The 56,409-nt window shown below is 63.9% G+C and carries 56 protein-coding genes, 1 tRNA gene and 2 pseudogenes (2 of these 59 cut by a window edge); 28 read left to right on the top strand and 31 right to left on the bottom strand.

Translation table 11 applies throughout. The annotated features are described in order from the left end of the window. Positions 1–52 carry the final stretch of an ATP-binding protein gene (locus LB541_RS11525; protein WP_140551653.1) on the top strand. 1,436 nt of this gene lie to the left of the window's left edge, so the window shows 52 of its 1,488 coding nt (coding positions 1,437–1,488); the start codon falls outside the window, past its left edge; its stop codon occupies positions 50–52. Between the two features lie 225 nt (positions 53–277). After that, positions 278–354, top strand: a tRNA-Arg gene (locus tag LB541_RS11520). A 270-nt stretch (positions 355–624) separates the two neighbouring features. On the opposite strand, the gene LB541_RS11515 is transcribed toward LB541_RS11520, so the two are convergent. Next, positions 625–2,247, bottom strand: coding sequence for an MDR family MFS transporter (locus LB541_RS11515; protein ID WP_224618453.1), 1,623 nt, complete (start codon positions 2,245–2,247; stop codon positions 625–627). 92 nt (positions 2,248–2,339) lie between these two features. Next, positions 2,340–3,494 carry an HlyD family secretion protein gene (locus LB541_RS11510; RefSeq protein WP_224618452.1) on the bottom strand — a complete coding sequence of 385 codons (1,155 nt, stop codon included), beginning with the start codon at positions 3,492–3,494 and terminating at the stop codon, positions 2,340–2,342. Positions 3,495–3,615: 121 nt separating this feature from the next. Between LB541_RS11510 and LB541_RS11505 the strand changes: the two genes are divergently transcribed. From LB541_RS11505 to LB541_RS11490, 4 genes are all read left to right on the top strand, one after another. Continuing rightward, positions 3,616–4,527 (top strand): LysR family transcriptional regulator, encoded by a 912-nt coding sequence (locus tag LB541_RS11505; protein WP_140514286.1) that lies wholly within the window; start codon positions 3,616–3,618, stop codon positions 4,525–4,527. Positions 4,528–4,827: 300 nt separating this feature from the next. Then, complete coding sequence (locus LB541_RS11500; RefSeq protein ID WP_224618449.1) at positions 4,828–5,067, top strand: DUF680 domain-containing protein; 240 nt, start codon at positions 4,828–4,830, stop codon at positions 5,065–5,067. A gap of 94 nt (positions 5,068–5,161) precedes the next feature. Next, positions 5,162–5,434: a DUF1127 domain-containing protein gene (locus LB541_RS11495; protein WP_224618447.1), complete on the top strand. Its 273-nt coding sequence runs from the start codon at positions 5,162–5,164 to the stop codon at positions 5,432–5,434. Between the two features lie 73 nt (positions 5,435–5,507). Beyond that, positions 5,508–5,801 carry a muconolactone Delta-isomerase family protein gene (locus LB541_RS11490; protein ID WP_140625228.1) on the top strand — a complete coding sequence of 98 codons (294 nt, stop codon included), beginning with the start codon at positions 5,508–5,510 and terminating at the stop codon, positions 5,799–5,801. A 65-nt stretch (positions 5,802–5,866) separates the two neighbouring features. Here LB541_RS11490 and LB541_RS11485 read toward each other — a convergent pair whose 3' ends face one another. The 9 genes and pseudogenes from LB541_RS11485 to LB541_RS11445 form a co-directional block, all read right to left on the bottom strand. Further along, positions 5,867–6,520, bottom strand: a complete 654-nt coding sequence (locus LB541_RS11485) for a hypothetical protein (RefSeq protein WP_140554645.1) — start codon at positions 6,518–6,520, stop codon at positions 5,867–5,869. 138 nt (positions 6,521–6,658) lie between these two features. Next, positions 6,659–7,033: an avidin/streptavidin family protein gene (locus tag LB541_RS11480; protein ID WP_140628607.1), complete on the bottom strand. Its 375-nt coding sequence runs from the start codon at positions 7,031–7,033 to the stop codon at positions 6,659–6,661. 177 nt (positions 7,034–7,210) lie between these two features. Continuing rightward, a pseudogene (locus tag LB541_RS11475) lies at positions 7,211–7,417 on the bottom strand (multicopper oxidase domain-containing protein); the annotation flags it as partial. Positions 7,418–7,465: 48 nt separating this feature from the next. Beyond that, the gene (locus tag LB541_RS11470) at positions 7,466–8,056 is read right to left on the bottom strand and encodes a DUF308 domain-containing protein (RefSeq protein WP_224618445.1); all 591 of its coding nucleotides are present in this window, start codon (positions 8,054–8,056) and stop codon (positions 7,466–7,468) included. A gap of 96 nt (positions 8,057–8,152) precedes the next feature. Beyond that, a complete protein-coding gene (locus tag LB541_RS11465) occupies positions 8,153–8,776 on the bottom strand; it encodes a hypothetical protein (protein WP_140582781.1) in 624 nt (207 codons plus the stop codon). Between the two features lie 95 nt (positions 8,777–8,871). Beyond that, positions 8,872–9,453, bottom strand: coding sequence for a TetR/AcrR family transcriptional regulator (locus LB541_RS11460; RefSeq protein WP_224618444.1), 582 nt, complete (start codon positions 9,451–9,453; stop codon positions 8,872–8,874). A 171-nt stretch (positions 9,454–9,624) separates the two neighbouring features. After that, complete coding sequence (gene arsB, locus LB541_RS11455) at positions 9,625–10,710, bottom strand: ACR3 family arsenite efflux transporter (protein WP_263488067.1); 1,086 nt, start codon at positions 10,708–10,710, stop codon at positions 9,625–9,627. Between the two features lie 17 nt (positions 10,711–10,727). Continuing rightward, positions 10,728–10,820: pseudogene (locus LB541_RS11450) on the bottom strand (arsenate reductase ArsC); the annotation flags it as partial. A 15-nt stretch (positions 10,821–10,835) separates the two neighbouring features. Then, positions 10,836–11,168 carry an ArsR/SmtB family transcription factor gene (locus tag LB541_RS11445; RefSeq protein ID WP_140762987.1) on the bottom strand — a complete coding sequence of 111 codons (333 nt, stop codon included), beginning with the start codon at positions 11,166–11,168 and terminating at the stop codon, positions 10,836–10,838. Between the two features lie 302 nt (positions 11,169–11,470). On the opposite strand from LB541_RS11445, the gene LB541_RS11440 reads away from it, so the two are divergent. Further along, complete coding sequence (locus LB541_RS11440; RefSeq protein WP_263488066.1) at positions 11,471–12,427, top strand: alpha/beta fold hydrolase; 957 nt, start codon at positions 11,471–11,473, stop codon at positions 12,425–12,427. Between the two features lie 27 nt (positions 12,428–12,454). Then, positions 12,455–12,886 (top strand): nuclear transport factor 2 family protein, encoded by a 432-nt coding sequence (locus tag LB541_RS11435; protein WP_140662935.1) that lies wholly within the window; start codon positions 12,455–12,457, stop codon positions 12,884–12,886. Positions 12,887–12,947: 61 nt separating this feature from the next. Here LB541_RS11435 and LB541_RS11430 read toward each other — a convergent pair whose 3' ends face one another. Then, positions 12,948–13,841 carry a LysR family transcriptional regulator gene (locus tag LB541_RS11430; RefSeq protein WP_140662469.1) on the bottom strand — a complete coding sequence of 298 codons (894 nt, stop codon included), beginning with the start codon at positions 13,839–13,841 and terminating at the stop codon, positions 12,948–12,950. A gap of 167 nt (positions 13,842–14,008) precedes the next feature. On the opposite strand from LB541_RS11430, the gene LB541_RS11425 reads away from it, so the two are divergent. From LB541_RS11425 to LB541_RS11405, 5 genes are all read left to right on the top strand, one after another. Then, positions 14,009–15,199, top strand: a complete 1,191-nt coding sequence (locus LB541_RS11425; protein WP_140662471.1) for an MFS transporter — start codon at positions 14,009–14,011, stop codon at positions 15,197–15,199. Between the two features lie 113 nt (positions 15,200–15,312). Continuing rightward, entirely contained in the window at positions 15,313–15,663 is a 351-nt protein-coding gene (locus LB541_RS11420) for a cyclophilin-like fold protein (RefSeq protein ID WP_318012490.1), read from the top strand. A 16-nt stretch (positions 15,664–15,679) separates the two neighbouring features. Continuing rightward, a complete protein-coding gene (locus tag LB541_RS11415; protein ID WP_140662473.1) occupies positions 15,680–16,696 on the top strand; it encodes a zinc-dependent alcohol dehydrogenase family protein in 1,017 nt (338 codons plus the stop codon). Between the two features lie 56 nt (positions 16,697–16,752). Then, entirely contained in the window at positions 16,753–17,211 is a 459-nt protein-coding gene (locus LB541_RS11410; protein WP_140662475.1) for a cupin domain-containing protein, read from the top strand. A gap of 27 nt (positions 17,212–17,238) precedes the next feature. Next, positions 17,239–18,015, top strand: coding sequence for a carboxymuconolactone decarboxylase family protein (locus tag LB541_RS11405; protein ID WP_140491534.1), 777 nt, complete (start codon positions 17,239–17,241; stop codon positions 18,013–18,015). Between the two features lie 158 nt (positions 18,016–18,173). Here LB541_RS11405 and LB541_RS11400 read toward each other — a convergent pair whose 3' ends face one another. Together LB541_RS11400 and LB541_RS11395 are read right to left on the bottom strand one after the other, a co-directional pair. Then, complete coding sequence (locus LB541_RS11400; protein WP_246670963.1) at positions 18,174–18,731, bottom strand: TMEM175 family protein; 558 nt, start codon at positions 18,729–18,731, stop codon at positions 18,174–18,176. 141 nt (positions 18,732–18,872) lie between these two features. Continuing rightward, positions 18,873–19,574, bottom strand: coding sequence for a GntR family transcriptional regulator (locus tag LB541_RS11395; RefSeq protein WP_181168309.1), 702 nt, complete (start codon positions 19,572–19,574; stop codon positions 18,873–18,875). A gap of 218 nt (positions 19,575–19,792) precedes the next feature. On the opposite strand from LB541_RS11395, the gene LB541_RS11390 reads away from it, so the two are divergent. From LB541_RS11390 to ggt, 5 genes are all read left to right on the top strand, one after another. Then, positions 19,793–20,833: an ABC transporter substrate-binding protein gene (locus LB541_RS11390; protein WP_140514265.1), complete on the top strand. Its 1,041-nt coding sequence runs from the start codon at positions 19,793–19,795 to the stop codon at positions 20,831–20,833. A gap of 69 nt (positions 20,834–20,902) precedes the next feature. Next, the gene (locus LB541_RS11385; RefSeq protein WP_140524271.1) at positions 20,903–21,985 is read left to right on the top strand and encodes an ABC transporter ATP-binding protein; all 1,083 of its coding nucleotides are present in this window, start codon (positions 20,903–20,905) and stop codon (positions 21,983–21,985) included. Next, on the top strand, positions 21,985–22,911 hold the full coding sequence (locus LB541_RS11380; protein WP_224618441.1) for an ABC transporter permease: 927 nt from the start codon (positions 21,985–21,987) through the stop codon (positions 22,909–22,911). The genes LB541_RS11385 and LB541_RS11380 overlap by 1 nt, the downstream gene beginning before the upstream one ends. Further along, on the top strand, positions 22,908–23,708 hold the full coding sequence (locus tag LB541_RS11375) for an ABC transporter permease (protein ID WP_140491547.1): 801 nt from the start codon (positions 22,908–22,910) through the stop codon (positions 23,706–23,708). Before LB541_RS11380 ends, LB541_RS11375 begins: the two co-directional genes overlap by 4 nt. 48 nt (positions 23,709–23,756) lie before the next feature. After that, positions 23,757–25,343 (top strand): gamma-glutamyltransferase, encoded by a 1,587-nt coding sequence (gene ggt, locus LB541_RS11370; protein ID WP_140563703.1) that lies wholly within the window; start codon positions 23,757–23,759, stop codon positions 25,341–25,343. Positions 25,344–25,428: 85 nt separating this feature from the next. Here the strand turns inward: ggt and LB541_RS11365 are convergent, their stop codons facing one another. The 7 genes from LB541_RS11365 to LB541_RS11335 form a co-directional block, all read right to left on the bottom strand. Continuing rightward, positions 25,429–27,204 carry an ABC transporter ATP-binding protein gene (locus LB541_RS11365; RefSeq protein WP_140491551.1) on the bottom strand — a complete coding sequence of 592 codons (1,776 nt, stop codon included), beginning with the start codon at positions 27,202–27,204 and terminating at the stop codon, positions 25,429–25,431. Positions 27,205–27,367: 163 nt separating this feature from the next. Next, complete coding sequence (locus tag LB541_RS11360; RefSeq protein ID WP_140491553.1) at positions 27,368–28,312, bottom strand: acetamidase/formamidase family protein; 945 nt, start codon at positions 28,310–28,312, stop codon at positions 27,368–27,370. Then, on the bottom strand, positions 28,302–29,945 hold the full coding sequence (locus LB541_RS11355) for an ABC transporter substrate-binding protein (protein WP_140514253.1): 1,644 nt from the start codon (positions 29,943–29,945) through the stop codon (positions 28,302–28,304). The genes LB541_RS11360 and LB541_RS11355 overlap by 11 nt, the downstream gene beginning before the upstream one ends. Positions 29,946–29,979: 34 nt before the next feature. Then, positions 29,980–30,900, bottom strand: a complete 921-nt coding sequence (locus LB541_RS11350; RefSeq protein ID WP_224618435.1) for an ABC transporter permease — start codon at positions 30,898–30,900, stop codon at positions 29,980–29,982. Next, positions 30,897–31,805 carry an ABC transporter permease gene (locus tag LB541_RS11345; RefSeq protein ID WP_411969779.1) on the bottom strand — a complete coding sequence of 303 codons (909 nt, stop codon included), beginning with the start codon at positions 31,803–31,805 and terminating at the stop codon, positions 30,897–30,899. Before LB541_RS11345 ends, LB541_RS11350 begins: the two co-directional genes overlap by 4 nt. After that, a complete protein-coding gene (locus LB541_RS11340) occupies positions 31,783–32,400 on the bottom strand; it encodes an ANTAR domain-containing response regulator (protein WP_140582754.1) in 618 nt (205 codons plus the stop codon). The genes LB541_RS11345 and LB541_RS11340 overlap by 23 nt, the downstream gene beginning before the upstream one ends. Then, positions 32,397–33,491 (bottom strand): transporter substrate-binding protein, encoded by a 1,095-nt coding sequence (locus LB541_RS11335; protein ID WP_140582751.1) that lies wholly within the window; start codon positions 33,489–33,491, stop codon positions 32,397–32,399. Before LB541_RS11335 ends, LB541_RS11340 begins: the two co-directional genes overlap by 4 nt. A gap of 348 nt (positions 33,492–33,839) precedes the next feature. Between LB541_RS11335 and LB541_RS11330 the strand changes: the two genes are divergently transcribed. From LB541_RS11330 to LB541_RS11320, 3 genes are all read left to right on the top strand, one after another. Next, a complete protein-coding gene (locus tag LB541_RS11330; protein WP_140491565.1) occupies positions 33,840–34,694 on the top strand; it encodes a MetQ/NlpA family lipoprotein in 855 nt (284 codons plus the stop codon). Between the two features lie 73 nt (positions 34,695–34,767). Next, entirely contained in the window at positions 34,768–35,856 is a 1,089-nt protein-coding gene (locus LB541_RS11325) for a methionine ABC transporter ATP-binding protein (RefSeq protein ID WP_140491567.1), read from the top strand. After that, positions 35,837–36,493, top strand: coding sequence for a methionine ABC transporter permease (locus tag LB541_RS11320; RefSeq protein WP_140491569.1), 657 nt, complete (start codon positions 35,837–35,839; stop codon positions 36,491–36,493). Before LB541_RS11325 ends, LB541_RS11320 begins: the two co-directional genes overlap by 20 nt. A 9-nt stretch (positions 36,494–36,502) precedes the next feature. Here LB541_RS11320 and LB541_RS11315 read toward each other — a convergent pair whose 3' ends face one another. From LB541_RS11315 to LB541_RS11300, 4 genes are all read right to left on the bottom strand, one after another. Beyond that, on the bottom strand, positions 36,503–37,078 hold the full coding sequence (locus LB541_RS11315) for a Fic/DOC family protein (RefSeq protein ID WP_224618431.1): 576 nt from the start codon (positions 37,076–37,078) through the stop codon (positions 36,503–36,505). A gap of 4 nt (positions 37,079–37,082) precedes the next feature. After that, the gene (locus LB541_RS11310) at positions 37,083–37,289 is read right to left on the bottom strand and encodes a hypothetical protein (RefSeq protein ID WP_140491571.1); all 207 of its coding nucleotides are present in this window, start codon (positions 37,287–37,289) and stop codon (positions 37,083–37,085) included. A gap of 105 nt (positions 37,290–37,394) precedes the next feature. After that, positions 37,395–39,080, bottom strand: coding sequence for a hydantoinase B/oxoprolinase family protein (locus LB541_RS11305; protein ID WP_140559095.1), 1,686 nt, complete (start codon positions 39,078–39,080; stop codon positions 37,395–37,397). 1 nt (position 39,081) lies between these two features. Further along, on the bottom strand, positions 39,082–41,166 hold the full coding sequence (locus LB541_RS11300) for a hydantoinase/oxoprolinase family protein (RefSeq protein ID WP_140738921.1): 2,085 nt from the start codon (positions 41,164–41,166) through the stop codon (positions 39,082–39,084). A gap of 222 nt (positions 41,167–41,388) precedes the next feature. Between LB541_RS11300 and LB541_RS11295 the strand changes: the two genes are divergently transcribed. From LB541_RS11295 to LB541_RS11275, 5 genes are all read left to right on the top strand, one after another. After that, positions 41,389–42,216, top strand: a complete 828-nt coding sequence (locus LB541_RS11295) for a ferredoxin--NADP reductase (protein WP_140514230.1) — start codon at positions 41,389–41,391, stop codon at positions 42,214–42,216. 206 nt (positions 42,217–42,422) lie between these two features. Then, positions 42,423–43,463: a deoxyribose-phosphate aldolase gene (gene deoC / locus LB541_RS11290; RefSeq protein WP_140491579.1), complete on the top strand. Its 1,041-nt coding sequence runs from the start codon at positions 42,423–42,425 to the stop codon at positions 43,461–43,463. Positions 43,464–43,686: 223 nt separating this feature from the next. Further along, on the top strand, positions 43,687–46,059 hold the full coding sequence (locus LB541_RS11285; RefSeq protein ID WP_224618430.1) for an aldehyde dehydrogenase family protein: 2,373 nt from the start codon (positions 43,687–43,689) through the stop codon (positions 46,057–46,059). A 179-nt stretch (positions 46,060–46,238) separates the two neighbouring features. After that, positions 46,239–46,970, top strand: coding sequence for an SDR family oxidoreductase (locus LB541_RS11280; RefSeq protein WP_140514227.1), 732 nt, complete (start codon positions 46,239–46,241; stop codon positions 46,968–46,970). Between the two features lie 170 nt (positions 46,971–47,140). Then, positions 47,141–47,986 carry a fumarylacetoacetate hydrolase family protein gene (locus LB541_RS11275; protein WP_140514225.1) on the top strand — a complete coding sequence of 282 codons (846 nt, stop codon included), beginning with the start codon at positions 47,141–47,143 and terminating at the stop codon, positions 47,984–47,986. 186 nt (positions 47,987–48,172) lie between these two features. Here LB541_RS11275 and LB541_RS11270 read toward each other — a convergent pair whose 3' ends face one another. The 6 genes from LB541_RS11270 to LB541_RS11245 all read right to left on the bottom strand — a co-directional run bounded on the left by LB541_RS11270 (position 48,173) and on the right by LB541_RS11245 (position 55,273). Further along, positions 48,173–49,171: an ABC transporter ATP-binding protein gene (locus LB541_RS11270; RefSeq protein WP_140514224.1), complete on the bottom strand. Its 999-nt coding sequence runs from the start codon at positions 49,169–49,171 to the stop codon at positions 48,173–48,175. Between the two features lie 226 nt (positions 49,172–49,397). After that, complete coding sequence (locus tag LB541_RS11265; RefSeq protein WP_140524301.1) at positions 49,398–50,459, bottom strand: Gfo/Idh/MocA family protein; 1,062 nt, start codon at positions 50,457–50,459, stop codon at positions 49,398–49,400. 241 nt (positions 50,460–50,700) lie between these two features. Further along, positions 50,701–51,540, bottom strand: coding sequence for a carbohydrate ABC transporter permease (locus tag LB541_RS11260; RefSeq protein ID WP_140524303.1), 840 nt, complete (start codon positions 51,538–51,540; stop codon positions 50,701–50,703). A 226-nt stretch (positions 51,541–51,766) separates the two neighbouring features. Continuing rightward, positions 51,767–52,696: a carbohydrate ABC transporter permease gene (locus LB541_RS11255; protein WP_140524307.1), complete on the bottom strand. Its 930-nt coding sequence runs from the start codon at positions 52,694–52,696 to the stop codon at positions 51,767–51,769. 249 nt (positions 52,697–52,945) lie between these two features. Then, positions 52,946–54,205, bottom strand: a complete 1,260-nt coding sequence (locus LB541_RS11250; RefSeq protein ID WP_140491603.1) for an ABC transporter substrate-binding protein — start codon at positions 54,203–54,205, stop codon at positions 52,946–52,948. Between the two features lie 117 nt (positions 54,206–54,322). Continuing rightward, on the bottom strand, positions 54,323–55,273 hold the full coding sequence (locus LB541_RS11245; protein ID WP_224618429.1) for an N-acetylmuramic acid 6-phosphate etherase: 951 nt from the start codon (positions 55,271–55,273) through the stop codon (positions 54,323–54,325). A 200-nt stretch (positions 55,274–55,473) separates the two neighbouring features. Between LB541_RS11245 and LB541_RS11240 the strand changes: the two genes are divergently transcribed. Next, on the top strand, positions 55,474–56,352 hold the full coding sequence (locus LB541_RS11240) for an N-acetylglucosamine kinase (RefSeq protein WP_140628542.1): 879 nt from the start codon (positions 55,474–55,476) through the stop codon (positions 56,350–56,352). Further along, on the top strand, positions 56,349–56,409 hold the 5' portion of the coding sequence (locus LB541_RS11235; RefSeq protein WP_140491609.1) for a GntR family transcriptional regulator. 722 nt of this gene lie beyond the right edge of the window; 61 of the gene's 783 nt are visible here — the first part of the coding sequence; the start codon lies at positions 56,349–56,351; its stop codon lies off the right edge, out of view. The genes LB541_RS11240 and LB541_RS11235 overlap by 4 nt, the downstream gene beginning before the upstream one ends.

The following is a 56,409-nucleotide window of genomic DNA, read 5'->3' as shown; positions in this document are numbered from 1 at the left end:
CCAGCCGGTGCGGCTCGACCAGGCCCGCAACGGGCTGCGCCGCCCGGCCTGACAGGCTTGGACGCTGTTTCGCCCGCAAACCGGTCCGGCCCCCTTCGCCCTGAATGCCGCTTCGAACAACCCGATTTCCGGCCGGATCCAGCGGATGACGCATCGACGACAAAACTTTTGCCGGATCGGCTTGCTTTTCGCGAATTCAGTCGCTAGGGAACTGCACACATTCGCGGCCGGTCCTCAAGGATCGGATCGCGGGGTCATGGAAAGCATGACCTGATGCGCGCCCGTAGCTCAGCTGGATAGAGCACCAGACTACGAATCTGGGGGTCAGGAGTTCGAATCTCTTCGGGCGCGCCATTTTATCCTATTGAAATCAATAGACTTCCAGGCGTTTCGAGCGCGACGCCACTGGCTCGATTTTCGGAATTCAGCCGGTTTTGGCAAGACGGCGGCAGCCGGTGCCAAAATCGCACTATGGGCTAAAGTGCCCTACTTGGAACGGCACAGTCTCTGCCAAGCATTCGAATTTGCTGAGTCTCCTGGCGGTGCACCGTGACAGACTCACATTCCGGGGCCGCGCAGGCGTACTCGGGATTTGAAATCATTGTAGTTCTTCTTTCCGATCTTTCAGTGCGCGCCACCCGCCTCGACATGGCCCGGGTTGCGCAACAGCAGCGTGGCGAAGAACGCGACGACAAGGGCTGCTCCGAGCAGATAGAACGCGTCGCTGAAAGCCATGATGAAAGCCTGCTTGCGCACCATCTGTCCGATGGCGATGACGGCCTTGTGCATCGCGGCTGCGCGATCGCCGGCGCCATGCGCCAGGAAGTACCGGGTCAGATGCTCGATGCGCGCGCGAGTGCTCTCTTCGAACAGCGACACCGACCGCACCAGCACGTTGGAGTGGAACTGCTCGCGCTTGGTCAGAAAAGTCTGCAGCATGGCGATGCCGACGGCGCCGCCGAGATTCCGGATCATGTTGAACAATGCGGAGGCAGAGCCGGCGTTCTCCTGTTCGATGCCGGCCGTAGCGACCGCAGCCAGGGGTACCATGACCAGGGCCTGACCGACGGCACGGACGACATTCGGCCAAAAGAACTGCTCCGACGCGTAGGTCGCCGTCATTTCGATGTTCATGAAATTGCTCGCCGCGAACAGCGCAAAGCCGAAGGCGACGATAATGCGCATGTCGAAACGCTTCATCAACTGCGGCACCAGCGGGATCAGCACCAGTTGCGGCAGGCCTGTCCAGGCCAGCACCATGCCGATCTGCTGGGCGTTGTAGCCCTGGATGCGCGCGAGATAGACGGGCAGGATGAACACCGCCCCGTAGAGCGCAATTCCGAGCAGGAAGCTGGCCAGGATGGAGAAACCGAAATTCCAGCGGGCGAACAGTCTGAGGTTAAGCAAGGGCCTTTCGCTTCTCAACTCGATCCACAGGAAAAGCGAGAGGCTGACGAGGGCGATCAAGGACAGCCGCACGATGAACGGCGAGCCGAACCAATCGTCCTTGTTGCCCTCCTCGAGCACGGTCTGCAAGGTGCCGAGCCCGATCGCCATGGTGATGATCCCGGCCCAGTCGCCCTGGCGCAGCAGCGAAAGCTGCATCGGCGCCCTTTCGAGGGACATCCACAGCATGCCGACCATCAGCGCGCCGGGGACCAAGTTGACATAGAAGATGAACTGCCAGCCCCAGTTCTCGGTGAGATAGCCACCGATTGTCGGTCCGATGGCCGGTGCGAAGGTCGCCGACAGCGCGAACAGGGCGAATCCGATCGGCTGCTTCGCCTTGGGCAGGAGGGTTATGGTGATGGTGAAGGCGACCGGGATCAGCACGCCGCCGCAAAAGCCCTGCAAAGCACGCAGAACAATCATCTGCTGAAGGTTTTGCGCGAAGGCGCAGGCAACCGAGAAGGCGAGAAACAGGATTGCATTGGCCAGAAGATAAAGGCGGATGGAAAAGACCCGCGACAGCCAGCCAGTGAGAGGAATGACGACGATCTCGGCCACCAGGTAGGCGGTCGATATCCAGCCGCCGTCATCGATGCCGGCGCCGATGGCGCCCTGAATGTCGGCGAGGGATGCGTTGACGATCTGGATGTTGAGGACCGCCATGAAGGCGCCGAGCGTCGAGCCAATGACGGCGATCCAGGTCTTGAGCGAGGCGGAAGAGGCATCGGTGGGCGCCAAGCTCGATGCTTTGGCTGCCGCCGGCGCAGGCGTGGGGTTGGTGGTGAGGGTTGCGGGCACGGCTGAATTCCTTGTTTGACGAAGCGCGCGTGAGACACTGGCGTGGCGGCCACCATGCGAGGTCCCGGAGAACCTCGCGCAGCCGCTACGAGTTACCAGCCGGCGATGATCCGGCGGCCGCTGTCCGGTTCACCCCGTTCGGCCAGGATGGTTGCCTTCGTGTCGATCGTCGGTTCCGCCGACATGCCGGCGCGCAGCTTGCCGGCGAGCCTGCCGTCGTTGATCGCGATCTTCACCGGGATGCGCTGCACGATCTTGGTGAAATTGCCGGTGGCGTTATCCGGGGGCAGCAGCGCGAACTCGAGACCGCTGGCCGGCGACACACTGTCGACGCGGCCCTTGAGTGCCACGCCGGGAAAGCCGTCGACGGCGATCTCGACCGGCTGTCCGCTCTGCACATGAGTGAGCTGTGTTTCCTTGAAATTGGCCACGACATAGACCGCATTCAGCGGCACCACCGCCATGAGCAGCGTGCCGGCCTGCACATACTGGCCGACGCGAAGCGAACGGGCCCCGACGGTGCCGTCGACGGGCGCTGTGATCGTGGTGTAGGAGAGATTGAGTTTCGCCTGACGCAGGGCGGCCTGGCTGCTGTCGCGCTCGGCCTCCGCCTTGCCGCGCTCAGTCGTGAGCACGTCGATCGCTTTGCGGGCAGCAACCAGTGCGGCGCGATCCCGCCGCAGTTGGGCTTCGTTTTCGCCAAGGGAGGCCGCGGCTTGCTGGGCGCGTTGGCTGGTGCCGTAGCCGCTTTTCAGCAGGGTTTTATAGCGGTCACCCTCCTGCTGCGCGAATTTGAGCTTCGCCTCGGTTGCGGCGACGTTGGCCTTTTGCTGTTCGACCACCGAATGCTGCAGGCCGATCTGGGCGTCGAGGTTATGCAGCGTCGCTTCGGCTGCTTCGACATTGGCTTGCGCTTGGTCGAGCGCGGTCCTGAAGTCGCGGTCGTCGATGCGGGCCAGAACCTGGCCCGCCTTGACGGGAGTGTTGTCATCGACCAGCACCTCGGCGATGTGGCCCGAGATCTTCGGCGCGACAGTCGTATAGTCGGCCTTGACATAGGCATCGTCGGTCGATTGCAGATACTGCCCGACCGTCCAATAGTCATAGCCGTAGAGCGCAGCCGCGGTCAGGCCGACCACCAGACCCAACCCGACAACGGTGCGCTTGATCATCGTCTTGCGGGCCCGCAGCGCGGGCTTCACCTCAACCGGGTATTCCAAGGTGGCGGCTTTGACGCTTACGTTCATCGTAATCTCCTCTCACGGTCGGGCCGAGTGGCCGATTGGTGCAAGGACGATGCAACGGCAATCTTGATGTGATAATCGAGGAAAGAACAGAAGGATCATCCATTAAGAGCGGATAATCGAAATGGACAGGCTCACGAGCTTGACGGTGTTTGGCCGCGTTGTGGAATGCGGCGGCTTTTCCGCGGCAGCCCGACGCCTCAACATGTCGACGACCATGGTCAGCAACCACGTCCAGGCGCTGGAGGACAGGCTCGGCGTCCGGCTTCTCAACCGCACCACCCGCAAGGTGAGCCTGACCGAGATCGGCCAGGCTTACTATCAGCGTTCCTCGCAGATCCTCGCCGATCTGGAGGAGGCGGACCGCGTCGCGGGAGCACTTCAGGCGACGCCGCAAGGCACGCTTCGCCTTCATTCCAGCATGAGCGTCATCCGTTTTCTGGCGCCGATCGTTTCCGAATTCGTCAACCTTTATCCGGCTGTTTCGGTCGATCTCACCGTCGGCGAAAGAATGGTCGACATGGTGGAGGAGGGCTTCGACCTTGACGTGCGTTCGCTGCCGCTTCCCGATTCGAGCCTGATCGTGCGGCGGCTGACCTCATGGCGCAACATCGTCTGCGGTTCGCCCGGCTATTTCGAACGCCATGGAACACCGCGTCGGCCCGATGACCTCGCACGCCACAATTGCATGCGCCATGCGTCATATCCTTTCGGTAACGAGTGGCGTTTCGAGGACCCCGACGGCGAGCCCGTTTCCGTCCGCGTCGATGGCAACTTATTGACCAACAGCCAGGAGACGCTCAGACGCCTTGCTCTCGACGGCCGCGGTCTGTTCATACCGCCGCCCTTCCTCGTGGCCGACGACCTGAGCGCCGGGCGCCTTGTCCGGGTGCTGGAGGAATATTCAGGAGTCGAGTTCGCGATCAACGCGTTCTATCCGCATCGTCACCATGTCTCGGCCAAGGTCAGGACTTTCATCGATCTGTTGGCCGAGCGCTTTGCCGAACACCGCAGATGGATGGAATTGAAGTACTGAACAGCAGTCCACCGTCCGCGCCGGAAAGTCGGCGGGCTGATGTCCCTTCTGATCTTCTGGCCGGCCACATGCGGGCAAGGGCCGGAGCGATTGCCAGCACCGACATGGCAAAATCCTCGATCCGGGAGGGGTCAGCGCTGAGGCAGCGCGCCCGCTCATGATCCTATTATCCGCTCTTGGCGGATGATCCTTCCCAATCTTCGATGATTATCATGAGTGGGCCCAAGATGCATCGTCTTGGCGAACAGGCAAGGACCTGTTCTTGAACCCAAGTCCAGAACTCAACCTTAGGAGATTTCCATGAAAAAGATCGCTCTTGCCACCGCCGCGTTCCTGGCCATCACTGGCGCCGCACTCGCCGAGAACCCGAATGTCGGCGGTTCCGACATCAGTGCGATTGCCCGGGAACAGCTCGACAACACCCACACGTCCTCGATCGCGCATAGTGCAGCCTACGAACTGCTCAATGCGGGCTCCAATGCGGCCATCGCGCAGGATCAGGCGGTCGAGCGTCGCCGGGACCTTTTCGGCAACCGTTAGACACCGGCTCCGGCCGCCGAACCCCCAAAGCAGCGGGCTCATTCGCCGCCTTCGCCTCGGGGTTCGACCGGTCGCGAAAAAAAGGAGAAATGCGATGGACGCAGTCGTCAACGGCGCCGCCTTGGAGCGGGCCGAAACAAGGAGTGCACCGCAGCGGCGTGGAGTCGAGGCTCTACAGATTCTGATGGCGCGCGTCGCGGCGATCTTGGTCTGGGTCGAAGCCGGTATGGAAAGGCGCCGGAGCCGCCGCATGCTGATGGAACTCACGGACTCGCAATTGCAAGACATCGGTCTTTCTCGCGCCGACGTTGCCGGCCGAGACTGGAAAACCGATCCTTTCCGCCCAGTTCCAACCGATGGCCGCTAAATAACCGTGACAGGCATCAAGCGCCCAACGGGACAAACCGGAAAGCCTTACCTTCATCAACAGGAGAAAGAACATGCAGTTCATCGTCTTGACACGTCGGCGGACGGAAAGCTTCAACGACGCGGACTACACGCCCGAGAGACTGGAAGCCGAAGCCGAAGGCGTTCGCCGACTCTTCATGGCGAGCACCGTGCGACAAATCTGGAATCGCGGCGACATGGGCGGCGCTTGTCTTCTCATGGAGGCCGAAGCGGAGGAAGAGGTTCGCTCGGTGCTCAATGCCCTTCCGCTGTTCAAAAGCGGCATGCAGGAAACGGTCTCCATTGTTCCGCTACGGCCATATAGAGGCTTTGGGCCGCGGCAATAGAAGATGTCACAAGGCATGCATGGTATATGGGACCTCGGCCAAGCGATCCCTGGCTCCGCAGAGCTTCATTCCCCGCGCGTGCCTGGGAAAAGAACCGTCAGTCTTTGCTCGGCCGCCGTCCAAGCCCGCAGGTGGTAGCTGCGCAGCACGAACACGCTTGCAGCGAAGGCGAGCATCCCGGCTGCCACACCGAGAGCCATTCCGGCGCCGGCTGCCGCTGTGGCGGCTATGCCCGTAAAGACACCTGCGATGGCGCTGCTGATCACGCTCACCATTCCGGCCGTGGTCATGAAATACTGCAACGGCGATGGGCTGAGCCCCTTGTCCACGAGCACCGCCGAGCGATCGTCATGCGTGGGATGAACGAGGTAGCTTTGCATGGCGGGCGCGACTTCGACGTAGTAGTGCCGGATCCGCGCCATTCCACGGGCGTGCACCATGTCCTCAATGGCGACCTGCACGGCGCGGACGAAGGTGACCAGGCCGATGAAGAAAACGCAGGGCAGCAAGATCAGGCTGAACAGCACGAACGGCGTGCCCATTTTCGTGACCTGCGCCACGAATGACAGAGCGATCGCCGCGCTTGAGACCGACGTGAGGAACAGATTGGCGCGCTGATTCGCCTCCTGAATGGTGGCCGCGCGGGCGGTCTGCAGCACGAAGTGCTCGGTTGTCATGCACTGCAGGACTACCCGCGCGTCGTTGCCTTCTTCCGCCATCCCATCCGTCCTCCGGTCGGCTCGACCACAGCGCCGCCGAAATCGCTCAGGATCGGCAAGCCGCCTTCAGTCGCGCATATGCGGGCCTGGCGGCCTTCCGTAGCCGCCCATGGAGCCACGCCGGCCCGAGAGGCTGGGTCATTCCACGCGCTCGAACACATCCAGGCTGGTCCCGAAGGCGCGCCATGCCCCAACTCTGACCATCCTGGCAGGCGCCCCTTCCGCCGATGCGGTAAGGGTCTGCCCTGCAACGGTATGCCAAAGCATCTCGAGCTTACTTTCCCGCAGAATACCGGTGTAGCTCACGGCCGCAGGCCCGGCCTTGCCCTGTCCCGCAGCCGTGAAGCCGATTACGTCGCCGCAAGCAGCGCCATGGATCGAAAGTTCCTGACCAAAGAAACTGCTGTCTTCCAACGCCGTCCTGAACATGCCGCGGATGACGCCTTCCGCATCGTCCTCGATGATGACGGTCGAGCCGTATTGGTTTCGCCAAGTCCCGATCCAATCTGGCATGGTGCACTCCACGAGCGGTTCGGGATCAACGTGCAGGGCCCGCCCGTGTTCCGAGGCTGCCTGCGTCGCTGGGCGTCGAGGCCAACCTCTGGGCAGCCGTCGCCGGGCCAAGTGCGGCGCTGATGCCGCAACAGCGCCAATTCCGGCGCCCGCGTCAGCTGACGTCGATGACGACCATCAGCCGCCGCCCTTTTCCTCGACATTGTTGTTCGTCGCGTGGTGGGGAATGTGGCAGTGGATGAGCCATTTTCCGGGTCGCCGCGCCGTCCAGACGACATCATAGCGCTGGCCCGGACCGACATTGATCGTGTCGGCGAGGAAGCGGGCCGAAGGGGAGATGGTCTCGCCGTCGCGCGCGACGACCTCGAATGGTCCGCCATGAATGTCGATCGCCGGACCACGATGGGATACGCAGTAGACCGACAATGTGGATCATACTTGAACGGATGCCACTTTCCGGCGCCGCGAATGCGAGACGGTGAGCCAAAGGGCTGAGACGAGGAAATAGAAGGCGCCGAAGCTAGCGTAGCCTGCGATGTTGGCGATCGAGGGCGGTGCGGACATCTGCGCTTGCGCGATGAAGAAGGCGCCGGCGACAGCCGATTGGCCTCCGCTCAAGATCATGGCCCATTGGCCTCCGGCGGTTTTCCAGCGCCGGATTGCGGTTCCAAGCTGCAGCAGGCCGGAGAAGATTACCCACGCGCCGAAAACGCCGAGAACCCAATTCATGTTCATGGCCAGCGCCATGATGACTGCAAGGGCGACCACCGAACTGACTGCGATGTTGAATGCTTGCGTAGGATTGACGGCAAGCCCGCCGTTGCGGGAAGCATCGACATAATTGGCGGCTGCATCCCAGACAGGATAGGCAACAAGCAAGACAGCCGCGATGGACGCCGACTGCCGGCCGACCGTCAAAGCGGCCACGACCCAGACGACGGAAAAGGCCGCGCGGGCGAGGTAATACAGCTTGAGCCACTTGTCCTGGCCATTTGAAGCAACTTCAACGCGATCACGTCTCATTGGATATCCTTCGGGTATGGTTCAATGTTTGTCTGATGCTCGGCGACCACAGGTGGCCGAGGCGCTTGTCAGCCTGCGAACGAGCGGCGACCTGGCTCACATGGGCGGGACCACGCCATTTTTGCCAACGACGACCTGATGACCGATCGTTTCGCTTGCGGCCTTCTCGCCTGCTATGAAGACGACGGCACCCGGGACCAGATCATCCTGAGTTGCCGGAGCGAGGGTCACGACGGGGGTGCCATCCGGGATCGCGATCTTCTTTTCCTTGCCTTGGTAGGACACGGTCACGGTGCGCCCGTCGACGTCCTTGACGGCATCGGCGACTGTTGCGTTGGTCATGCTGCTGTCAGGCCTCAGATCCCACCCGTAGTTTCCCTCACCTGCGCCTTTCAGCGCGGGCGGGAAGATCAGGACTTCCAGAGCGCCGTCACCGCCCTTGTCCTTCGGCAGCGAGGCAATTCCGACGAAGTCGCCTGGCTTGATATCGGCCACCTTCGCAGCAGCGACGGCGGATATCTTCCAGCCATCAGCCAGGACAACGTCAACAGTCTCGCCTTCCCGCGTGGTGACCTTCAGCGTCGAAGCGCTGAAGGTCACCACGCTGCCCCTGATGTGGATCTGCTCGGCCTCCCGGCTTTGAGCCTGAGCGGGCGCCGTGATGGCGAAGGTCGCCGGGATACCGATGACCAAGAGAGCCGAGAGGAGTTTGTGAAACATGGGGAATTCCTTACCTACTAGTTGGTAGTTTACTGCGGCGCATTTGTGGATGCTCTTGTCGGGGCGACCCGTCGCTTAGCCGCCCGGCACTGATATCATTCGGGCTTCAGCCTCCGCAGGGTCGGGCCGAGAATTGTAGCGAAGACGCCAGGCTTTCCGTATGCCCGAGCCGATAGCATGGCGCCATGAACAGTGGCCATGAGCGCCTCTGCCTCTATCCGCGCCGGGCCAGAGATTTTCAGGGAGCCTTGCTGTTCGCCGCGTTCGATGACCGACGTCAGCCACGCCGAGAGAAACTGAAAATATGCCCGTACCTCCGAGGTGACCTCGTTCGGAAGCGCTGGAAGTTCGCTTGCCAGCAGCGCACATACGCAGAACGGGATGCTTGCATCCTCGATGCATCTGGCCCAATAACCCGCGTAGGCCTGAACGAGTTCGAGCGGTTCAGGCACGCTGCGCTCGAGATCGGCCATGCCGGCTTCGGCGTTCTCGCGGTAACGCGACACAAGCGTACGCACCAGATCGACCTTGCTGGGGAAGTGGTGGTGGATGCTGGCCTTGCGTATGCCGACCACGGCCGCGATGTCTGCGTAGCTGAATCCATTATAGCCGCCGGCGATGATGAGCTTTTGTGCGGAGGCCAAAATCTCGTCAGATGTCTTTGAAAAGTTGCTCATGCGACCTGTCTACCTTCTAGTAGGCAGACTGTCAAGCGGACGGATACCCCGCGCAATTAACGGCAGTGCGTCGCGCGGCCCGAGCTTTTCCTGCAAAGCAGTCAACCAGCAGGCTGCCCGGCCGGCTGAGGATCAACGGCTATTTCGCAATTTTTCGATCAGGGTCGAGCATTAATGTTTTTCGGCAACACGGGACACTGCCCGGCCGCCCTCGTACCAGCCTTTGGAGCGGTTCACGATCCAGACCACGGTGAGCATGACCGGCACTTCGATCAGCACGCCGACGACGGTGGCGAGCGCCGCCCCCGACTGAAAGCCGAACAGGCTGATGGCGGCGGCGACCGCCAGTTCGAAGAAATTCGAAGCGCCGATCAGGGCCGAGGGGCCGGCGACGCAATGCTGTTCGCCCGAGACACGGTTGAGCAGGTAAGCGAGCCCTGAATTGAAATAGACCTGGATCAGGATCGGCACGGCCAGCAGCGCGATGATCAGCGGCTGCGCCAGGATCTGCACGCCCTGAAATCCGAACAGCAGCACAAGCGTGGCAAGCAGGGCTATGAGCGAGAGCGGCTGAAGCCGCTCGAGAAATCGCTTCAAGGCGGCTTCGCGGCCCGCGGCGAGCAGCCGCCGACGCAGGAGTTGGGCGCCGATGACCGGCACGACGATGTAAAGCGTGACGGAGAGGACGAGCGTATTCCAGGGCACGGTGATGGCCGAGAGGCCGAGCAGCAAGCCGACGATCGGCGCGAAGGCGAAGATCATGATGGTGTCGTTAAGTGCGACCTGGCTCAGCGTGAAATGCGGTTCGCCTTTTGTCAGGTTCGACCACACGAAGACCATCGCTGTGCAGGGCGCGGCCGCCAAGATGATAAGGCCGGCGATATAGCTGTCGATCTGGTCGGCCGGCAGATAAGGCCGGAAGAGATACCCTATGAACAGCCAGCCGAGCGCCGCCATCGAGAACGGCTTCACCGCCCAATTGACGAACAGTGTCACACCGATTCCGCGCCAATGCTCCTTCACGTGGCCGAGCGCGGCGAAGTCGATCTTGACCAGCATCGGCACGATCATCAGCCAGATCAGTGCTGCGACCGGCAGGTTGACCTTGGCAATCTCGGCCTCGCCGACGGCGTGGAAGACGCCTGGCATGAGATGGCCGAGAGCGATGCCGGCGACGATGCACAGCGCCACCCACACGGTCAGGTATTTCTCGACGAAACCAATGCCGCCGCCCGCGCTCAAAGCGTGATCGTTCATGATACTTTCCTTGCTCAGCCGGCTTTCGGAAGGTTGATTGTCGCCTCGGCGATGATCGACCTTGCCGAATTGCCCGTGCAGAGGAAAAGAACGTTGTATGGCTCGCTCATGGCGGGTGCCTCCTTCTAACACTTGCAGGTGACCGCCTGGATCACGGGCCGACAGAGTTCCGGCGCGCCATTGCAGCAGTCTTCCATGAGATAGGCGAGCAGATCGCGGAATCCGGTCATGTCGGCAACATAGCGGATTGTGCGACCATCGCGCTCGGCGCGGACGAGGCCGGCATGGTCAAGAACCTTGAGGTGCGCCGACATCGTGTTCTGCACGATGTCGAGGCGGGAAGCGATCTCGCCGGCGGGGGTCCCCTCGGCGCCCGCCTGGACAAGCAGGCGAAAGACCTCGAGCCTTGTATCCTGGCCGAGTGCCGCCAAAGCGAGGAGAGCTGATTTTTTATCCATGCATCCATAAATCCAGAACTAAGGCTTCGTAGTGCCAACATATGACAGCCGGATGACGATAGGCAGCGCGCTCATCGCGTTTGAAGCTGGGGCAGGAGTTCGGAACCGCAAAGCGGGGCACTGACCGAATGTCGGATATTCATTGCCGCGATCACTCCTGAGACCGGCGACAAAAAGATGCGTGACCTTCGGGACAGGCAGTCGGTTCGCTCAACCCACTCGTTGCGGCGTCCGCCGCCAGCCGTTAAACAGAGACTGACACACGAGCGTGAGAAGCAGCCGTGAGCGAACCGACACAGCGAATGGTCGAGACCAACGGCGTCCGCCTCAACGTCGCGGAGCAGGGCGATGGCCCTTTGGTGCTCTTGTGCCACGGCTTTCCCGAATCCTGGTATTCCTGGCGCCATCAGTTGGACGCGCTCGCGGCGGCGGGCTTTCACGCCGTCGCCCCCGACATGCGGGGCTATGGCAAGAGCGATCGGCCGGAGGCGGTCGAACAGTATACGCTCTTCCATCTGGTCGGCGACATGGTGGGCCTTCTTGACGCCCTCGAAGCGCCGACCGCCATCATCGCCGGCCATGACTGGGGCGCCGTCGTCGCCTGGCACGCGGCGCTGATGCGCCCGGACCGGTTTCAAGCCGTCATCGGTCTCAGCGTGCCGTTCCGGCCGCGGGCCAAGGTGCGCCCAACCAGCGTGATGCCGCGAACGACGGACTCCCAATTCTACCAGCTCTATTTCCAGCAACCCGGCATTGCAGAAGCCGAGCTGGAGCGGGACCCCCGGACCACGGTGCGGGCCATGCTTTACGCCGCATCGGGGGATGCCTCGGGCACGAGCGGGGGTGGAATCGGCATGGTTCCACATGATGGAGGTTTCCTGCAAGCCGTCGAGGCACCGCCGGGCCTACCGCCCTGGCTCAGCCAAGGCGACCTCGATTTCTACGCCGGCGAGTTCCAGCGCACCGGCTTCGCGGGAGGTCTCAACTGGTACCGCAACATCGACCGGAACTGGGAGCTGATGGCGCCCTTTGCCGGCGCGCGGATCAAGGTTCCCGCGCTCTATATAGCGGGCGACCGCGATCTGGTGGTCGCCTTCCCCGGAATGGACCAGTTGCTGGCCAATCTCGGAAATTTCGTCCCGCAACTCCGCGACAAGTTGATGCTGCCCGGCTGCGGGCACTGGACCCAGCAGGAACGCCCGGACGAGGTCAATGCCGCGATGATCCATTTCCTCCGGAGCTTGCGGGAACAGCGCTGACCCGAGGACACGACCGGAGCGGAAATCATGGAGATGAGCGTAAAGAGATTTTTTGAACGCTATCAGCGATTTTTCAAGGCGTCGCTTGGCGGCGGCATGGATATGGATGAGGCCGCGTCGCTCTACACGTCGGAGTTCATAGCCGCCTCGCCTGCCGGCGTCGTGACCGGAAAGAACGACGATCAACTCAAGCAAGTCATGGCTCAGGGCTATGCTCACTACCGGGCGATCGGAACGAAAGAGATGCGGATACGCGACATCGGCATCTCGCCGATCGACGAGCATCATTGCGTTGCCCATGTTGCGTGGACCGCGACCTATGCCCGCGAGGGCCAAGCGGACGTCGGGATAGATTTCGACGTTCACTACCTTGTCCGGAAACTCGACGGGGAGCCGAAGATATTCGGATGGGTGGCGGGCGATGAGCAGGCGCTGTTAAGGAAGCACGGCATCATCTGAGGTCCGCCGCTCCCATTCCCGGTTGTGCTCAGCCCCGTCCTCGGCTTCTGTGTGGTGGCCATCATTGGCTGTGTTTTCGAAGCGCTTCGACAATGACCTTGAAGGCCGGCGAGTTCTGGCGACTGCTTGGATAGTATAGGTAATAGCCGGCGAATTTCGGCGCCCAATCGTCGAGCACGAGTTGCAGCCGGCCGGCGGCAACATGCGCCGTGACCAGATCCTCGGGCACATAGGCAAGCCCGTAGCCGGCAATGGCGGCGTCGACCATCGGCAGGGTCGAGTTGAACACGAGCTGGCCATCGACGCGCACGCGCAGAGCCTGGCCGGCCTTCTGGAATTCCCAGGCATAGAGGCCACCGGCGCTGGTCATGCGCAGGTTGATGCAATTGTGGCCGATCAGGTCCTGCGGCGCCTTCGGCACGCCACGTCCGGCGATGTAGGCCGGCGAGCCTACGGCAACAAGCCGCCAGTCCGGCCCGATGCGCACGGCGATCATGTCCTTCTCCACGCTTTCGCCAAGCCGCACGCCAGCATCGAAACCATCCTCGACAATGTTGCGCAATCCGTTGTCCCGGCTGAATTCGAGCTTGATGTCAGGATAGTCGGCAAGGACGGGCCGCAGTTTCGGCCAGACCAGCTGCTCGAGGGCATGATCGGAGACGGTGATGCGCACGGTCCCCGAGGGTTTGTCGCGATAGGCCGTCAGCGCCGCGATGTCGGTTTCGATATCGACGATGCGCGGTGCCAGGGATTGACGCAACCGCTCCCCCGCCTCGGTCGTCGAGACACTGCGCGTCGTTCGCGCCAGCAGCCGCAGGCCCAGGCGCGTTTCGAGCCGCTTGATGGTGTGGCTGAGGGTCGATTGAGTAATACCGATCTTGGCGGCGGCCTTGGTGAAACTGCGCTCCTCGGCCACCATCAGGAACCACAGAAGATCGTTGAAGTTTTCGCGCATGGCCTTCTGCCCCGCTGAATACGGCCCGACGTTATTTATGGCCTGCATCGATAAGTTCAAGCGACTTTCAGCCGCTAATCATTCCAATAGTCCGGCGCTATCTCCTGTCGCGAACAGGCCGCCGATGCGTTTTCCGGCGGCCGGCTTTTTGTGCGTGGTGACGGCTGATGGAAACGACTTACGACGACAGGCTGGTGAAGCCTCGGGCAGCATGGGGTGCGGTGTTCTCGATGACGCTTTGCGTCGCCGTCCTTATCGCTTCCGAGTTCACGCCGGTGAGCTTGCTGACGCCGATCGCCGACGGGCTCGGCATCACCGAAGGCCGGGCGGGACAGGCGATCTCGGTCTCCGGCATCTTCGCGGTCGTCACCAGCCTGTTCATCGCTGGCCTGACGCGGCATATCGACCGCAAGCTGGTGCTGACGTCGTTCTCGCTGCTGCTCGCCGTGTCCGGCCTGGTGGTGACCTTTGCGCCCAACTATGCCGTGCTGATGATCGGCCGCGCCTTGCTCGGCATTGCCATCGGCGGTTTCTGGTCGATGTCCACCGCGATCGTGATGCGCCTCGTGCCGGAGGACTCCGTGCCCGAGGGCCTGGCGATGATCAACGCCGGCAACGCCGTCGCGGCAACCATATCGGCGCCGCTCGGAAGCCTGCTCGGCGATTATGTCGGCTGGCGCGGCGCGTTCTTCCTCGTGGTGCCGTTGGCCCTCTTTGCCCTTGTCTGGCAAAGCCTCAGCCTGCCTGCGCTGCCGCCACGCGGCCGCAAGGCGTCGGGCAATGTCTTCCGGCTGCTGCTGCGCCGTCAGGTCGCGCTCGGCATGGCCTCGATCCTGTTGCTCTTCATGGGCCAGTTCGCGCTCTTCACCTATCTCAGGCCTTTCCTGGAAACCGTGACCGGTGTCGGCGTTTCGGCGCTCTCGGCGATCCTGCTCGTGATGGGACTAGCAGGCGTCGCCGGCACCTGGACCATAGGCCGGCTGCTCAAGACGCGGCTCTACAGCATCGTCATCATCATTCCGCTGGCCATGGCGCTGCTGGCCGTCGCATTGATCGTGCTTGGATCGATGCCGATGGCCGTCACCGCGTTGCTCGTCGGCTGGGGCTTTTTCGGAACCGCGGCGCCGGTCGGCTGGGGCACCTGGCTGAGCCGCGCGCTGCGCGACGATGCCGAAGCCGGCGGCGGCTTGCAGGTTGCCGTCATCCAGTTCGCCATCACGCTCGGGGCGGCGGGCGGCGGCCTGCTGCTGGACACGCTCGGCTGGCGAAGCCCCTTCGCACTCGGGGCGGTGCCGCTTGTGGGATCCGCGCTGGCCGCGGCGGCAGCCGCCCATGATCATGGCAAGGACGCGCCATGACACGCAGCCACATGACACGCCGCACCGCAGTTGCCGCCGCACTGGCAGCCGCGTTCGCGCCCTCCGCCGCGCCAGGCCAAGCCCGCGGAACGGACGGACAGGAGAAATCGTTGATGAGGATTGCTATTGAAGTGGACGCGATGCGCCTGACGGCCTCCCTGTTCGACAATCCGAGCGCGCAGGATTTCGCCGCGATGCTGCCGCTGGACCTGACACTGGAAGACTACGCATCCGTCGAGAAGATCGGCTACCTGCCGCGCAAATTGCGGATCGAGGGCAGCGGCCCGTTCGACAGTGAGGCCATCGGCGACATCGCCTACTACGCGCCCTGGGGCAATCTCATCTTCTTTTATGGCCCCTACCGGTATTCGCGCGGCCTGATCCGGCTCGGCCGGCTCGACAGCGGTATCGCGCCGCTGCTGCGCGGCGGACGCTTCAACATACGCATAGAACGCCTGACATAGGCTCAAGGAGAAAACCATGCTCGGAACAGTTCTCTACGGTGCCGGCGACATCCGCTGCGAGGAAGTGGCGGAGCCCGAAATCCTTCATCCCACCGACGCCATCCTCAAGCTCTCGGCCACCTGCATCTGCGGCTCCGACCTGTGGCCCTATCGCGGGCTCCAGCCGCTGAACGAACCGATGCATATGGGCCACGAATATTGCGGCGTGGTGGTGGAAGTGGGCAGCGCGGTGAGAGCGGTGAAGCCCGGCCAGTTCGTCGTCGGCTCGTTCTGCACCTCCGACAACACCTGCCCGCATTGCCGCTTCGGCTTCCCCTCGTCCTGCGAGCAGCGCGAGTTCATGAGCCGGGCGCAGGCGCCGATGCTGCGCGTGCCACTTGCCGACGGCACGCTGGTCGCCACCCCCGGCATGCCCGAGGACGATCTGATCCCGAGCCTGCTGGCGGCATCGGATGTGCTTGGCACCGGCTGGTATGCCGCCGACGCCGCGCGCGTCGAGCCCGGCGCGACCGCGGTCGTCGTGGGTGACGGCGCGGTCGGGCTGATGGGCGTGCTCGCGGCCAAGCAGATGGGCGCGGAGCGCATCATCGCCATGAGCCGCCACAAGACGCGCCAGGATCTCGCGCTCGAATTCGGCGCCACCGATATCATTTCGGAGCGCGGCGATGACGGCGTGGCGCGGATCAAGGATCTGACCCGCGGCGTCGGCGCGGAATCCGTGCTGGAATGCGTCGGCACGCAGGAATCCATGATGCAGGCGATCAACTGTGCCCGCCCCGGCGGCTCGATCGGCTTCGTCGGCGTGCCGCATGGCGTCCAGCTCGACGGCCAGGGCCTCTTCTTCGCCCAGAAGAGCCTGCTCGGCGGCCCCGCGCCCGTGCGCCGTTTTCTTCCGCATCTGATGGATCTGGTGCTGGAGCGCAAGATCAATCCCGGCAAGGTCTTCGACCTGACCCTGCCGCTGGCCGATGTCGCCGAGGGCTATCGCGCCATGGATGAGAGGCGGGCGATCAAGACGCTGCTTCGTCTGTAAGCGCCGCGCTGGGTTCAGCCCACAAATGCAGGGGAGCAAACCTCAAGGAGACCAAAATGAAGAAAATCCTGACAGCAGCGGCCGCGAGTGTGGCGGGAACCATGCCCGTCCAAGCGCAGGGCATCGAAATCCGGACAAACGGCAGCACGCCGGCGATGATCGGAGCGGCAGAAAACTTTACCGGGCAAGCGGTCGTCACTGCGCTGTTTCCCGCCACCGAGATAACGCGCGCAAGCACAGGGCTGGTGAACTTTGCTCCCGGAGCGCGCACCGTCTGGCACACCCATCCTGCCGGTCAATTGCTGATCGTCACATCAGGCCAAGGCTGGATTCGCGAAGACGGCAAGGAGGCCCGCGTCATCAATCCAGGCGACGTCGTCTGGATTCCCGCCGGGGTGAAGCACTGGCATGGCGCGACCGCCACCAGCCCGATGGCCCATATCGCGTTGAGCTACATGCATGACGGCAAGAATGTCGACTGGCTGGAGCCTGTCTCCGACGAGCAATACCGCTGACCGTACGCAGGAACGAAAGGCATCATCATGAAACCTTCAACCATTCTCGCACTCGCTTTGTCGATGGGGGCTGCCGACGCTGCGGCGCAGACGGGATCGCAGACCGGCAGCCTGCCTCCAGAGGATGTGCAGGCCGTCTCGCCCGCCCTTGCGCGCTATGCGACGGACAAGCTTGCCAATGACGTTTGGAAGCGCCCCGGCCTGTCGCGGCGCGATCGCAGCATCGTCACCATCGCGGCGGTGGTCACCCGCAACCAGGGCATACTCCTGCCGGAGCAGTTGAGCCTCGCCCTCGACAGTGGCGTGAAGCCGGCCGAGATCTCGGAGATGATCACGCATCTTGCCTTCTATGCCGGGTGGGGCAACGCGATGGCAGCCACGGCGATCGCCAAAGCGGTGTTCGAGGCACGCGGCATCGGGTCGGACCAGCTCCCCAAGGCTGTCGTCGATTTGCTGCCGCTCGACGAAAAGGCGGAGGCCGATCGTGCCGCACGGGTCGAGCAAGGCACGGGACCGGCGTCGCCGGGCCTGGTGCGCGACACGACGGAAGTGCTGTTTCGCGACCTGTGGCTGCGTCCCGATCTCGCGCCGCGCGACCGCAGCCTGGTGACGGTCAGCGCGCTGGTCGCCGCCGGTCAGGTGGAGCAGATTCCCTATCATCTCAACAGGGCCATGGATAATGGACTGACGCGCGCCGAGGCCTCGGAGGTGATCAGTCATCTCGCCTATTACGCGGGATGGCCAAACGCTTTCTCGGCAGCCCCGGTCGCACGCTCCGTATTCGAGAAGCGCTCCGCCGACTGATCATTTTCGACCGTAACGACCCTGCCGTTCGAGCCGCGCGGCCTGACGCGGCCAAGTGGCGATGCGGCGAGCATCTGGAGACTGCCCAGCGCAAATTCAGGGCGGTCTGGCGGATCGAGGCCGAAAGCCGACGCGGGCGGCATGACCTGACATTGCGCTCAGCCGGCGCGCGATCCCGGCGCTTCCGGCCGGAGATAGACCGTCAGGCAGCAGCAACAGATCGCCAGTCCGGCGATCGGGTATTTCAGGGCGACGACCGCCGCCAAGCCGAAAAGGCACAGCGTCACCATCGAGCGGATGCGCATGACCTTGCGCACCTTGAGCGGAACGGTGTCGGCCGGCATCGGGTCGATGAGTTCCCGGATCAGGAGAATGTAGGTCAGGTTCACCAGGAAGAAGACGACCGCGTAGAACGCCACCGGCTGCGGGGCCAGCTCGCTGACCGCCATCCACGCGGTTGCCAACGGCAGCAGCGACACCGAAAACAGGTGCGCGAAATTGTACCACATCAGGCTGGTCGTCGCCGCCGTGGCGTGGCGCAGGAGATGATGGTGATTCGCCCAGACGATGGCGATGAAGAGATAGCTCACGCCGTAGCTCAGCCATGTCGGCCACAAGGCCAGCAACGCGGTGAAGGTCGGCACCTCCGGTGGACGCAGGTCAAGCACGAGCACGGTGATAAGGACGGCGAACACGCCATCCGAAAATGCGCTCAATCGCTCAAGCCCTGTCGAGGGAAGCACCTGGAGTGTCCTTGTCGAGGTTCGTCCGGCCTATGGTAGCATCGCCACCCGCAATATCCATGGCTGCCCAGTCGAGATCGCTAACGCGTTGCTTCGCGCCAAGTCCAACCCCGCTCACGACGCCTTGGCCAGAAAGCTCTGGTAATCCGATTTGGCCTGCAGCAGGCGCAGCACGTTCTCGCGCGAGCCGCGCACATGGGCGCGCGCCAGGGCGCCGGCGCGCTTGGCGTCGCCGGCGCAGATCGCCTCGACGATCTCGGCATGCTCGTCGCGGGCGATCTTCCATTCGTCGAGCCACAGCAGTTCCGTCCAGACATAGTGCTGGCACCTGTCGAGGATGCCGCACAGCATGCCGTGCAGCATGGCATTGCCGCTGATTTCGGCGATGACGCGGTGCAGATCGATGCCGACTTCAAGCTCCTGGAATTTTTCCCTTGTGGTTCGATCCGCAATGGCGGCCAGCCTCTCGCATTCGGCCAGCATGGCGCGCAGCCGCGCCTTGTCTTTCTCGGTGGCCGCAGCCGCCGCCAGTTCGGTGGCGTGGCCGTCGAGCAGTTCGCGGATGTCGAAGGCCTCGCGGAACATGTTTATGTCGAACTCGGTGACGGCGTAGCCCTGCCGCGGCCGGCCGGTGACCAACCCGTCGCGCTCGAGGCGGTTGAAGGCCTCGCGCACGGGCGTGCGGCTGACATTCAGCTTTGCCGCAATGTCGCTCTCGGTGACGCGCGCGCCCGGCGGGATCTGGCCGGTCACGATCATTGCCTTGAGCGCGGAATAGACCGAGTCGCGCAGCGTGTTTTTTGTTTCCTTGGCCAAGTTCCGTATCCAGTCTCCGGTCCGTGCCGGAAATCGATGTGTTTCGCGCGTAGCTGTATTCAAAATCGGCGCGTTTTGCCATTCCCCGGCCCCGGGTCGGTGGCCCCAAGGCCCCGCCGAGCGGTGTTGACTTCGCTGATCCCCGAGCTACACTCAAGATTGTATACAAAATCGCATGCGAAATCAAAAACAATGGGAACACCGGTTGGAGAACCGAAATGAACAGCACCAAAGGCATTAGCGTCGTTGCCATAGCGGGCCTCATGGCCACGGTCACGGCGCCCGCCGCGGCAGGCGACACCATTACCGTCGCCTCATGGGGCGGCACCTATCAGGAGGCGCAGGCCAAGGCCTTCTTCAAGCCGACCGCCGATGCGCTCGGCATCACCATCAAGGAAGACACCACCAACGGTCTCGATGACGTGCGCCTGCAGGTGACAGGCAACGCGGTGAAGTGGGACATCACCGAGCTCGGCGCCGACGAATGCGCGCGCGGCTCGAAGGAAGGGCTTTTCGAAAAGCTCGACTACAACCTCATCGACAAGAGCGGCATCAATCCCAAGCTCGTGCATGACGACTGGGTCGGCATCTCCTACACCTCCGTGGTACTCGTCTACCGGACCGACGTATTCGGTGACAAAGGCCCCAAGACCTGGGCCGACTTCTGGAATGTGGAGAAGTTTCCCGGACGGCGCGCACTGAGCAGCAGCCAGGCGACGGAGACGCTTAGCGTTGCAGCCCTCGCCGAAGGCATTCCGATCGACAAGGTCTATCCTGTCGACATCGACGGCGCGCTGAAATCGGTCGACAAGATCCGTGGCCATGTCGATGCCTGGTGGACTTCCGGCGCGCAGGCCATGCAACTGGTGAAGGACGGCGAGGTCGACATGGCAAGCATCTGGAACGGCCGCGCCGGCACCTTGAAGAAGGAAGGCGCGCCGGTCAGCTTCTCCTTCGACCAGGGCGTACTCACGGCCGACTGCATGGTCATTCCCAAGGGCGCCAAGAACAAGGAGGTCGCGATGAAGGCGCTGGCGATGTTCGTCAGTCCGCAATTACAGGCCAATCTGCCGCTTTATGTCGACAACGGACCGGTCAACGAGAAGGCGTTCGAGACCGGGAAGATCCCGCCGGAGCGGATCAAGGACATCAACTCGTCGCCTGAGAACGTCAAGAAGCAGGTGCTGCAGGACGCCGAGTTCTGGCGCGACAACCTCGTCGAGGCGACGGAGAAGTTCAACAATCTGATCCAGCAATAGACCGGAAACCCTGACATTGCGGGGCCGCCTGGCCCTGCTTCTTGGAGTCCTGCCTAGGAGAAAACAATCTTGTCCATTGCGCCATCCGCGCTGCCGATCGGCATGCGCGCGATAGAGAAACGTTTTGGCTCCGTATCGGTGCTGCGCGACCTCAATCTCGACGTCGCGGCCGGCGAATTCCTGACGTTGCTCGGCCCTTCCGGCTCCGGAAAGACGACGCTGCTGATGATCCTGGCGGGATTCGTCAGGGCCAATGCCGGCTCAATCAAGGTCGGCGACGAGGAGATCATCACCACGCCGCCGCACAGGCGCAATATCGGCATGGTGTTCCAGAACTATGCCCTGTTCCCGCATATGAACGTCTTCCACAACATCGCCTTTCCGCTGAAGCAGCGCCGCGTTCCGGCCGCCGAGACGGTGGAACGCGTCGAAAAAGCGCTGGAGCTGGTGAAGTTGCAGGGCCTCGGCGAACGGCGCGTCGACCAGCTCTCCGGTGGCCAGCGCCAGCGCGTGGCGCTGGCGCGTGCCATCGTGTTCGAGCCGCGCATCGTGCTGATGGACGAGCCGCTGTCGGCGTTGGACAAGGGCCTGCGCGAGCACATGCAGATCGAACTGCGCGCCCTGCATCGGCGGCTTGGCATGACGACTGTCTATGTCACGCACGACCAGCGCGAGGCGATTACCATGTCGGATCGTATCGCCGTCATGAATGCCGGGCGCATCGAGCAGCTCGACAAGCCCGAAATTCTCTACGCCGCGCCGCGCACCCGGTTCGTCGCCGGCTTCATCGGGGAATCGAATTTCATTCCCGTCGAATGCCGCTCCGGTTCGGTCTGGTACGAGGACAGGCAAATCCACACCGCGGCGCCGGCGCCGGCATCGGGCCAGCAGCTGATGGTGGTGCGGCCGGAAAAGCTGCGGCTGCTGTCAAATGCAGAGCCGGCCAAGGGCGTCAACGTGCTCAGCGCGACGCTCAGTGACGTGATTTATCAGGGCGACAGCTTCGTCTGCTACGCCGTGCTGCGCGACGGCAGGCAGCTGACATTGCGCGACTATTGCCGCAGCGACGTGCTGGCCAGGTTGCCGGCCTCCGGGCAGCCGATCGCGCTTGGCCTCGATGCGCAGGATACGATCCTGGTGGCGGCGGACTGATGAGCGTGCAAACCGCCACGATGGACGAGGCAATTGGCGCCATGACCCAGGACCTGAACGCGCATGCGTTGCGCGCCGATGCGCGGCGCGAGCAGTTTCGGCTGCTGGCGCTGCTGTCGCCAAGCCTGTTCTTCGTCTTTGCCATCATCATCGTGCCGATCGGCTGGCTGTTCTGGCTGTCGCTGTTCGACGAGGTCGGCGTCTTGAGCGCCGCCAACTATGCGCGCCTCTTCGAGCAAGTCTCCTATATCAAGACCTTCCTCACCACCTTCAAGGTCGCCTTCATCGTCACCGCCGCCTGCGTGCTGCTGGGCTATCCCTTGGCCTATATGCTGTCGCAACTGCCGCGCCGGGCGGCGTCGATCTGCCTGATCTTCGTCATCCTGCCGTTCTGGACATCGGTGCTGGTGCGCACCTATGCCTGGCTGGTGATCCTGCAGCGCAAGGGGCTGATCAACAGTTGGCTGATCGACCTCGGAGTCATCAGCCAGCCGCTGCCGCTCGCCAACAATTTGTCGGGCGTCGTCATCGGCATGACGCATATATTGCTGCCGTTCCTGGTGCTGCCGCTCTACGCCTCGATGAAGACCATCGACACCGACTGCCTGCGCGCCGGGATGAACCTGGGCGCCGGCCCGGTCGCCACCTTCCGCCAGATCTTCTTTCCGCTGTCGCTGCCTGGCCTCGCCTCCGGCGTGGTCATCGTTTTCGTGCTGTGTCTCGGCTTTTTCGTCACCCCGGCGCTGATGGGCGGCGGCAAGGTCGTCATGTGGGCGATGCGCATGGAACAGACCACCAGCCTCTATTCCAACTGGGGCGCCGGCGCGGCGCTCGGCGTCGTGCTGCTCGTGGTCACGCTGGCGCTGCTCGGCCTGTTCCAGTGGCTGCTCGGCGCGCGCGCCACAGGTGTGTGGAGTTCGCGATGAGCGGAGATGTCGGCCTGCCGATCTCGCACCGGCAACGTCTGTGGCTCTATGCGCTGGGCGGCCTCGTGCTGCTGTTCCTGATCGCGCCGTCGGTCATCATCGTCATCATGTCGTTTTCGGATTCGACGCTGCTGCAGTTTCCGCCGCAGCAATGGTCGCTGCGTTGGTACCAGACCTACTTCCAGTCGCTGGAGTGGCGCGACGCGACGGTGGTCTCGGTCAAGGTGGCCGTTATGACCGCGCTGGTGGCGACGCCGCTCGGCACGGCCGCCGCCTATGCCATCAACCGGGGCACCCTGCGCTTCAACGGCACCATCAACGCGCTGATGACCGCGTCGCTGATCGTGCCGGTGATCTTGATCGGCATCGGCACCTTCTTCCTCTATGCGCGCATCGGGCTCAACAACACGCTGACCGGCCTGGTCATCGCGCATACGGTGCAGGCGCTGCCGCTGGTGGTGCTGACGGTGCTGTCCGGCTTGCGCTCCTATGACATGAACCAGGAGCGCGTGGCGCGCAGCCTCGGCGCCGGACGCGTCGCCGCCTTCTGGCAGGTGACCATGCCGCAGATCCGCTTCTCGATCGTTTCGGGCGCGCTGTTTGCCTTCATCACCTCCTTCGACGAAGTGGTGGTTTCGCTGTTCATCTCGGGCGGCGAGACGACGACCTTGACGCGCCGCATGTTCAACGCCCTGCGCGACCAGATAGACCCGACGATCGCTGCCATCTCGACCTGCCTGATCGTGCTGTCGGTCGTGCTCTTGTCGGTGGCGCAGATCTTCGGCAGACGGCATTGATTTCACCGGACCAATTGGCTTCAAGTGACCAGGAGATATTCGGACAGAATGCGTGATTTCCAGTTTCCCGGCCGCTCGCCGGTCCGTGCCACCGAAGCGATCGCCGCGACCTCGCATCCGCTTTCGACGCTTGCAGCCATTGACATGCTGCGCGCCGGCGGCAATGCCATGGACGCCGCTGTCTGCGCCGCCGCCGTGCAGGGCGTGGTCGAGCCGCAATCGACCGGCATAGGCGGCGACTGCTTTGTCCTCTATTGCCCCGCGGGGCAGGGACACGTGCTGGCTTTCAATGGCTCCGGCCGGGCGCCCGCCAAGGCGACCGTGGACTGGTATCGCGACAAAGGCTTCAGCGAACTTCCCAAACAGGGACCGCATGCCGTGACCGTGCCCGGCGCGATCGACGCCTGGTGCAGGCTGCTGGAAGACCATGGCAGCAAGGACCTTGCAGAGGTGTTGGCGCCGGCGATCAACTATGCCGAGAACGGCTATGTCGTGCATGACCGCGTCGCCTTCGACTGGGCCGAACCGGAGACCGACCTGTCGGCCGACGAGCACGCCGCGCGCATTTTCCTGCCGGGCGGCGAGGCGCCCAGGGCCGGCGACGTGCACCGGCAGCCGGAGCTTGCCGCCACCTTACGCATCATTGCCAGGCATGGCCGCGCCGGGTTCTATGAAGGCACCGTGGCCGACGACATTGTGAGCCGGCTCAGGGCGTTGGGCGGACTGCATTCGCTTGAGGATTTCGCTTCGACCAAGGGCGATTATGTAGCGCCGGTCAGCGTCTCCTATGGCGGCCACGAGATCCACCAGATGCCGCCGAACAATCAGGGGCTGACGGCGCTCGTGATGCTGAATGTGCTGTCGGGGCTCAGGCTCGGCGAGCTCGACCCCGGCGGCGCCGAGCGCCTGCACTTGGAGATCGAAGCGGGGCGGTTGGCCTACCGCGACCGCGACCGTTTCCTCGGCGACCAGGACCATGTGCCGGTGCCGGTAAAAGAGCTTCTGTCGGCCGCCTATGCCGAGCGGCTGCGCGCCGAGATCGACCGCCAGCGTGCCATGACGCACCTGCCGGATGTGCAGCTGCCCGGCAGCGACACGGTCTACATCTCCATCGTCGACCGCGACCGCAACGCGGTCTCCTTCATCAACTCGACCTATTATTCCTTCGGCAGCGGCGTCGTCGGCCCGAAGACCGGCGTGGTGCTGCAGAACCGCGGCTCGAGCTTCCGCCTCGACCCGGCGCATCCGAACGCCATCGCGCCCGGCAAGCGGCCGATGCACACGATCATGCCCGGCATGGCGACGCGAAACGGCCGCGTGGTGATGCCGTTCGGCGTCATGGGCGGCGGCTACCAGCCGTTCGGCCACGTCCATCTTTTGACCAACATGCTCGACTTCGGCATGGATCCGCAGCAGGCGCTCGATGCGCCGCGAGTGTTCTACAATGACGGCATGGTGGAGGCCGAGCGCGGTGTTCCCGCTGATGCGATCGAAGGCCTGCGCCGCCGCGGCCATGCCATCACCCAGCCGCACCACCCGCTCGGCGGCGGCCAGGCGGTGCTGATCGACTGGGAAAAGGGAACGCTGACCGGGGCGTCGGACCCACGCAAGGACGGAATGGCGCTTGGGTATTGATGGGATCGGGACAGCCGTCGCGGCCCGGATATGGCTGCAGTTGCCACAGGAAGCGTCGGCGCCGCCCCACATGAGCAGCATACCCTCACCCCGCCACCAGGTGACCGCCTCCGACATCGCTCAGCGCCAGCCTCTGCGGGCTCTCGCCCAGCCTCCGCGTCGCACTCGGAATCTCCTGGTCCAGCCTTGCGAACCGGCTCCTGCGCTTCGCCGGATCGGGCACCGGCACAGCTTCGATCAGCCGCCTGGTGTAAGGGTGGCGCGGGTTGGAGAAAACCTGGTCGCGCGTGCCCATCTCGACGATCTGGCCGAGATACATGACGGCGACGCGGTCGGAGATGTTTTCGACTACGGCCATATCATGGGAGATGAAGAGGTAGGCGACGCCGAATTCGCGCTGCAATTCCTTCAACAGGTCGAGCACGCGCGCCTGCACGGAAACGTCGAGGGCCGAAACGCTTTCGTCGGCGATGATCAGCTTCGGCCTGAGCGCCAGGGCACGGGCGATGCAGACGCGCTGGCGCTGGCCGCCGGAGAATTCGTGGGGATAGAGCTCCATCTGGCCGGCCGACAGGCCGACACGCTCGAATAATGCCGCCACCCGCTCCCTGCGCTCCTCCTTCGAAGCGACGCCATGGATGACCAGCGGCTCGGCGACGAGATCGCCGACGCGCATGCGCGGGTCGAGCGAAGCGTAGGGGTCCTGGAAGATCATCTGCACGTCGCGGCGCACCGCCTTGCGCTCGTCGCGGCCGAGGCCCGACAGGTTGCGTCCGCCGATGACGATGTCGCCGGTATAAGGCACCAGTCCGGCCAGCGCCTTGGCGGTGGTCGACTTGCCGCAGCCGGATTCGCCCACCAGCGCCAGCGTTTCGTTGGGCGCGATCGAAAAGCTGACGCCTTCGACGGCATGGACGCGCCGGTTGACCCGGCCGAAGAAGCCGCCACGCAGGTCGAACCGGACATGCAGATCGGTGACATCGGCGACGTTCGCCGGCGCAACCGGCTCGGCAATCTCTTTCGATTTCTGGCGGCCGGCGCCAGTGCCGATGCGCGGCACGGCGGCGAGCAGCTCGCGTGTGTACTCGGCTTGCGGCCTGGCGAAAATGTCCGATGTCTTGCCTTCCTCGACCATGCGGCCATGCCGCATGATGATGACGCGGTCGGCCATTTCGGCGACCACGCCCATGTCGTGGGTGATGAGGATGACGCTGGTGCCGTGCTGGCGCTGCAGGTCGCGCAGCAGTTCCAGAACCTCGCCCTGCACGGTGACGTCGAGCGCAGTCGTCGGCTCGTCGGCGATCAGCACGTCGGGTTCCAGCGCCAGCGCCATGGCGATCATCACCCGCTGGCGCATACCGCCGGACAGCTCATGCGGAAACTGTTTCAGCCGGCTTTCGGCTTCCGAAATGCGCACTGCCTTCAACGCCTCGCTGGCGCGGCTTCGGGCCTCGGCGGGCGAGAGGCTGGTATGCGCCTCGATGGATTCGGTGAGCTGGCGGCCGATCGACAGCACCGGGTTCAGCGAGGTCATCGGCTCCTGGAAGATCATGGCGATGCGGTCGCCGCGGATGCGGCGCATCCGGCGCTCGTCGAGCGCTGTGAGATCGGTGTCGCCCGCATCCCCGCCAAGAAGGCGGATCGTGCCCGAAGATATGCGCGCGGCGGGCCGCGGCAGTAGTTGCATGATCGCCAGCGCGGTCATCGATTTGCCGGAGCCGGATTCGCCGGCGATGCAGAGCGTCTCGCCGCGTGAAAGCGTCAGAGAGAGGTTGGAGACGACGTCGCGCTCGCCGTCCTCGCCACGCACGGAGACGGAGAGATTGGCGATGTCGAGAATGGTTTCGGTGGCTGATGTCATTTCAGACGCAAACCTGCAAGGGATTTATTCTGTGGCGCCCCCCACCCGGACCTTCGGTCCGACCTCCCCACAAGGGGGAGGTAGGGCGCCGGTTTTTTACTCTCCCCCTTGTGGGGAGGGTCGCTGCGAAGCAGCGGGGTGGGGGTGCAGCGCCGACCGAACATCATTCGAACACGCAGCGCGGGAAGTAGAACGACACCACCCAGTTCGGCATGTCGACGATCTCGCTGATCCTGAGATCGCCACAGACCGAGGCCAGCATATAGGCCTCGACCGGATCGATCTGGTAACGGCCGGCGAGCAGGTCGATCATCTGGGCGACCGCCTCTTTCGCGCCGGTCATCAGGTCCGGGCCGATGCCCGTGGTCACCTCGTAACCCTTGGTGTCGAGGTGGCGCGTCACCGGGCCGGGCGTGGTGAAGCGCGGCATCTTCAGCCTGGCGTCCTTGACAAGGTCGAGCTTGAGCACGACGTCCATCGGGCTTTCGATCGCCGTGCCGCAGACCTCGCCATCGCCCTGCGCGGCATGCGTGTCGCCGACCGAAAACAGCGCGCCGGCCACCTCCACCGGCAGATAGAGCGTTGTGCCGGCGGCGAGGTCGCGAATGTCCAGATTGCCGCCGACGCGGCGGGGCGGCACCACCGAGTGATGGCCCATCTCGCCCGGCGCGTTGCCGATGGTGCCGGCGAAGGGTTTCAGCGGCACGCGGCCGTTCTTGCCGAACAAGGCCGGCTCCAGCGAGGCGGCATCGTATTTCCAGATGTTGAGCGCCGGCTGCTTGAAGTCGTCGGCGAGCAGGCCGAAACCTGGAATGTTCGCCGTCCAGCCGAAGCCGGACGGTTTGAACATCTCGATCGTCACCTTCAGCGCGTCGCCCGGCTCGGCGCCCTCGACGAAGATCGGCCCGGTGACAGGGTTGATCCCGGCGAAGTCGAGCTTGGCGATGTCGGCGACGGTGCTGTCGGGCTTGAGCTGGCCACCGGAGGAATCGAGGCACTGAAACTCGATGGTCGAGCCGGGCGCCACGCGCTGCGCCGGGGCAAAGGAATTGTCCCAGCCGAAGTGGTGATGGCGTCCGTGGATGGTGTAGTCGCAGTTATTGCACATCTTTTACGTACACATTGTCGTAGTTGATCGGGATATGGACCGGGTCGACATAGAGGTTGTCGGCGCCGCCCATGCGCGCGGACTTCATGGTGAAGCGCTGCTCGTTGAAGACCGGCGCCCAGGGCGCGTCCTCCATCACCTTGTCGTAGATGGCGCTCCACATCTTGTCGCGCTCGGCGGCTTTAGCCGGGTCGACCACCGAGTCGGCCTCGGCCGCCTTGGCGTCGAGGTCCTTGTTGCAATACCACGACCAGTTCCAGCCGCCAGGCACCGCGCCAGCACAGCCGAGGATCGGACCGTAGAAGTTCGATGGGTCCGGGAAGTCGGCGATCCAGGCCATGCCGCCCGACCAGATCATCGGCGCGCCGGCCTTGTCGCCGCCGGCGGCGATGACGTTTGCCTGGGCGAGCGACTGGATGCTGGCCTTGATGCCGATCGCCGCGAGGTCCTGCTGGATCGCCTGCGCGATGCGCGGATTGGGATCGGTGTTCATGGCGAAAAGCTGCGTCTCGAAGCCGTCGGGATGGCCGGCTTCGGCCAGCAGCGCCTTGGCTTTGGCGACGTCATAGGGATAGCCCTTGTACGCCTTGTCGTAGCCCGGCATCGAGGGCGGCAGCGGCTGGTTGGCCGGCACGGCACGGTTGTTGATGATCTGGACGACACGCGCCTTGTTGATCGCCATGTTGACCGCCTGGCGCACCTTCACATTGTCGAACGGCGCCATGGTGGTGTTCATGGTGACGTAGCCGGTGTGCAGCTGCCCGCCCTCGACGACGCGCGCCTTCTGCTCGGGATCGGCCATCACCTCCTGGAACTTGGCCGGCGGAATGCCATCGCCGGGCACGTCGATCTCGCCCTTCTGAAGGCGCAGCAGCGCCACGATCGGCTCTTGGCCGATCTCGAAGGTGATCTTGTCCAGATGCGGCAGTCCCTTGTGCCAGTAGTCCGCGTTGCGCTCGAAGACGATGCGCTGGCCGAGCGTCCACTCGGCGAGCTTGAAGGCGCCGGTGCCGACCGGATGCTTGCCGAAATCGGCGCCGTATTTCTCGACCTCTTCCTTCGGCACGACATGCGAGAAGTTGATGGCCATGACATGCAGGAAGGTGGCGTCGGGCCGGGTCAGCTCGAACTTGACGGTATAGGGATCGACGACGGTGACGCCGGACAGGCTTTCGGCCTTGCCGGCGGCGACATCGTCATAGCCCTTGATCGAGCCGAAGAATCCGGCGCCGGGGCTCTGCGTCTTCGGATTGGTGACGCGGTCGAGCGAGTATTTCACGTCCTCGGCGGTCATTTCGCGGCCATTGTGGAATTTCACACCATGGCGCAGCTTGAAGGTGAAGGTCTTGCCGTCGGGCGAGATCTCGTAGCTTTCGGCGAGGTCGGGCTTGAGATTGGTGGTGCCCGGCTCGTAGTCCATCAGCCCGTCGAACAGGCTCTTGATCATCGACCAGTTCTGCCAGTCATAGCCGATCGCCGGATCGAGGGTCGCGACATCGTCCTTGTAGGTGATGGTGATGGCGCCGCCCTGCTTGGCGTTGGGGTCGACGGCGTCCTCGGCGCGGACGCTCGTCATGCCGAGCATCAGCGCCAGCGCCGATGCGGCCACGGTTGATGCGAGAAGCTTTTTCATTGTTATGTTCCCTTTCTCTGTTGGTTTTCTGGTTTCATCTGAGCTTGATGCGGGGATCGATGAACGGGGCGATGATGTCGGCCAAGAGATTGCCGAGCACGATGGCGAAGGCCGACACCAGCGTGACGCCCATGATGATCGGAATGTCGACGCGCTGGATCGCCTGCCAGGCGAGCTGGCCGATGCCTGGCCAGCCGAACACGCTTTCGACCACCACGATGCCGCCCATGAAGATGCCGATGTCGATGCCGATCATGGCGATGACCGGCAGGATGGCGTTGGGGAGCGCATGGCGGAACAGGATGGCGCGGCGCGCAAGGCCCTTGGCGCGCGCGGTGCGCACATAATCCTGGCGCAGCACGTCGATCATCGAGGAGCGCATCATGCGCGCGTACCATCCGGCGCCGAGTATGCCCATGGTGAGCGAAGGCAGCACCAGATGGCGCCAGGTGCCGTAGCCGCCGATCGGGAACCAGCCCAGCCGCACGGCGAACACGTAAAGCAAAAGCAGGCCGACGACGAATTGCGGCGCCGAGACGCCGACGAAGGAGGCGACCATCAGCGTCTGGTCGGTGGCGGTGCCGCGCTTGACGGCGGCGATCAGGCCCATCGAGAGCCCGATCAGCAATTCGCACAGGATGGCGCCGACCATCAGGAGCAGGCTCGCCGGCAGCCGCGAGACGATCAGTTCGGTGACCTCGGAGCGCTGGATGTAGGAGCGGCCGAGATCGCCGCTGGCGAGCTTCATGAGATAGTGCCAGTACTGGACGACGAAGGGCTGGTCGAGGCCGAGCTGCTGGCGGATGTTCTCGACCGTCTGCGGCGTGGCGCTGCGGCCGGCGATCTGGCGCACCGGGTCGGCAGGCAGCAAATAAAGCAGCGCGAAGGTGATAAGCGAGACGCCGAGCAGGATGAGCAGCGACTGGATCAGGCGGCGGCCGAGATAGGCGATCATGCCCGGCCCCTTTGCGTCGGATCGAGGATGTCGCGCAGCGCGTCGCCGATCAGGTTGAAGGCCAGCGCCAGCGCCAGGATCGCCGCACCCGGGAAGAACACCAGCCAGGGCGCCGCCTGGAAGTAGGTCTGGTTCTCGAAGATGATGTTGCCCCAGGAGGCCGTCGGCGGCTGCACGCCGATGCCGAGGAAGGAGAGCGTTGCTTCCAGCAGCACCGTGGTCGAGATGCCGAGCGTGCCCCAGACGATGATGGTGGGCAGGAGATGCGGCAGGATGTGACGAAACAGGATGCGCGGCGCGCTCGCCCCGATGGTGCGTTCGGCATCGATGAACTCGCGTTCGGCGAGCGAAGAGGTTTCGGTGTAGATGACGCGCGCGGCCTGCACCCAGTTGACCAGCGCGATGACGAGAGCGACGATCCAAAGACTTGGCTCGAACACGGCCGCGAGACAAATGGCGAGCAGCAATGCCGGAAACGCCATCATCAGATCGGTGAAGCGCATGAGAGCACTGCCGATCCAGCCGCGGAAATAACCCGCCGTGACGCCGACCAGCGTGCCGATCAACAGCGCCACGCCGTTGGCGGCGATGCCGATGATCAGCGAGGTGCGGGCGCCGTAGAGGATGCGGGTCAACAGGTCACGGCCGAGCAGGTCGGTGCCCAGCCAGAATTTTGCGTCGGGCGGCAAGGGCGAGCCTTCCAGCGTCAGCCCGTCGAACATCTGCTCATTCGGGTCATAGCCGGTCAGCCATGGCGCGAGGATCGCGCCGGCAAGGACGATGGCGACGATGAACAGGCCGAGCAGCGCCAGGCGGCGTTTGACCAGCCGGCGCCAGACGCCGGCGCGCGGCTTGACCGGCATGCGTGCGGCCGCCGGGAGGTCAGGCGCGATAGGACTGGTCATCGCCGCCTTCCTCACCCGTTACTTCCTCATTGGTCATTGCCACGATGCGGCGCGCCGCATCCTCGACACTGATCTGCCAGCTCATCGCCAGCGAGCGCAGCTGCGCATAGGCGCGATCGTCATCGGTGCCTTTCGAAAGTGCCGCGACGGCGCGCACGATGGTCTGGCGTTCCGCGACACGCTGACGCAGCGAGGCGATCTCGCCGGCCAAATGTTTTCGCGCCTCGAAACTCTGCCTTGCGATCAGCAGCGCGCTGTAGACGCCGGCGGTGCCGACCGGCTTCAGGAGCTGCGCGTCGGCCTTGTGCGACAGCGCCCATTCGATGCGGCCGGGCGCCTCCGAGCCGATCAGCGCCACCAGCGGCATCGGCGCCTCGCCGGCCTTCCACGGGAATTGCTCGTCGAAACCGAGATCGGCGTCGAAGAACACGAAATCGGCAGCCAGCGCTTCGGGCGGCAGTTCGGGCCAGCAGTCGACGGTGACCAGGCCGATGGCGGACAACTGCCTGGTGATGGCCTGCACGGTCGGGTGCGGGCGATGCAGGATGAATGCCCTGGCGCCGCCGAGATTCGGGATGCGCGATGGCTTGGTCACGACACCACCCTCAGGCGCGGCCGGCCGAATGTTTTGGCCGGGTCATAGCGTGACAGATACGGGTCCGCCGCGACCTCGTGCTGCCGGCTGACGACCTCGAAGAAGCCGTCGGCGATCCGGCCGATGATTACCGGCAGCGTTGCGTGCTGGGAATGAGCGTCGATAGCAATCGGGCCGAGCCGGGTGGAGAAGCGCCGTTCGGCGAAGGCCTTGGAAAATTCCGCCGGACCGGCGTCGGGATCACGCGAGAGCACGTCGGCCATCACTTGCACGGAGGCATAGGCGGAGGCCTCGAAGGACGAGGCGAAGGCCGCCGGGCGAGGCGCGAAATACGGCCCGACCGACAAATGCCCCTTGCCGGTTTCGCCGATCGCCGGCAGCTCACCCTCGGTGAGGTTGCAGGAGATGACCGGGCACACCTCGGGGCTGAAGGCCGAGTCCTCAACGCCCAGGTCGCGGTAGGCCGCCAGGAAGGCGTAGGAGGAGGTGCCGATCAGGTTGTTGAGGACGAAGTTCGGCCGCGTCGCCCGGATCTCGGCGATCAGCCGCGACACGTCGGTCTCGCCTATGCGCAGATAGCGCTCGCCCAGAACCTTGCCGCCGGCATCCGCGATCAGGTCGCGCGCCACGCGGTTCATCTCCCAGCCCCAGATGTAGTTCGAGCCGAGCAGGAAGCCGTTGGCGCCGAAGCGGGGCACGACATGGGCCATCAGCGGCACCAGATGCTGGTTTGGGCAAGCGTGCATGTAGACGACGTGCTCGTTGGCCTCGAAGCCTTCATAGGGGCAGGCGTACCAGAGCATGCCGCCGGCTTTTTCCAGCACCGGAATGGTCTCCTTGCGGCTCCAGGAGGTGACGCAGCCGACCACGTGGCGGGCGCTGCTGGTCTTGAAGATGTCCTCGCACAGCGTCGCATAGCGATCGGCATTGCTCTGCGGGTCACGCTCGACGGGCACCAGTTCGATACCCGAGCCGCGGTCGGCATTGATGTCGGCGATGGCGCGCATGGCGCCCATCCGGCACGCATCGGAGACGAGCTGATAGCTTCCCGAGCGGGAATAGAGGATGCCGATCTCGATACGCCGTTTCAAACAGATCCCCAAAATAACAATGCCCCGCAGCCACCGCCGGAGGGCGAGGCATACGAGGCATTCTTGCCGCCCGGCGATCAGGGCCGGTATTTTCAGCCTAAACTATTCCGTGCCACCACGCAGTCAAGCGGGAAAGTGCAAGCGTTAGTTCAGCCGCGGCGCTGCGGCCCGTTTGGCGCGGCGGCTAGGCTGCCGTGCTCGCCGTTCAGAAAATTTTGAGAGAATATTCCGGGCTTCCGGGCGAACCGGGGAACGCGGTTCTTTGATAATATCCCTAGAGTTTCTGATGATCTGGACAAGGCTTGGCGTTCCGCCGGGCTTGTGACTTCGCAACCGCAGAGATCCATCATGTCCGATTTCAGGAACACCTTGTCGTCTTCCCTCTCGTCATATTTCAACCGCCGCGCGGGTCTTGGCTTGCTTTTCGCTTCGGCGGTCGCGGTCGCCGGGCTGATTGCGCCCAGCGCTTCGTTCGCCGAGGACAAGAAGGCGATCAAGGTCGGCATCATCAGCGGTGAGGACGAGGATGTCTGGCGGGTCGTCGTCGCCCAGGCGGCGCAAAAGGGCCTCAGCATCGAGACCGTGGTGTTCAACGATTACACCCAGCCCAACGAGGCGCTGGAGCGCGGCGAGATCGACGCCAATGCCTTCCAGCACCAGCCCTATCTCGACAACCAGATCAAGACACAGGGCTACCACATCGTGCGCGTCGGCTATACCGGCGTCTGGCCGATCGGCCTCTACTCCAAGAAATATACGAAGATCGCCGACCTGCCCGAGGGCGCGGTGATCGGCGTACCGAACGATCCCTCCAATGAAGGCCGGGCGCTGCGCGTGCTGCAGAACGAGGGCGTGATCAAACTGAAGGACGGCACCGGCATTCTCGCCACCACCGCCGACATCGCGGAAAACCCGAAGAAGGTCGAGATCAAGGAGCTTGACGCCGGCATTGTCGGCCGCTCCGTCGAGGATCTCGATGCCGCCGTGGTCAACACCGACTGGGCGCTGAAGAGCGGCCTGACACCGGAAAACCGTATCGCGCAGGAGCCTATCGCCGACAACCCCTACCGCAACTTCATCGCGGTCAAGGTTGGCAATGAGAACGAGCCCTGGGTGAAGACGCTGGTCGCCTCCTACCAGAACGAGGCGGTGAAAGCCGAGTTCGACAAGGTCTACAAGGGCACCGGCCTCAGCGCCTATTGAGGCTGTTAGTGCATTTGATATGAAAAGGCGGTCCGCGCGGTGCGCGGGCCGCGATCGTATTCGGGATCCGCGCATGAACCAGCATTTCTCAGCAACCGCAGAAGCCATGGAGGGCACAGGCCCACCGCCGCAAGACGTGGTGCGGCTCGTCGACCTGAAGCGTCGCTTCGGCGCGACGGCGGCACTCGACGGCATTTCGCTGACGGCGCGCAAGGGGGAGATCCTCGGCATCATCGGACGCAGCGGCGCCGGCAAATCGACGCTGATCCGCTGCCTGAACGGACTGGAGCGGCCGGATTCCGGCGAGGTTTTCATCGAAGGCCGCGAGATCAGCCGGCTCGGCGAGCGCGACCTGCAGCCGCTGCGGCGGCGCATCGGCATGATCTTCCAGCATTTCAACCTTTTGTCGGCCAAGACCGTCGAGGACAATGTGGCGCTGCCGCTCAAGATCGAGGGCCGCCCGAAGGCGGAGCGGCTGCGCCGCGCCGCCGAACTGCTTGAACTGGTCGGCCTGTCGGAGAAGGCAAAGGCGTATCCGGCATCGCTGTCGGGTGGGCAGAAGCAGCGCGTCGGCATCGCCAGGGCGCTGGCCGCGCGGCCGGCGCTGCTGTTGTCGGATGAAGCCACCTCCGCGCTTGACCCGGAGACGACGCGGTCCATCCTCGCCTTGCTGAGGGACATCAACCGGCAGCTTGGCCTGACCATCCTTTTGATCACCCATGAGATGGAGGTGATCCGCTCGATCGGCGACCGCGTGGCGGTGATCGACGCCGGGCGCTTCGTCGAGCAAGGCCCGGTCTGGTCGGTGTTTGCCGAGCCGCGGTCGCCGATCACGAAAAGCCTGCTTGGCGCCATCCGGCCGCAACTGCCGGCCGAGCTCTTGGCCCGGCTGCTGCCCGCGACCGGCGCGGAGACGATCCTGCGCGTGGATGTGGCCGGGGAGGCCGCGCAAAGCCCGCTCTTGTCCGATCTCGCGACGCTCGTGCCTGGCACGTTCCGCCTCGTCCATGGCGGCATCGACCATATCCAGCAGCAGCCGGTGGGCACACTGTTCCTGTCTGTCCCCGGCAGCGATGCAAGCCATCTCGCGCGAGTGATCGCATTCCTGAAATCGCGCCAGGCGCGGGTGGAGGTGCTTGGCCATGTCGCCGATCCTGTTTGAGCTTCTGCTGCGGTCGATCTGGGAGACGGTGCTGATGACGGCCGCTTCCGGCCTCATCTCGCTGGTTTTCGGCCTGCCGCTTGGTCTCGCCTTGATCGCCACCGAACGCGGCGGCATCGCCGAAAGCCTGTGGGTCAACCGCGTGCTCGGCGCAGTCATCAACGGCTTCCGGTCGGTGCCGTTCATCATCCTGTTGGTGGCGCTGATCCCGGTGACGCGGCTGATCGTCGGTACCTCGATCGGCACCTGGGCGGCGATCGTGCCGCTGTCGATCGCCGCCACACCCTACTACGCGCGCATCGCCGAAGTGTCGCTGCGCGAGGTCGACCATGGCCTGATCGAGGCGGCGCGCGCCATGGGCGGCAACCGCTGGACGATCATCCGCGAGGTGCTGGTGCCGGAAGCGCTGCCAGGCATCGTCGCGGGCTTCACCGTGACGCTGGTGACGCTGGTCGGCGCCTCCGCCATGGCCGGCGCGATCGGCGCCGGCGGCCTCGGAGACCTCGCCATCCGCTACGGCTACCAGCGGTTCGAGACGTCAGTGATGATCGCCGTGGTGATCGTGCTGATCATCCTGGTCTGCGGCATCCAGTGGGTGGGCGACCGGCTGGTGGCGAAGCTGGACCGGAGGGGGTGAGCGGCTGAGCTACGCGATGATGTCTTCGATAAGCGTTTGAAGCGGCGCCTCGGAACCACCGAAGCTGTCAATCATCGCCTGAATAACGCGATCTCGCTCCAGGATATCGGCGTTGAATGTGAAGCCCGCATGTTCAGCAAGCATCGCAAGGAAGGTGAGTTGGGTACGGCCGTTGCCTTCGCGAAAAGGATGAACGGCATTGACCTCCGCAACGATGTGGGCCACGTGCCTCGCAAAACCGAGGCTGTCTAGGTCTGCCAAGGAGTCGGGGTCGCCAAGTTCACGGAACACCCGAACCATCTCGCTGGCGATGTGCTCGGGATAGCAAAACCAGCTGCCACCCTTGCCGATCCGGATGGTGCGCGGCTGACCGGCCCAAGCATACACGTCTTGGAACAGGTGCCGATGCAGGTGGAGATAGTGACGGTAGTCGAGTTCGCCTGCCGGAAGGGGCTCGTCCGCGCGAGTCAGGAACAAGGCGAGCTCGACCTCATCGAGCTCTGCCTGCTCGCGGATATCAAGCAGATTCATAAGCACGGTCGTGCCGGGGTAGCAGAGTGGATCGAACTCGGCAGCGTAGACCAACGGCCTATTTCTTTTTGCGGATTTCTTCTTTGATCAGCGAGCGCCGCTCGTCACCGGACAACCCTTGCCGCACACTATGGTTGAGTATTTTCGCCATGCGGGACGACAACTTCATACCTTCGACAGCGCTGATTTTCTCGCCATGCGCTCTCGTCAGCACGAAATGACCCGTCTTGGCTGAGCGGCCGGTTCTTGAATTAAGATACTTCATTCGCAAATCATATCATGGACCCGCAGGAGAGGCCAAAACGATTTCCGAGCAAGCCGGACCAGGCCGCGGCCTTACTCCTCCGGGTCGAACAAGGCGCCAGCGAGTTCATGCGGCGCCGAACAAATCCCTGGCCTGTTCAGCCGTATAATAACCAAGCCTGACGTCCTGAGCCACCAGTTCCGGATCGCGCTCACGCGGATCGCCGTAGCCGCCACCACCCGGCGTACCGACGCGGACGCGGTCACCGGCCTTGAGCGCGATGTCCTGCTCCTTGGAGAGGTGCGGCGGCACATGTTCCTTCCCGTCGCGGATGACGGCCACCGTGTTGGGCTCGCCATCCCGGCCGCCGAGCGCGCCTTGCGGGCCGAAGCGGCCATGGTCCATGACAAAGGAGGCGCGGGCTTCTCCACGCAGGATCTCGACCTCGTAGGCAAGGCCAAAGCCGCCGCGATGTTTGCCGGCGCCGCCCGAGCCCTCGCGCAACGCATAGTGACGGTAAAGCACCGGAAAGGCCTGCTCCATGATCTCGACCGGCGGCGACTTGGAGATGCCGATGGTCGAGCAGCCATTGGTCAGCCCGTCATGGCCGGCATTGCCGCCATAGCCGCCACCAGAGATCTGGTACATGACATAGTCGCGGCCGCGCGCCGGATCGTTGCCGCCGAGCGCGAAATTGCCGCTGGAGCCGGCGGGCGCCGCCGTTACCTTGTCGGGCAGCGCCTGCACCATGGCCGCGAACACCGCCTCGGCGATGCGCTGCGACACTTCCGCGGCGCAGCCCGAGACCGGGCGGGGATATCTGGCATCCAGGAAGGTACCCTCCGGCCGCTTGACCTCGAGCGGCTCGAAGGCGCCGGCGCTGATCGGCACATCGGGGAAGATATGGCGCATGGCGAGATAAACCGAGGACAAGGTGGTCGCCAGCACGCTGTTCATCGGCCCCGCGCAGGGCTTTGACGAGCCGGCGAAATCGAAAATCAGGGTGTCGCCCTTCTTCTCGACGGCGAGCGCGATGGTCAGCGGCTCGTTGACCACGCCGTCGGAATCGACGAAGGCCTTCGAGCGGTAGGTCCCGTCGGGAATGGCCGCTATGTTGGCGCGCATCTGCTCGGCGGCGCGGCGGCGCAGTTCTGCGATCGCCTCGACAACAGTTTCGTCTCCGTAACGATCCAGAATTCCATTGAGCCGATCCTGGCCGATCAGCAGTGCGGCAGCCTGCGCCCTGATGTCGCCGATGCGCTGGTCGGCGACGCGGATGTTCGAACAGATGATGGCGTAGATCTCCGGGTCGAGTACGCCTTTCTTGAACAGTTTGACCGGCGGCAGCCGCAAGCCTTCCTGCTCGACCGCCGTCGCCGAAGCCGAGAAGCCGCCGGGCACCGAGCCGCCAATGTCGGGCCAATGGCCGGTGTTGGAAAGCCAGCAGAAAATCTTGCCGTCCCGGTAGACCGGCATGACGAAGCGTACGTCCATCAGATGCGTGCCGCCGAGATAGGGGTCGTTGACGATGTAGATATCGCCCGGCTCCGGAGCCAGGCAGCGGCCGTCGGCAATCATCTCGATCACCGTCCTGGTCGAATATTGCATGACGCCGACGAATACCGGCAGGCCCTGGCTGCCTTGCGCGATCAGCGAGCCGTCGACGGCCGAATAGATGCCGTCGGAGCGGTCATTGGCCTCGGCGATGACAGGTGAGAAGGCGGCGCGGGAAAAGGTCAGGTCCATCTCATCGCAGACCTGCTGCAGGGCTGCCTGGAGAACCGAGAGCGTGATGGCGTCGAGCTTTTGCATCTCAGGCCTCGCCAATGTCGATGATGATGTTGCCGTCGGCGTCCGAGCGGGCACGGTCGCCGGGTTCGAGCACCGTGGTAGCGTCCATCTGTTCGAGGATCGCCGGCCCTTCGATGATCACATCGAGCGGCAGTTCTTCGCGTGCGTATACGGGCGTGTCATGCCAGCGCCCGCTGTACCAGACCGGCCGGATCTCGCGCCGGGCCTCGTCGAGCGTCTTTGCCCGCCCGGCGGGGTCGATCAGCCGCGACAGATCGATCGCCGGCCTGACACCCGTCACCGAGGTGTTCAAGTTGACCAGATTGGCGCGGATTTCCGGCAGCTCGACCTTGAAGCGCGCGAAATAGGCCTTTTCGAACAGCGCCTGCAGCTCCTGCCGGGTCACCGACGAGGACGGCAGCGGCACGTTGATGATGTGGGTCTGGCCGACGAACTGCATGTCGGCGGAATGGGTGACGCGGATGGTCTGCGGTTTCACCGCCTCCTTGGCGATCAGCTCCTCGCCTTCGTTTCGATGCCGTTCCAAAACCCGATGGAGCTGGCTTTCATCAAGAACGCCTACCGGCCGGTTGATGGTGTTGACGAAATCGTGGCGCAGATCGGCGACGACGCAGCCCAGCGCGTTGGTGATGCCGGGCCGAGCCGGCACCAGCACCCGGGGCAGTCCGAGTTCGCGCGCCAGGGCGGTGGCGTGCAGCGGGCCGGCGCCGCCGAAGGCGAACAGCGCGAAATCGCGCGGATCGTGACCGCGCGACACCGACACCATGCGGATGGCGCCGGCCATCTTCATATTGCCGAGCCTGAGCACCGCGCCGGCTGCTTCGACGCCGGACAAGCCCGTCGCCTTGCCGATCCTGTCGGCGAAAATGCCGGTGACACGCTCTGATGTGACCGGATTGTCAACGGCAAGCAGCTTCTTCGACGCCAGCCGGCCGAGCACCAGATTGGCGTCGGTGATGGTCGGCTCCAGGCCGCCGCGGCCGTAGCAGATCGGGCCTGGATTGGCGCCGGCACTTTCCGGGCCGATCTGGATCAGGCCTGCCGCGTCGACGCGCGCGATCGAGCCGCCGCCGGCCCCGACCGTGTGCACCGCCACCATCGGCACATGGATAGGCATGGCGTATTCGATCTCGATCTCGTTCGAAACCGCCGGTTCGGCGTTGCGGATCAGCGCCACGTCGGTCGAGGTGCCGCCCATGTCGTAGGTGACGAGATTTTCGAAGCCGGCGCGCTTGCCCGTGTAGGCGGCGGCGATGACGCCCGAGGCCGGGCCGGACATCACGGTCTTGGCCGATTCACGTGTGACGAAGCGGGCCGAGATCATACCGCCATTGCCGTTCATGATCAGGAAGTCGCGGGCGTAGCCTTTGTCGGCGAGTTCCTTGCGCAGCCGCTCGACATAGCGCTCGAGGATCGGCTGCACCGAAGCGTTGACCGAGGCGGTGACGCCGCGCTCGAATTCGCGCGCTTCCGACAGCAGCGCATGACCCGCGGTGATGTAGTCGTTCGGCCAGAGTTCGGCGGCGATCTCGGCGGCGCGCCGCTCGTGCGAAGGGTTAGCGTAGGAATGCAGGAAGTGGATGACCAGAGATTCGCAGCCGGCATCGATCAGCGCCTTCACCGCCTCGCGCATTTCGGCTTCGTCAAGTGGCATGCGTACCGCTCCCGACGCCTCGACGCGCTCCGACACTTCGAGCCGCAGGTTGCGCGGGATGACCGGAACAAAGGTGCCCGTCATGCCATAGGGCTGCGGCCGCGTGCGCCGGCCGAGCTCGATCACGTCGCGAAAGCCGCGCGTGGTGATCATGCCGGTCTTCGCCAGCCGGCGTTCGAGCACCGCGTTGGTGGTTGTCGTCGTGCCATGCACGATAAGATCGATGCCGTCGATCGGAAAGCCGGTGGTATCGAGCGCCGAAACGACGCCGAAGGCCTGGTTGTCGACGGTCGTGGGCGTCTTGGCGATATGTACCCGCCCGCCATCCCTGCCATCAATCAGAAGCAGGTCGGTGAAGGTTCCGCCGACGTCGATGCCGGCGACGACACTGCCCAGGGAATCCGGCTGCTGCACCGAAAAATTCTCTTTCATTGTCGAAACCCGAAATGCTGGGACTACGGATATGTCACAGTTTGGAAAGGTGTTTTACGGCGGCATCTTGACGCAAATATCGTTTGTATACTAATAAATTCCGGACACAAGAGCTTACCGCTTTGGAGTGTGCGAGCAGCACGCCGGAACCTGAACGGTCCGGGCGCGCAGGAATAAGGTTTGGCGCCCGCGTCCGTGAGTTGGGCCAAAAGGTTGGATTTGATGAACACCACATCCGCGTTCAACACCGCCGGCGCCCGCCCGCTGCAATTTCCGATTCCGGCCAATGTCTATGCCGAAACCGTGGTCTCGGTGAAGCACTACACCGACCGGCTGTTCTCGTTCCGCATCACCCGTCCGCAGTCGCTGCGCTTCCGTTCCGGCGAATTCGTCATGATCGGCCTGCCCAATGCCGAGAAGCCGGTGTTCCGCGCCTATTCGGTGGCCAGCCCGGCCTGGGATGAAGAGCTGGAATTCTTTTCCATCAAGGTACCGGACGGCCCCCTGACCTCGGAGTTGCAGAAGATCCAGGTCGGCGACACCGTCATCATGCGCCAGAAGTCGACCGGCACGCTGGTGGTCGACGCGCTGACGCCGGCCAAGCGGCTGTTCATGATCTCCACCGGCACCGGCATCGCGCCCTTCGCCAGCCTGCTGCGTGACCCTGACACTTATGAAAAATTCGAGCAGCTGATCCTGACCCACACCTGCCGTGACAATGCCGAGCTGACCTATGGCCAGGAACTGGTGGCGGCGCTCGAAAGCGACCCGCTGATCGGCGAACTGACCGGCGGCCGTGTCACGCTTTACAACTCCACGACCCGCGAGGAGTCGGCGCGCATGGGTCGCATCACCGCGCTGATCGGCTCCGGCAAATTCTACGCCGACCTCGGCATAGAGAAGCTCAATCCCGAGACCGACCGCATCATGATCTGCGGCTCGATGCATATGCTGAAGGACGTCAAGGAAATGGCCGAGAGCCTCGGTTTCCAGGAAGGCTCGCTCAGCCATCCCTCGACTTTTGTCGTCGAGCGCGCCTTCGTCGGCTGAGGCCTGCTCTTCCCGGCGATCGACCTTTTGACCTTCTGGTCAAAAATTAGCTGCTTTCGCGGCCTTTTTCAGCTACCCTCGCTTGAGGACTCGTGAAGCGCGGCTTCGCGGGCTATCTTCGTGCGTGTCGCCCAAAAGTGCCGAGCGGTTTGGGAAGACGATACACACCAAGACATAGGCGCAGTCGCTGAGTGAAAGGGCAGGAGATGAGCAGCACAATCCGCGAGGCCGAGGCCAAGGTGATGCCGCTGCCGGCGCGCGCCGCCGCCAACACCGCCCTCCCGCTGGATCATCGCATCGCGCGCAATCCCGGCATGAAGCTCGACCTCGGCTTTCTGGAGTCGGTGCGCAGCGTCAACCGCTCGGCGCTGGAACGGCGCGTCGCCAGCCTGACCAAGCGGCGCTCGATCAAGGCCGACAACCAGGCGGCCTGGCTGCTGCGGGCGATAGCCTGCATGGACCTGACGACGCTCAACTCGAACGACACGGAAGAGCGCGTGCGCCGGCTTTGCGCCAAAGCGATCAATCCGCTGCGCCGCGACATCGCTGAGGGCCTGGGCATTGCGGGCGAACCCATCCGCCCGGCCGCCGTCTGCGTCTATCATCCGTTCGTCGCCACCGCGGTCGACGCCGTGCGCGGCACCGGCATCCATGTCGCCGCCGTCTCCACCGCCTTCCCGCATGGTCTTGCGCCACTGTCGACCCGCCTCCAGGAGATCGAGGCCTCGGTGCGCGACGGCGCCGACGAGATCGACGTCGTCATCCCGCGCGGCCTGGTGTTCGGGGCCAAATGGCGCGAGCTCTACAACGAGATCGTCTCGATGCGCGCTGCCTGCGGCGATGCGCATCTGAAGGTCATTCTCGGCACCGGCGACCTCGCCACGCTGCGGAATGTGATGCTGGCCTCTATGGTGGCAATGATGGCGGGCGCCGATTTCATCAAGACCTCGACCGGCAAGGAAAGCGTCAACGCCACGCTGCCCGTCGGCCTTGCCATGGTGCGCGCCATCAGGGCCTATTTCGAGGAAACCGGCTATCTCATCGGCTTCAAGCCGGCCGGCGGCATTTCTACCGCCAAGGTGTCGCTCGACTGGCTGGTGCTGATGAAGGAAGAACTCGGCCGGCCGTGGCTGGAACCGGATCTGTTCCGCTTCGGCGCCTCGAGCCTGCTGACAGACATCGAGCGGCAACTCGAACATCACCTGACCGGGCACTATTCGGCCAATCACCGCCACGCGATGGCTTGAGTCAGGGCTCGAACGTGGAGCCCTACGGCGCCCCCCTCTGTCCTACCGGACATCTCCCCCACACGGGGGGAGATCACGCGCTTCCTTGTTTTCGTCCATTTTCAACGTCGCAAGGGCAGCGACACGCTGAAACTGCCAATCTCCCCCCTTGTGGGGGAGATGTCCGGCAGGACAGAGGGGGGCGCGACAGAGCGCTTGCCGAGGCAATTATCTGGAGGGCCCCATGAACATTCTCGAACGCTATCACGCCATGGAATACGGTCCGGCGCCGGAAGCCCGCAACGAGGCCGACGCCTGGCTTGCCGCGCGCGATTTTTCCAAGGCATTGTTCATCGACGGCACCTGGAAGGCGGCTGGCAGCGGCAAGACCTTCGAGACCAGCGAGCCTTCTTCCGGCAAGCTGCTGGCCAAGGTCTCGGATGCCGGAGCCGCCGACATCGACGCGGCGGTCGCGGCGGCCGCGAAAGCGCTGCCGAAATGGTCGGCATCCTCGGGCTATACCAGGGCCAAAGTGCTCTATGCCATCGGCCGCGCCATGCAGCGCCACCAACGCCTGTTCGCGGTGCTTGAGACGATCGACAATGGCAAGCCGATCCGCGAGAGCCGCGACATCGACGTGCCGCTGGCGATCCGCCACTTCATCCATCATGCCGGCTGGGCGCAGGCGCTGGACAGGGATTTCCCCGGCCAGAAGGGCGTCGGCGTCGTCGGCCAGATCATCCCGTGGAACTTTCCGCTCTTGATGCTGGCCTGGAAGATCGCGCCGGCACTTGCCGCCGGCTGCACGGTGGTGCTGAAGCCGGCCGAATTCACGCCGCTGACAGCCATCCTGTTCGCCGAAATCTGCGAACGCGCCGGCGTGCCGAAAGGCGTCGTCAACATCGTGCAGGGCGGCCCGGAAGCGGGTGCGGCCATCGTCAACCATCCCGGCATCCAGAAGATCGCCTTCACCGGGTCTTCCGAAGTCGGCAAGATCATCCGCAAGGCTACCGCCGGCTCGGGCAAGAAGCTGTCGCTGGAGCTTGGCGGCAAGTCGGCCTTCATCGTGTTCGAGGACGCTGATCTCGACAGCGCCGTCGAAGGTCTGGTCGACGGCATCTGGTTCAACCAGGGACAGGTCTGCTGCGCCGGTTCGCGGCTGCTGGTGCAGGAAGGCATCGCCGAAGCGCTGATTGCCAAGGTCAAGATGCGAATGAGCCGGCTGCGCGTCGGCAGCCCGCTCGACAAGAACACCGATATCGGCCCGCTGGTCGATCTGACGCAGCTCGATCGCGTCAAGGGCCTGGTCGCCGAGGGCGCAAAACAGGGGGCGGTCTGCTGGCAGCCGGATGCGGCGCTGCCCTCATCCGGCTATTACCATCTGCCGACCCTCGCTACCGGCGTTTCGCCGGCTAATGTTCTCGCCCAGGAAGAAGTGTTCGGCCCCGTTCTGGCGGCCATGACGTTCCGCAACACCGAGGAAGCAATCGAGCTCGCCAACAACACCCGCTATGGCCTTGCCGCTTCGGTGTGGAGCGAAAACGTCAACCTCGCTTTGCACGTCGCACCGCAATTGAAGGCCGGCGTGATCTGGGTCAACGGCACCAATATGTTCGACGCCGCCTGCGGCTTCGGCGGCTATCGCGAGAGCGGTTTCGGCCGCGAGGGCGGGCGCGAAGGCATGTTCGAATATCTCACGGCAAAGCTGCCGCTCGGCCTGGTCATCAAGCCGGCGACAGTCTCGGCACAACCCGTTGAACAGGCCGATGGCGCAGCAATCGACCGGACGGCAAAACTGTTCATCGGCGGCAAACAGGTTCGGCCCGATGGCAACTACTCGCTGGCGGTTGTCACCGCCAAGGGCAAGCTTGCCGGCGAAGTCGGCTTGGGCAACCGCAAGGATATACGCGATGCCGTCTCCGCGGCGCGGGCCTGCAAGAGCTGGCCGGAGGCGACCGCCTACAACCGCTCACAGGTGCTCTACTATCTGGCGGAAAACCTCTCCGGCCGGGCGGAGGAGTTCGCCGCCCGTCTCGTCCAGCTCACGGGCGCGACCGCCAAGGCGGCACGCGACGAGGTCGACCAGTCGATCGAGCGGTTGTTTCTCTATGCCGGACTTGCCGACAAGTTCGAGGGGCGCGTGCACCAGCCGCCGGCACGGGCGGTGACGCTGGCCTTGCATGAGCCGGTTGGCGTCGTCGGCATCGTCGCGCCCGACAGTCAGCCGCTACTCGGGTTTATCTCGCTGGTCGCGCCGGCGCTGGCGATGGGCAACACGGTGGTCGCGGTGCCTTCGGAGCGCCATCCGCTGCTCGCCACCGACTTGTATCAGGTCATCGAATATTCCGACGTGCCTGCCGGCGCCATCAACATCGTCACCGGCCGCACGGCCGAACTTGCCGGCGTGCTGGCCAAGCATGACGATGTCGATGGGCTCTGGCTGTTCGCCGATGCCGACACCTGCGCCAAGGCGGAGGTCGAGTCCGTCGGCAACCTCAAACGTATCTGGAGCGGCAATGGCCGTAGCCTCGACTGGGCCTCGGAAGAAGCCGCTGGCGATGCTTTGCTGCGCCGCGCCGTCGAGATGAAGAACGTCTGGGTGCCCTACGGCGACTGACGTTCCATGCTGTCACAATGGAGATCGGGTTCGGGCTTGACGCTCGGGCTTATGTTCTTTAACGAGAAAAAACATCTTTATCTGTGAACTGACAGAGCAGGCCACATCATGGCCTGTGACTGGCACATGACGCCTTCGCAGGCCGCCGATAAAGGCAGTTAACCCAGGAGGAGAACAGCATGGCGGATCTGGCAGGCAAGGTCGTCGTCATCACGGCAGCGGCGCAAGGCATCGGCAAGGCAAGCGCGCTCGCCTTCGCCAAGGCAGGAGCTACCGTCCATGCCACCGACATCAACGAAACGCTGCTGGCGGAACTCGCCAAGACTGCCGGGATCAAGACACGCAAGGTCGACGTGCTCAATGACGAGGCGGTCAACACCGCCTTCGCCGGGATCGGCCGCGTCGACGTGCTGTTCAACTGCGCCGGTTTCGTCCACTCCGGCTCGATCCTGGAGATGAAGGACAGCGATCTCGATTTCGCTCTCAACCTCAACGTCCGCGCCATGATCCGCACCATCCGCGCCGTGCTGCCCGGCATGCTGGAGCGCGCAGACGGGTCGATCATCAACATGGCCTCGCTGGCGAGTTCGCAGAAGGGCGTGCCGAACCGTTTCGCCTATGGTGTCACCAAGGCTGCGGTGATCGGCCTGACCAAGGCAGTCGCGGCCGACTATGTCGGCAAGGGCATACGCTGCAACGCCATCTGCCCCGGTACGGTCGAGAGCCCGTCGCTGCAGGATCGCATGCACGCGCAGGGCGATTATGAAGCCGCGCGCGCCGCCTTCATCGCGCGCCAGCCGATGGGCCGGCTCGGCACGCCGGAGGAAATCGCCGATCTGGCCGTCTATCTGGCCGGCGCCACCTACACATCCGGGCAGGCCTACAATATCGATGGTGGCTGGTCGATCTGACCGGATCGAGGAGTCTGAAAATCCCGCTCACCGGCGATCACTATATGGTGTCCGCGCTTGCCCTGGATCAGGCCGGTGGTACGGTCCGCCGGCTTGCCCCAACGGGAGCCATTCGTTTCGGTGAAGAGTTTGCAAAAGGCCGCGAGGCCGCAACCAGGAGAAGGGTCTAAATGAAACTGCTGCGCTATGGCGAGGTGGGGAGCGAACGCCCCGGCCTGCTCGATGCGGATGGGACGATCCGCGACCTCTCCGCCCATGTCGCCGACATTGCCGGCACCACGCTTCACCCGGCCTCGCTGGAGATGCTGTCCAAGCTCGACGCAAAGTCGCTGCCGGCGGTTTCCGGCAAGCCGCGGCTCGGTGCCTGCGTTGCCGGCACCGGCAAGTTCATCTGCATCGGCCTCAACTATTCCGACCACGCCGCCGAGACCGGCGCCACCGTGCCGCCGGAGCCGATCATCTTCATGAAGGCCAGCTCGGCCATCGTCGGACCGGACGATGACGTGCTGATCCCGCGCGGCTCGGAAAAGACCGACTGGGAGGTCGAGCTCGGCGTGGTCATCGGCAAAACGGCAAAATATGTCAGCCAGGCCGATGCGCTCGATTATGTCGCCGGCTACTGCGTTGCGCACGATGTCTCCGAGCGCGCCTTCCAGGCCGAGCGCCAGGGCCAATGGACCAAGGGCAAGAGCTGCGACACGTTCGGCCCGACCGGCCCATGGCTGGTGACCAAGGACGAGGTCTCGGATCCGCAGAACCTGAAGATGTGGCTGACCGTCAACGGCAAGACCATGCAGAACGGCTCGACGAAGACCATGGTCTACGGCGTCGCCTATCTTGTGTCCTATCTCAGCCAGTTCATGTCGCTGCATCCTGGCGACATCATTTCGACAGGCACGCCGCCCGGTGTCGGCCTGGGCATGAAGCCGCCGGTGTTCTTGAAGGCCGGCGACGTGGTGGAGCTGGGCATCGAAGGGTTGGGCCAGCAGAAGCAGACGTTCAGGGCTGACGCATAACTTTCACAAGTCGCGCCGCCCCTCATCTGGCTGCCGCCATCTTCTCCCCGTAAAACGGGGAGAAGGACGCTGTCGTTGCTGCTTTCGCCAATCGCCGGCGCTGGAGCTATCTTCCTTCTCCCCGTCACTATACGGGGAGAAGGTGCCGGCAGGCGAATGAGGGGCAGCGCCAACTATGTTGCGATACTACTTCAGCACCTTCCCATCCGCGCCAAACCGATAGGTCTTCGCCGGATCCGGCGTTGCATAAAGTGTCGCCCCCGGCTCGGCGTCATAAACACCGAAAATGCGCACGGTGATCAGCCCGGCCTTCTCGCAGTCGAGATAGAGATTGGTGTCGGCGCCGAGGTGCTCGGCATGCACGACCGTGCCTTTCCAGGCGCCGGATTTCGGGTCGACAGTCAGATGCTCCGGCCGCACGCCGATGCTCTTGGCGGTTTCCCCAAGCCTGGCGCCGTCGATGAAGTTCATCTTCGGCGAGCCGATGAAGCCCGCGACAAATTCGTTCGCCGGCGAATTGTAGAGTTCCATCGGTCCGCCGATCTGCTCGATTTTCCCGGCATTGAGCACCACGATCTTGTCTGCCAGCGTCATCGCCTCGACCTGGTCGTGGGTGACGTAGATCATCGTCGCCTTGAGGCGGCGATGCAGCTGCGCGATTTCCAACCGCGTGTTGACGCGCAGTGCCGCGTCGAGATTGGACAAAGGCTCGTCGAACAGGAACAGCTTTGGCTCGCGCACCACGGCGCGGCCGATGGCGACGCGCTGGCGCTGGCCGCCGGAGAGTTCCGCGGGACGCCTTTCCAGATAGGGCTCAAGCGACAGCATGGACGAGGCGATGCCGATGCGGCGCTCGATCTCGGGCGCCGGCGTGCCGGCCTGCTTGAGGCCAAGGCCCATATTGTTCTTCACCGTCAGGTGCGGATAGAGCGCATAGGTCTGGAACACCATGGCGATGCCGCGCTTGGCCGGCGGCGTGGCCGAGACATCCGCGCCATCGATGACCACCCGGCCCGAGGTCGAATCCTCCAGCCCGGCGATCACCCTCAGCAAAGTCGACTTGCCGCAGCCCGAGGGGCCGACGAAGACTACGAATTCGCCATCCGTCACCTCGAGGTCGATGCCCTTCAGCACCTCGACCGGGCCGAAGGCCTTCTTCACATTCTCGATCTTCAGCGAGCCCACGGCAGTCCTCCAAATTGATGAGTGGGCGCCAGGGCACCCCCCTCTGTCCTGCCGGACATCTCCCCCTCAAGGGGGGAGATTGGCAGCTTTGACGCTGAAACACTCTTGTTGACGTTTGTGATTGGCGAAGGCCATGCCGACAGCTGATCTCCCTCCTTGAGGGGGAGATGGCCGGCAGGCCAGAGGGGGGCGCCGTAGGCCGCAACCCCTACCGCTAGCCTCGTTTTCACAATCGCACCGCCTTCCCGCTGCGCACGCTCTCGTCGGCGGCAAGGCAGACGGCGAGCGATTTCACGGCGTCGTCCATATGGCGGGTGAGATCGATATCCTCGCGGATCGCCTTGAGGACAAAAGCCTGTTCGAGATCGCAGAGATCCTGGTGGCCGGGTTCGCCCTCCATCGACAGCATCTCGTCTGGCTTGGCGAACTTGCCGTCCGCGCCGGTTTTCGCACTGTGCAGGCGGATGGTCGACGTCTTGGTGTGAGTGTCGATGTCGTCTGACTTAACGCCTTCCTTCATGACAATCGACACGCAGCCCGTCGGCGAGATGACATCTTTGACAAAGAACGCGGTCTCCGAAATCATCGGTCCCCAGCCGGCCTCGTACCAGCCGACCGAGCCGTCATCGAACAGCACCTGGAGGTGGCCGTAGTTGTACATCGTGGGCGCCACCTCCTCGGTCAGCCGCACGCCCATGCCGCGCACCTCGACCGGCCTGGCGTCGGTGATCTGCAGCATGACGTCGAGATAATGCACGCCGCAGTCGACGATCGGCGAGGTCGTGCGCATCAATTGCTTGTGCGTCTCCCAGGTATGGCCAGAGGACTGCTGGTTGAGGTTCATGCGGAAGACATAAGGGCCGCCGAGCTTGCGCGCCTCGGCGATCAGCCTGATCCAGGACGGGTGGTGGCGCAGTATGTAGCCGATCACCAGTTTCCTGCCATTGGCCTTGGCGGCCGCGACGACGCGCCTGGCGTCGGCCACCGTCGTCGCCAGGGGCTTTTCGACGAAGACATGGCAGCCGGCCTCGAACGCCCTCACCGCATAGTCGGCGTGGCTGTCGGAATAAGTGGCTATGCAGGCGACATCGGGCTTTTCGTCGCGCAGCGCATCGTCGAAGGAGCGCCTGATGCCGTAGCCCGACAGCCCATTCGGCAGCGGCACGTCGGAGCGGTTGATCAACGCGGCGATCTCGAAGCCCGGATTGGTGTGATAGGCGAGCGCATGGCTGCGGCCCATATTGCCGAGGCCGGCGACGACGACGCGAAGGGGCGTTTCAGAGTTCACCGAGCTGCTCCAGATATCCTGATTTCTCTTGAGAGGGTGTCACCCCACCCGGCGCTACGCGCCGACCTCCCCATCGAGGGGAGGTAGGACGTCGGCGTGACCCCCGCCACGCTCAAAGAGGCTTCTCCGAAACGTGTCCCTTGGCCGTCGTGAATGAAGCCGTGACCTTCGACCTCCCCATGATGGGGAGGTCGGCGCGAAGCGCCGGGTGGGGTGAAGGCTCCAACAGAGATTTGTCCGCTCACTTGACGGCTCCTGACGTGATGCCGCGGATCAGCTGCCGCGAGAAGATGACGTAGAGGATCAGCACCGGCATGATCGCCAGCGAGAGCGCGGCCAGGATGGCGTTCCAGTTGGTGACGAACTGGCCGAGAAAGAGCTGCGCGCCGAGCGTCACCGTCTTGGTCTCTTCCGACGGCGCCAGGATCAGCGGGAACCACAGATCGTTCCAGATCGGGATCATGGTGAAGACGGCGACTGTCGCCATCGATGGCCGCACCAGCGGCAGCACCAGCCGGAAGAAGATGGTGTATTCCGACAGGCCGTCGATGCGGCCGGCGTTCTTCAGATCGTCCGACACCTGCCTCATGAATTCCGACAGAATGAAGACGGCCAGCGGCAGGCCTTGCGCGGTGTAGACCAGGATCAGCGCCGTCAGCGTGTTGACCAGCCCGCTCGCCACCATCAATTGCAGGATGGCGACGGTGGCCAGCCGGATCGGGATCATGATGCCCAGCGCCAGATAGAGGCCCATCAGCGTATTGCCGCGAAAACGGTATTCCGACAGGGCGAATGCCGCCATGGCGCCGAACAGCAGCACGAAGAACAGCGAGGCGACGGTGACGACGAGGCTGTTCTGGAAATAGTGGATGAAATCGCCCTGGCCGATCACCGTGGTATAGCCGATCAGGTCGAAGGTCTTTGGCGTCGGCGGTGTCAGCGGCGCGCCGAATATGCCGGCGCGGGATTTGAACGAATTCATGATGACCAGGATCACCGGGAACAGCGCGATCGCCGTGTAGGTCAGCAGGATCGCATGAGCGCCGATCGTGCGGGGCAGCGAACGGGTGGCGGTGCTCATTGGATGGTCTCCTGAGGAGCTACTTTGCCGAGGAACAGCACCCAGCCACCCCCCTCTGGCCTGCCGGCCATCTCCCCCGCAAGGGGGGAGATTGGCAGCTTTGGCGCCGACACATCTCCTGCATCGCTGGTGGCTGGCGAAGGCCGTGACAACAGCTGATCTCCCCCCTTGCGGGGGAGATGTCCGGCAGGACAGAGGGGGGTGCTCGAGCTCGACATATCGCCCCCTAAAACTGATATCGACGCAGGCGCGTCTGGATGAGGAAGAGGTAGACGCAGACACCGCCGAGGATGATCAGGAACATGATCGTGGCGATGGTCGCGCCCATGTTGGGGTCGCCGACCTGCAGCTGGAAGCCGAAGAATGCGCGGTAGAGGAAGGTGCCGAGAATGTCGGTCGAATAATTCGGCCCGGCGAGCGCGCCCTGCGCGGTGTAGATCAGGTCGAAGGCGTTGAAATTGCCGACGAAGGTCAGGATCGAGATGATGCCGATCGAGGGCAGGATCAGCGGCAGCTTGATCTTCCAGAACTGCGACAGGCCGGTGATGCCATCGCATTCCGCCGCCTCTATGACCTCATTGGGGATCGACAGCAGCGCGGCGTAGATCAGCATCATGGGGATGCCGACGAACTGCCACACCGAGACCAGGCTAAGCGCGGTCAGCGCATACTGCTCCTTGCCGAGCCATGGCGTGAACAGGCTTTTAAGGCCGACCAGGTCCATCATGTGCGGTGCCACGCCCCATAGCGGCGACAGGATGAGCTTCCAGGCGAAGCCGACGATGACGAAGGACAGGATGGTCGGCACGAAGATCGCCGTGCGGTAGAAGGCCGAAAAGCGCAGCCTGGGGCTGGACAGAAGTGCGGCCAGCAGTACGCCGATCGGGTTCTGCACCAGCATGTGGATGATGAAGAACCAGACATTGTTGCGCAGCGCGTTCCAGAAATTCACCGACCAGTTTGGATCGCCGAACAGGGTGCGGAAGTTTGCCAGCCCGACGAAGACCTGGGATTGCTCGATGTTGCGGAACAGCGACAGCTGCAAAGTGCCGGCGAGCGGCAGGATCATGATCGCCGTATAGACGAGCACCGCCGGCGCCAGGAAGACGGCGATATGCCAGCGGATCGGTCTTTTCGGTCGTGCTTGTGCGGCCATGAGTTCGGTCCCCACCGATCAGGTCTGGGAAAATGCTTTCGACAACAGCGGTGCCCCTCATCCTTACCCTCTCCCGGTGAAGAACGGAGAGAGGAGGTCGCCAGCGTTGCGGCAACTCCCTTTCTCACCGTCACTGTACGGGGAGAAGGTGCCGGCAGGCGGATAAGGGGCGGCGCCGTCCTTCGCAGTCGATGCTATCGAAAAACGCTGGGCCGTCCACTTGGAACGGCCCAGCTCATTGCCCGAGCCTTACTTGGCGGGCTTGTACCAACTGTCGAGGCCGTCCTGCAGCTTCTTGGCAGCGGCTTCCGGCGTATCGGTGCCGTTGATGACATTGGCCGATTCGACCCAGGTCTCGTTCTCGAGGTTCGGCGTGCCGCGCGACAGGATCTGGTAGGTCGAGCGGATCGTCGACTTGCACTTGCCGCGCCAGGAGACGAATTCCTGCGCCAGCGGGTCTTCCATCTTCACCGGCGAGGAGTTCAGGCTGAAGAAGCCCGGCAGCGCGTTGGCGTAGATGGTGGCGAAATCCGGCGAGGCCACCCAGGACAAGAAGGTCTTGGCCGCATCCGCATGCTTGGAGCCCGCATTCAGGCCCATGCCGATATCGGTATGGTCGGAGATGTAGCAGGTATCGCCGGCCTTCTCGACCGGCGGCGGGAAGGCACCCATCTTGAACTGGGCCTGAGTGTTGAACAGGCCGATTTCCCACGAGCCGGCCGGGTAGATGGCGGCGCGGCCGAGCGTGAACAGGTTCTGGCTGTCCGGATAGGTCTGCGCCTCGAAGCCGTCGCCGAGATAGGGCTTCCACTTGGCCAGTTCCTCATAGGGCGCGACCCAGTCCTTGTCGGTCAGCTTCTGCTCGCCCTTGATGAGGGCCGCGCGGCCTTCCTCGCCCTTCCAGTAGTTGGGGCCGATGTTCTGGTAGCCCATGGTCGCGGCTTCCCAGAGATCCTTGGTGCCCATCGCCATCGGGATGTAAGTGCCGTCGGCCTTGATCTTGTCGAGCGCGGCGAAGAACTCGTCACGGGTCTCCGGCACCTTGATGCCGAGCTTGTCGAAGGCGTCCTTGTTGTAGATGAAGCCATGGATGACCGACGCCATCGGCACGCAGAAGGTCGCCTTGCCGTCGTCGGTCTGCCAGGCGGACTTGGCCACCGGCGAGAAGTTGTCCATGCCCGGCAGCGAGGAGAGGTCCGCGAGATTGCCCTTCTTGAACAGCTCGAGCGACTTGTCGAACGGGCGGCAGGTGATCAGGTCGCCCGCCGAACCGGCGGCGAGCTTGGCGCCGAGAGCCGCGTCATATTCGGTCGGCGCCGAGGGCGCGAACACCACCTTGATGCCGGGGTTCTTGGCTTCGAAAGCCGGGATCAGCTTGTCCTTCCAGATGGCAAGGTCGTCGCCGCGCCAGCTTTCGATGTTGAGCGTTACGTCCTCGGCGTAAGCCACCCCGGCGGAGCCGAGAATGCTGGTGCCCAGAAGCAGTGCCGTCAGTAGTTTCGTTGTCATGCTCAGTCTCCCTGTTGACCTTTTTCAGGTTCGGTTTTGATGAGAACAGAGGCGTTGCGCCCCTTGCTCCCCTCGCAAGCCTGTTTCACCCCGATGGACACCGGGATGAAACAGGCTCTATTTCTTTGTTCGAGCATGATCTTTTCCGAAAAGCGGTCTCCACTTTTCGGGATCATGCCTCAGCGCGGAAAGGGCCGGCCGCAGCTTCTGGCCGGCCTCTTCCAGTATCTTCTGCGCCGTGTCGGCGCTGTCGGCGCCGGCGGCAAGCAGAATGGCGGTCTTGACCGCACCGCCGCTCTTTTCGAGCAGGCGGGCCGCGTCGTCGCGGCTGCCGCCGCTGATGGCCGCGACGATCCGCGCCGCGCGGTCGCGCAGCTTGCTGTTGTCGGCCATGAGATTGACCATGTAGCCGTCATGGACATGGCCGAGATGGATGGCGGCGAGCGTCGACAGCATATTGAGGGCGATCTTCTGGGCCGTGCCGGCGCCCATGCGCGTCGAGCCGGCGATCACTTCCGGCGGCGTTTCGAGCAGGATGGCGGTTCCAGACAGACGCAGCAGAGCCGAGTCCCGGTTGTTGGCGATGCCGATGGTAGCCGCACCGCGACGGGCGGCTTCCTCGATCGCCCGCAGTGCATAGGGCGTCGTACCACTGGCCGAGATTGCGATCAGGCAGTCGCCCTTGCCAATGCCGGCGTTGGCGACCGCTGTCGCGGCCTCCTCGGTGTCGTCTTCGGGGCCGCCGGCCAGCGTTCTGAAGGCCTCATCGCCGCCGGCGATCAGGATGGCGATGCGGTCGCGCCGAATGCCGAAGGTGCCAGGCAGTTCCAGCGCATCGGCAAGCGCCATCAGGCCGGAGCTGCCGGCCGCAGCATAGGCGAGCTTGCCGCCGCCCTTCAGGCTACCGGTGATGATCTCGGCCGCTTTGGCGATGGAGGGAATGGCGTTGCGCACAATCTTCGCCGCCTCGACCTGCGCATCGGCCAGCGAAGCAAGGATGGCTTCGGGAGCCTGGATATCCAGCCCCTCGGCGTTCCTGTGCAGCGCTTCGGTGCGCGTTTCGGCCATCCCAATTCCTCCAATTCGGAAAACAATACCAAAAAAATACCACTTGTCCACACGCATTAACGAATTCGCCGCACCGAAATCGCTGGCGCAGGTAAATGGCCAAGTTTTTCAGTGAAATACGCTCTAATCTTTTTTGCAGCGGAAATTAACCCTTGGCTATTGGTATTTTATTGGTATTATCGGCCTGGAGGAGAAATCACGTGAAATTCGTGCTTGGCATCGATGGCGGCGGCACCAGCTGCAGGGCGGCCCTGGCAATGGCGGACGGCACGGTGCTCGGCCGCGCCAAAAGCGGCGCCGCCAACATCCGCACCGACCTGACCGGCGCCCGGTCGAACATCGTCGAGGCGGCGCGGCAAGCCTTTGTCGCGGCTGGCCAGGATCCGGACCTGATCCCGCAAACACCGGCCATTCTCGGCCTCGCCGGCGCCAATGTCGGCACCTACCGGCAGCAGCTCGAGGCGATCCTGCCGTTCAGCACCAGCCGCGTCGAAACCGATGCCGAAATCGCGCTGGAAGGCGCGGTCGGTTCCGGCGACGGCGCCATGGCGATCCTCGGCACCGGCACCGCCTATATGGCGCGCAAGAACGGCAAGTCGCGTGCCATCGGCGGCTGGGGCTTCCAGGTCGGCGACCAGGGCAGCGGCGCCCGCATCGGCCGCGACCTGCTCGAACAGACCCTGCTTGCCCATGATGGCGTGCGCGCGCGCACGCCGCTGACCGATAGCATGATGGCCGTGTTCCGCGACAATCCGGAGGATGTGGTCGAATTCACCACCAATGCCAAGCCCGGCGATTTCGGCGGCTTCGCCCCCAAAGTGTTCGAACATGCCGAAAAAGGCGACGCGGTCGCCAACTGGATCCTCGACAAGGCAGTCGCCGATGTCGAGGCCTCGCTCGGCGCGCTGGAGTTGGCGGACGACGCGCCGCTCTGCCTGCTCGGCGGGCTGGCGCCGCTCTACGCGCCGCGCCTGTCTGCACGCTACCGGGCGCTGCTTCGGGAGCCGCTCGACGATGCGCTCGGCGGCGCCGTGCAGATGGCGGTCCGCCTGTTCGCGCCGAGGGGAGCGGCTCGATGAGCGACGCCGCCGACCAGATCTTCGCCGCGCTGAAACAGTCCTCGCAAAGCGGTGCGC

It is taken from the genome of Mesorhizobium sp. BR1-1-15 (assembly GCF_020165475.1).
Taxonomy (GTDB): Bacteria; Pseudomonadota; Alphaproteobacteria; order Rhizobiales; family Rhizobiaceae; genus Mesorhizobium.
This window is presented reverse-complemented; position numbering and strand designations above follow the sequence as displayed.

Excerpts from the sequence above, each read along its gene's own strand:
- LB541_RS11405 (WP_140491534.1), top strand. The coding sequence starts at position 17,239 with ATGAAACCTTCAACCATTCTCGCACTCGCTTTGTCGATGGGGGCTGCC.
- LB541_RS11505 (WP_140514286.1), top strand. The coding sequence starts at position 3,616 with ATGGACAGGCTCACGAGCTTGACGGTGTTTGGCCGCGTTGTGGAATGC.
- LB541_RS11345 (WP_411969779.1), bottom strand. The coding sequence starts at position 31,805 with ATGACCAGTCCTATCGCGCCTGACCTCCCGGCGGCCGCACGCATGCCG.
- LB541_RS11350 (WP_224618435.1), bottom strand. The coding sequence starts at position 30,900 with ATGATCGCCTATCTCGGCCGCCGCCTGATCCAGTCGCTGCTCATCCTG.
- LB541_RS11375 (WP_140491547.1), top strand. The coding sequence starts at position 22,908 with ATGAGCGGAGATGTCGGCCTGCCGATCTCGCACCGGCAACGTCTGTGG.
- LB541_RS11430 (WP_140662469.1), bottom strand. The coding sequence starts at position 13,841 with ATGCGCGAAAACTTCAACGATCTTCTGTGGTTCCTGATGGTGGCCGAG.
- LB541_RS11390 (WP_140514265.1), top strand. The coding sequence starts at position 19,793 with ATGAACAGCACCAAAGGCATTAGCGTCGTTGCCATAGCGGGCCTCATG.
- LB541_RS11245 (WP_224618429.1), bottom strand. The coding sequence starts at position 55,273 with ATGGCCGAAACGCGCACCGAAGCGCTGCACAGGAACGCCGAGGGGCTG.
- LB541_RS11255 (WP_140524307.1), bottom strand. The coding sequence starts at position 52,696 with ATGGCCGCACAAGCACGACCGAAAAGACCGATCCGCTGGCATATCGCC.
- LB541_RS11260 (WP_140524303.1), bottom strand. The coding sequence starts at position 51,540 with ATGAGCACCGCCACCCGTTCGCTGCCCCGCACGATCGGCGCTCATGCG.
- LB541_RS11280 (WP_140514227.1), top strand. The coding sequence starts at position 46,239 with ATGGCGGATCTGGCAGGCAAGGTCGTCGTCATCACGGCAGCGGCGCAA.
- LB541_RS11500 (WP_224618449.1), top strand. The coding sequence starts at position 4,828 with ATGAAAAAGATCGCTCTTGCCACCGCCGCGTTCCTGGCCATCACTGGC.
- LB541_RS11285 (WP_224618430.1), top strand. The coding sequence starts at position 43,687 with ATGAACATTCTCGAACGCTATCACGCCATGGAATACGGTCCGGCGCCG.
- LB541_RS11410 (WP_140662475.1), top strand. The coding sequence starts at position 16,753 with ATGAAGAAAATCCTGACAGCAGCGGCCGCGAGTGTGGCGGGAACCATG.
- LB541_RS11485 (WP_140554645.1), bottom strand. The coding sequence starts at position 6,520 with ATGGCGGAAGAAGGCAACGACGCGCGGGTAGTCCTGCAGTGCATGACA.
- LB541_RS11445 (WP_140762987.1), bottom strand. The coding sequence starts at position 11,168 with ATGGATAAAAAATCAGCTCTCCTCGCTTTGGCGGCACTCGGCCAGGAT.
- LB541_RS11490 (WP_140625228.1), top strand. The coding sequence starts at position 5,508 with ATGCAGTTCATCGTCTTGACACGTCGGCGGACGGAAAGCTTCAACGAC.
- LB541_RS11360 (WP_140491553.1), bottom strand. The coding sequence starts at position 28,312 with ATGTGCAATAACTGCGACTACACCATCCACGGACGCCATCACCACTTC.
- arsB (WP_263488067.1), bottom strand. The coding sequence starts at position 10,710 with ATGAACGATCACGCTTTGAGCGCGGGCGGCGGCATTGGTTTCGTCGAG.
- LB541_RS11420 (WP_318012490.1), top strand. The coding sequence starts at position 15,313 with ATGAGGATTGCTATTGAAGTGGACGCGATGCGCCTGACGGCCTCCCTG.
- LB541_RS11300 (WP_140738921.1), bottom strand. The coding sequence starts at position 41,166 with ATGAAAGAGAATTTTTCGGTGCAGCAGCCGGATTCCCTGGGCAGTGTC.
- LB541_RS11325 (WP_140491567.1), top strand. The coding sequence starts at position 34,768 with ATGAACCAGCATTTCTCAGCAACCGCAGAAGCCATGGAGGGCACAGGC.
- LB541_RS11305 (WP_140559095.1), bottom strand. The coding sequence starts at position 39,080 with ATGCAAAAGCTCGACGCCATCACGCTCTCGGTTCTCCAGGCAGCCCTG.
- LB541_RS11330 (WP_140491565.1), top strand. The coding sequence starts at position 33,840 with ATGTCCGATTTCAGGAACACCTTGTCGTCTTCCCTCTCGTCATATTTC.
- LB541_RS11275 (WP_140514225.1), top strand. The coding sequence starts at position 47,141 with ATGAAACTGCTGCGCTATGGCGAGGTGGGGAGCGAACGCCCCGGCCTG.
- LB541_RS11435 (WP_140662935.1), top strand. The coding sequence starts at position 12,455 with ATGGAGATGAGCGTAAAGAGATTTTTTGAACGCTATCAGCGATTTTTC.
- LB541_RS11310 (WP_140491571.1), bottom strand. The coding sequence starts at position 37,289 with ATGAAGTATCTTAATTCAAGAACCGGCCGCTCAGCCAAGACGGGTCAT.
- LB541_RS11480 (WP_140628607.1), bottom strand. The coding sequence starts at position 7,033 with ATGCCAGATTGGATCGGGACTTGGCGAAACCAATACGGCTCGACCGTC.
- LB541_RS11440 (WP_263488066.1), top strand. The coding sequence starts at position 11,471 with ATGGTCGAGACCAACGGCGTCCGCCTCAACGTCGCGGAGCAGGGCGAT.
- LB541_RS11465 (WP_140582781.1), bottom strand. The coding sequence starts at position 8,776 with ATGTTTCACAAACTCCTCTCGGCTCTCTTGGTCATCGGTATCCCGGCG.
- LB541_RS11320 (WP_140491569.1), top strand. The coding sequence starts at position 35,837 with ATGTCGCCGATCCTGTTTGAGCTTCTGCTGCGGTCGATCTGGGAGACG.
- LB541_RS11380 (WP_224618441.1), top strand. The coding sequence starts at position 21,985 with ATGAGCGTGCAAACCGCCACGATGGACGAGGCAATTGGCGCCATGACC.
- ggt (WP_140563703.1), top strand. The coding sequence starts at position 23,757 with ATGCGTGATTTCCAGTTTCCCGGCCGCTCGCCGGTCCGTGCCACCGAA.
- LB541_RS11470 (WP_224618445.1), bottom strand. The coding sequence starts at position 8,056 with ATGAGACGTGATCGCGTTGAAGTTGCTTCAAATGGCCAGGACAAGTGG.
- LB541_RS11510 (WP_224618452.1), bottom strand. The coding sequence starts at position 3,494 with ATGAACGTAAGCGTCAAAGCCGCCACCTTGGAATACCCGGTTGAGGTG.
- deoC (WP_140491579.1), top strand. The coding sequence starts at position 42,423 with ATGAGCAGCACAATCCGCGAGGCCGAGGCCAAGGTGATGCCGCTGCCG.
- LB541_RS11250 (WP_140491603.1), bottom strand. The coding sequence starts at position 54,205 with ATGACAACGAAACTACTGACGGCACTGCTTCTGGGCACCAGCATTCTC.
- LB541_RS11365 (WP_140491551.1), bottom strand. The coding sequence starts at position 27,204 with ATGACATCAGCCACCGAAACCATTCTCGACATCGCCAATCTCTCCGTC.
- LB541_RS11460 (WP_224618444.1), bottom strand. The coding sequence starts at position 9,453 with ATGAGCAACTTTTCAAAGACATCTGACGAGATTTTGGCCTCCGCACAA.
- LB541_RS11355 (WP_140514253.1), bottom strand. The coding sequence starts at position 29,945 with ATGAAAAAGCTTCTCGCATCAACCGTGGCCGCATCGGCGCTGGCGCTG.
- LB541_RS11425 (WP_140662471.1), top strand. The coding sequence starts at position 14,009 with ATGGAAACGACTTACGACGACAGGCTGGTGAAGCCTCGGGCAGCATGG.
- LB541_RS11495 (WP_224618447.1), top strand. The coding sequence starts at position 5,162 with ATGGACGCAGTCGTCAACGGCGCCGCCTTGGAGCGGGCCGAAACAAGG.
- LB541_RS11415 (WP_140662473.1), top strand. The coding sequence starts at position 15,680 with ATGCTCGGAACAGTTCTCTACGGTGCCGGCGACATCCGCTGCGAGGAA.
- LB541_RS11295 (WP_140514230.1), top strand. The coding sequence starts at position 41,389 with ATGAACACCACATCCGCGTTCAACACCGCCGGCGCCCGCCCGCTGCAA.